Raw genomic sequence first — 54,457 nt, forward strand, 5'->3', positions numbered from 1 at the left:
GGGTGCGCGGGGTTCTCGCGGCTGTCGATTCGCGCGGCGCGAAGCTCTCCGAACCCGGCGATTCGGGCCTGAATCCCCCGCCAGTGGTGTTCGCTTCCGGCGGGAACGACGATTCGCTTCGGCGACTTCCAGTCGGGGTGGTCGCCGGCGAGAACGGCGTTGTTGACGTTCGCGGCGAGGTCGTCGTGGTCGACGAGGACGCCAACGCGAGCGCCCGGCGGCGCGCGATGGGCGAGCACGTCCAGTCCGAGATGCAGTGCGCGATACTCCGAGACGTTGTTGTCCGGCGGGACGTCAGGGAGTGCGATACGGGCGACTCGCTCGCCGTCGCGGGTCTCTATCACTGCACCGAGTCCACCCCCGTTCGGGCGGTACGACCCGTCCGTCGCGACGTAGAAGTGCCGTTGGTGCGTGCGCGGCGGGTGTGCGATGTGAGGCGTCGGCGACTCGTCGAACAAGTCCCGAAGTGTGGGACGGCCGGTCACGGCCATACGAACGTTTCGGAGATGGGACGTAATAAACGTACCCCGTATTCGGGGGGCGGGTCGGGAACCTGCGCCCGGGCCGTAGCGAAACGTTCACGCCCCCACCGGGCGCACCATCGCTGTGACACGGTACCGAAACGTCGGTCTGTTCGTCGTCCTCGCCGCCGTCTGGGGGTCCGCGTTTATGGCCATCAAAGCCGGGCTGGAGTTCTTCCCGCCGGTGCTGTTCGCGGCGCTCCGGTACGACGTGGCGGGGGTCGTAATGCTCGCCTACGCGCTGTACGCCACCGACTCGCCGCTCCCGCGCGGCAGGGCCGAGTGGACCGAAGTCGCCATCGGCGCGGTGTTCCTCATCGCCGCGTACCACGCGCTTCTGTTTATCGGTGAGACCGACCCCGCCGTGACGAGCGCCGCCGCGGCCGTCATCGTGAGCCTCAGCCCGGTGCTCACCACCGGATTCGCGCGACTCCTGCTCCCGAGCGAGCGACTGACCGCGCTCGGCGTGGTCGGTCTCCTCCTCGGCCTCGTCGGCGTCGCGGTCCTCTCGGAGCTCGACCCGGGCAACCTCCTCGCCGGCGGCACGGTCGCGAAACTCCTCATCTTCGGTGCGGCCGCCGCGTTCGCCCTCGGCTCCGTCCTGACCCGTCGGGTCGACTCCGAGATGCCCATCGAGACGATGGAGGCGTGGTCGATGCTCCTCGGCGCGGGGCTGATGCACGTCGCGTCCGTCGGGCTCGGCGAGCGCGTCGGCTCGGTCGTTCTCAACGCCCAGTCCGTCGCCGCGCTCGCGTATCTCTCACTCGCGGCGAGCGCACTCGGCTTCCTCATCTACTTCGACCTGCTCGCGCGGGTCGGTCCCATCGAAATCAACCTCGTCTCGTACGTCGCACCCGTCTTCGCGGCGCTCGCCGGCTGGGCGTTCCTGAGCGAGGTCCCCACCTCGTCCACGGTCGGCGGGTTCGCGCTCATCTTCCTCGGGTTCGTCCTCCTGAAGCGCGGGGCGATTCGGCGCGAACTCCGCTATCGGTTCGGCGACGGAACCGGCGCGACCGACTGACGCACGCGGCCATACGCGGCTACGCGTCTGTCGTGTCCGCCGCGTCCGTCGCGTCCGCCCGCTCGACCGACTCCACTTCTCCGACCATCGTCCAGCCGTCCTCGCCGGGGCGCTGTCGACCGACGACGACGGCGTCGTTGTTCTCCGTCGTCGCGAACCGATAGACCGCGTCGTCGCCGTTGAGTCGGCCTTCGGCCTGAAAATCGGTCTGGAAGAACTCCGCGCTGTCCAGCGTGAACGTGCCGTCTATCTCCTCGCCGACGGCGAGGCGCATGGCGTTCGGGTGGATGTTGTACATGCGCTTTGCGACGCGATTGAGGTCGGGCATACCCCGACAGTTGCGCTCGCGGGCTAAATCCCTGCGGGAGCGGCGCCGACCGAATCACTCGCCAGACCGCAGACGACGTGTCGAGTTACCGACTGTATCGAGCGCCACGTTCGCATCGGAGAAAACCCGCGGAAATTCAGGGTTCGACGACCGTTCAAGAACGCGTGACTATCCCGTGAATAAAAGAGTTAGATGCGATTATGAAGTATTATACGGGCTCTCGTCTAGCGATAAAACTTCACATTTACCTGATAGTCGCAGGTAAACGAGTATGAAACGAGTCGAATTCTCGCACCTAATTATGACCCCTCCGCTCCATGTCGTAGTCGTAGGTGCCCCCCAACCAATGTCGAACTCCCCATCTACGGTCCCCCGTGAACGCCTCTCCCAACTCCGCGAGCTCCTAACGGAAGAACAGTCGCTTCGCTTCGGCTTCGAACTCGTCGCCGCACCGCTTCGGTTCGTCGGCTTCTGGGCCGCAGTCGCCCTCCCGTTCCTGTATCTTCCCCTGCTGTTCGGCGGCCTCGAAGCGAGCGAGTTCACCGTCTTCGGCGCGCTTCTCGCGCTCAACGCGCTCGCGCTCGTAGTCGGCCACAACTACGCTCGGTCGTAGACGACGCGGTCGTGCAGTCGCGCGCCCACGGCTCACACCGGCGCGACCTGCGTTTTCCTCCACTCCCGCGCCCGACGTCCTCTCGTTCTCCCGTCTTTCTTCCCCCTCAACTTCCGGCGCGCCCCCATCGCGTCCACCGCGACTTTCGCCCGTCTCTCGGGACTCTGTGCGCCCGCTCGGCCACTGCCGCACGTTCCTCATTTTCGACCGTCGGGAATCGAGTCGCTTTAGCGCGGTCCGGCCTTCGGGGGCGATATGTCGCTCGCGATGGTTCCACTCGGACGGACGGGAACGACGGTCTCCGAACTCGCGTTCGGGACGTGGCGGTTCGGTCGACAGAACGACGACGGCGAGGTCGAGGTCGGCCGCGACCGCGCCCACGAACTGCTCGACGCGTACGCCGCCGCCGGCGGGAACTTCATCGACACCGCCGACATGTACGGCGACGGCGAGAGCGAGCGGTACATCGGCGAATGGATCGGAGAGCGCGACCGCGAGGAGTTCGTCGTCGCGTCGAAAATCTTCTGGCCCACGCGCGAGGACGCCAACGGCCGCGGGCTCAACCGGAAACACCTCCGCCGCCAGATGGACCGCATCCTCGACCGCCTCGGCACCGACTACGTCGACCTGCTGTACATCCATCGGTGGGACGACGAGACGCCGGTCGAGGAGTTCATGCGGACGCTCGACGGCTTCGTCCGCGACGGCAAGGTGAACTACCTCGGCACCTCGACGCTCGAACCCAACGCCTGGAAGGTCGTCAAGGCGAACGAACTCGCCGACAAGCGCGGTTACGAGCCGTTCAAAGTCGCCCAGCCGCGGTACAACGCCGTCAACCGCGAAATCGAGGGCAACTACCTCGACATGTGCGCCGACTACGACATCGGCGTCGTCCCGTGGTCGCCGCTTGCCGGCGGCTTTCTCACGGGCAAGTACGCCCGCGACGAGCGCCCGCCCGCGGACTCCCGCGCGGCGAACGACCAGCGGTTCGCCGACTCGTATCTCACGCCGTCGAACTTCGACGCGCTCGAACGGGTCGAGGAGGTCGCCGAGGCGGTCGGCGCGTCGCCCGCGCAGGTCAGCCTCGCGTGGCTCATGCATCACCCGCAGGTCACCGCGCCGATTGTCGGCGCGCGCACGGTCGACCAACTCGGCGAGAACGTCGCGGCCGCGGACATCGACCTCACGCCCGACCAGTTCGAACGAATCTCGGTCGCCAAGCGTCACGTGTCCGCGTAACGCGTTCGTCGCCGCGGCCCCGAACCGTCAGGTGTAGGTGTCGCCGGCGGGTATCGGCGCGTATGACCGACGACGCGTTCGACGCCGACGCCTACGTCTCCGAACTCCGGGCGAAACGCGAGGAGAAAGACGACTTCTTCGGGTCGCACCCGCAGTCGCCGATTCCGCCGGAGAAGCGGGACGACTTCGACGGCCTCGACTACTTCGACCCCGACCCCGACTACCGCGTGACCGCGTCGGTCGAGACGCACGCCGACCCCGAGCCGGTGACGATGGACACCTCGACGGACGGCGAGGTCCGGTATCTCCGCGTCGCCACGTTCCACTTCGAACTCCGCGACACCGACCTCTCCCTCGGCGCGTACCGCCAGGAACACGACGACTCGCCGACGCTTTTCGTCCCCTTCCGCGACAAGACGACGGGCCAGCAGACCTACAACGGCGGTCGGTACATGGAACTCACGCCCGACGCGCCCCTCGACGAGTTAGACGAGGTCGTCGTCGACTTCAACCTCGCGTACAACCCGTTTTGCGCGTTCACCGAGGCCTTCGAATGCCCGCTTCCGCCGGAGGAGAACTGGCTCGACGTGGTCGTCCCCGCCGGCGAACGGGACTACGAGTAACCCCGAGCAAAAGCGCAAGTTCCATATCGGACGCTTCCGGAGAGACCGACATGGGACTGCTCAGTTCGAAGAAAGCCGTCATCGGGATGGCGCTGATGATCGTCGGGACGCTCGCGATGCTGCCGGGAACGCTACCGAACTCCGCACAGGTGATGTCCTACGCGGTCGTTGTCGGTGCCGGTGCGCTCACCCTCGGAACGTGGCTGGTCGGCACGTCCGAGGACGGCCGCCCGGTCTGAGACCGGCGCATCCCCCGTTGTAACGGCGAAGAACCGTCTGTTCTCGGCGACGGCGTAGTTCGTCTGTCTGAGCGCGCGTCAGCGACGCGGCCGGACACGCTCCGCGGAAGCGAAGTACCCGCGGCTCGCGGAGTCGGTCGGTCAGAAGAAAACGATACCGCGAAGGCTGTGTTGTGTTTAGGCGTCGGGACCGGACCAGCTCTGGAGGGTGGCGGAGTTACTGCCACTCTCGGAGGTCCAGATGACTCGAACAGTCGCGGTCGAGAGGTCGTCGGTGGTCTGCTCGACGACCGTCACTTGGCTCCCGGCGGTGATATCCGTATCCGAGGATATCCATTCCCAAGTCGCGGTCGTGCCGCTCGACCCTGGGAGTTCCGTACCTGAGGTGTTGTCAAGTGCGACCGTAGACGTGATGTTGACCTGCCCGGCGTCGATGGAAGACCCGCTCTCGTGGGTGACCGTGAGGGCGGTGCCGTTGTAGTCGAACCCGAAGCTCGCCTGCGGGGCGGTGTCGCCGACCTGGTCACCGAGACCGAGGACGAACGTCCCGATAACGGCCGCGAGAATCACCGTGATGGCGACCATGAGGATGACGCCGATGACCGGCGATACCGCGTCGTCCTCGGCGAGGAGTTGTTTGAAATTCATCTATCCGTTGTAGGTCCACTGCTGGAGCGTGGAGGACGTGCTTCCGCTCTGCGAGTTCCAGACGACGCGAACCGTGTCGCCGTCAGCGAATCCGCCGGAGTTGTTTACAACGGCGGACCCACCTGCGGAGATCGGGTCGGAGCCACCGTAACTGGTCCAGTTATTACCGTCATTGGAGAAGTTGCCGGTTACAGTGACCTGGTTCGCGGCAATCTGCTCGCCGCTCTCGTGGGTGATAGTCAGGTTGTCGGTGCCGTCGTAATCGAAGCTAAAGCTCGCCTGCGGGGCGGTCTCGCTGACTTGGTCGCCGAGTCCGAGGACGAACGTCCCGATGACGGCCGCGAGGATGACTGTGATCGCCACCATCAGGATAACCCCGATGACGGGACTGACTGCACGGTCTTCCGTGAAGAGATGTTTGAGTTGCATGCGTTATGTCCGACACCCGGACGGTATCAGCTCGCCGAAGACACCGGTGGCGCGTCGCTGTCGCGCGACCAGCATCCCTGCCCGGCACCCGTCGCGGTGTGTCCACCCGACCGGTATCTCCGGGATAACTTAAATCTACGTGCCAGATTAATGTGTTATTTCACCCCGTGATTTAGGCATTAATATAGTGTTTATATTGTGTTTAAGTCCCTAACTACCCTCTGCGAGAGACGATTTTTGAAGAATATTTGATGTGTCTCGGCGCTCCTCCCGATTCCGACGGGCTCATGCGACGGTTTCGAACGTGTCGTGAGACGGATAGTACGGACTTCCGGAGAGGACAAAAGAACAGAGCGGAAGAGAGACGAGACCGCGACTGCGGGGAGTTACCGCCCCGCGTTCAGCACTCGGACCAGCCGCAGTTCTGACAGGTCTTACAGCCCTCGGAGTAGTAGAGGTCCATCTCGCCGCACTCGGGACACTCGGGACTCTCGCCCGCCGCGAGCAGGTCCGCGACGGCGTCGTTGTCGGAGCCGTCGTCGACGGCGACGCCGCCGTCGGTGTCGGCGTCCTCGGCCGCGGCGGCCTCGGCTTCGACCTCGGTCAGGTTCTGCTGTTGCGGGTAGCCCTTGTCGATGTCGCCGTCGAGGTACCGCCGCATGGCGGTCCCGATGGCGTCCGGGATGGAGTTGATCTGCTCGCCTTTGTCCCAGGCGACCTTCGGGCTCCGGATGCCCTTCAGTTCGTTCGCAATCTCCTCGGGGTCGACGCCCGAGCGGAGCGACGTCGAGACGGTCTTGGCGAGCGCCTCGGTGAAGGAGGCGGTGAAGCCGCCGGAGTTGCCGATGTTGGCGAACAGCTCGAACGGCTCGCCGTGTTCGTCCTCGTTGATGTTGACGTAGAGCTTCCCGTAGCCGGTGTCGATGCGCTGGGTGACGCCGTACAGCACGTCCGGGCGGGGGCGCTTTTTGCCCACGTCGCTCGGGGAGTCGGCGAAGGCGAGTTCGAGTTCGCTCCCGATGAGGTCCGAGACCTCCTCGGATTCGAGGAACGCCTCCACGTCGCCGAACACGTCGCGAATCTGCGAGACGATGGCCTCGGCGGCCTCTTCGTCGTCGGAGAACTCGGTGTTCTTCGCGCGCGTGGTGAGCACCTGCTTCGAGCGGGTGCCGTCGCGGTAGACGGTGACGCCCTTGCCGCCGTGGTCGTAGATGTAGCGGTAGACCTCGTCCATGTCCTCCTTCGAGGCGCTGTTCGGGAAGTTACAGGTCTTCGAGATGGCGGAGTCGACGCCACTCTGGAGAGCGCACTGGACGCCCGCGTGCTCGATGCCCGCGAGGTCGGAGGTCACGACGAACAGCTCGGAGATGGCGTCCGGAACCGTCGACAGCGAGGCGAGTCCGTCGAACTGGTTGCTCGCCATCTGCTCCTGTGCCTCCTCCTTCACGGCCTCGACGTCGATGTCGTTGGCCTCCAGCACGCGGAGGAAGTAGTCGTCGAACTCGACGAGCATCTCGTCGCCCTGCACGTCGTCGGAGACGTTCTTGTAGTAGGCGACGTTGTAGATGGGCTCACAGCCGCCGGTGGTGTTCGACACCATCGACGTGGTGCCCGTCGGGGCGATGGTCGTCGTGTTGTGGTTGCGGATGGGGTAGCCGTCTTCCCAGTCGTCGGCGTCCTCGCCGGTGTGGTGTTCGAACCACTCGCGGTACTCGGTCGGGTTCGCGTACTTCGAGTCTTCCCACGCCTCGAACGGGCCGCGCTCTGCGGCGAGTTCGTGGGAGGCCCGCTTGGACCCGTGGTTGATGTGGGTCATGAGCTGCTGGGCGATTTCGTTGCCCTCGTCGGAGCCGTAGCGGACGCCGAGCTGGATGTACAGCTGGGCGAGACCCATGATGCCGAGACCGATCTTGCGGAGTTCGCGGACCTTCTCCTCGATTTTCTCGACCGGGAAGTCCGACATCGTGACGACGTTTTCGAGGAAGCGCGTGCCGCTTTCGATGCGGTGGTCGAACTCCTCCCAGTCGACGGCGTCTTCGAGGAACGCCTCGGTCGCGGCCTCCAGCGAGTCGTACTCGTCGCCGTGGGCGTCGTACCAGACGCGCCAGTCGGGCGAATCCTCGGCGACGAGCGTCGAGAGGTTGATGTGGCCGAGGTTACACGCCTCGTACTCCTCCAGCGGCTGTTCGCCGCAGGGGTTGGTCGCGAGAATCTGGTGGTCGGGGTGCTTTTCGACGTCGAAGGAGTGCTGTTTGTTCGCGCGTTCGAGATAGACGACGCCGGGTTCGCCGTTCTCCCACGCGCCCTCGATAATCTGGTCCCAGAGTTCCTTCGCGGGGACCGAAAGCACCTCGCCGACCTCGACGTGCTCGCCGAGACCGAACATGTCGTAGATTTCCTTCGTCTGGGGCGTGGCGACGTGCGGTTCCTCGGTTCGGGGGTTCGTGAAGACGAACTCCTCGTCGTTGTACAGCGCCTCCATGAAGCCGTCGGTGATGCCGACGGAGATGTTGAAGTTCGAGAGGTGGCCCTCGACGGCGTTGCGGAGGTGTTTGGGGACGCGGCCGTCCTCGTCGATGAGTTCGCGCGCCTCGTCGAGCGCGTCGACGAACTTGGTGTGGGTGAAGTCGTCGGGGTCGTTCAGGCGGAGCGTGTGCGCGAGCGATACGTCCTTGTTCTTCGCGTGGAGGAACTGGATGACGTCGGGGTGGCTGACGCGCATGACGCCCATCTGCGCGCCGCGGCGCGCGCCGCCCTGCGCGATGGTCTCGCACATCTGGTCGAACGTCCGCATGAACGTGATGGGGCCGGAGGCGATGCCGCCGGTCGAGCCGACCGCGTCGCCGTAGGGGCGGAGCTTCCAGAAGGCGTAGCCCATGCCGCCGCCGGACTGGAACACCTCGGCGGCCTCCTTGGCCGTCTGATGGATGTCGGTGATGTCGTCGCCGGGGGAGTCGACGAAACAGGCCGAAAGCTGTTGGAGTTCGTCGCCGGCGTTCATGAGCGTCGGCGAGTTCGGCATGAAGGAGAGCTGTTCCATCAGCTCCTCGAACGTCTCGCGCTTCTCGACGACGACGTCGCGTACCTCCTCGGGGAGTTCGGGGACGAGGGTGTCGTAGGCGAACTTGTTGACGTTGTACACCGAAAGCGTCGCCTCGGCCTCGTCGTCGTCGGCCGTGACGCCCGTGCCGAAGACCTCCGCGGCGAGTTCGTCGCGGCGCGGGTGGTCCGGCTTGATGAGGTCGGGGGTGACCGTGAGTTCGATGTCGCGCTTTTCGGCCTCGAAGACGGCCTCGGCGAGCGCGATGTTCTTCGCAACGCGGGGGAACAGGTCCTCCTGCGTCTCGACGAGGTCGCCGTCGGCGTCCTTGCGGAGGTAGCGGGCGGGGAGAATGTTGTTGTAGGCGTTGCCCGTCATCCGCGCTTCGAGGGTCTCGCCTTCGGTCCGCTTGACCGGAAGCACGAGTTCGTCCGTCGAGAGGTTCGCGTCGCTCATCTTACTGTCCCTCCCGCCCGAGCCGCGTTCGGGCGAGGTCGCGTCGATAGTGTCCGGAAATTCCGCTCATTGGTGACGATATTGGTGTGTGTTGCGTGGTTGGTTAAGGGCTTCGAACTCGGAGGTCCGACCGCCGAACGTATCAGTTTTAGTGCAATTACGCCGACGGCCGGCGACCGGGTCCGAACTGCACGGATTCATAGGACGGGCGGAAACCACATAACCGTAGGTAGAGCGGAGCGGAAGTGAAATAGCGACGCGGGAAATCGCAAGACATAGCGCTGATATCCAGTAGAACGTGAGGGGGGAGACGGAACGTCTGAAACCGTCACATGGTGAACTGTCCCGCATCACCGGAGAGGATATAAAGGAACCCCGGACAGTCGACAGCCACATAACTATCAGAATTCGTATGTGCGGATTTCGCAGTCGATCAGGGGTGCCGAAATCGGTCGTTTCGGCGGGAGAACCGCGCCGGAACCGCGCGACGAGACCGCCCACAAGCTTATCCGCTCTACGGGTGTCATATCGGGGTATGGTACTGACTCCCCTCGCGCTCACCCCGTTACAGCTCGGCGGCCTGCTCTCCGGGCCGCTCGGTCAGATGCTCGTGGTGCTCGCGGCCGTCGCCGTCGTCATCCTCGTCGGCCGGCTGTTCCTCAAAGTCGCGTGGCGACTGGTCACCATCGCCGCCATCGTCGTGGGCGCGCTGTTGTTGCTCTCGTTTTTCGGCATCAACGTCCTGTAACCGCGGGAGAACAGGCTCCGGACCGCGACCACGCGAAGGCCGCGGAGAAGCCGCGGTCGCGGTCGAACCGACGTGCCGACGTACTGACGTGGCTGACGCGCCCTCGATTCAGGCCACGTCGAAGCCGGCGACCGACGCGAGGAAGTTTCTGACGACGCCGTGTCCGGACCCCGTGAGCACGCTCTCGGGGTGGAACTGGACGCATTCGATGGGGTACTCGCGGTGGCGGACGCCCATCACGAGCGCCTCGCCGTCGTGGTCGGTCGTCGCCGAGACGTCGAAGCAGTCGGGGACCTCCGTGGCGACGAGCGAGTGGTAGCGCCCGGCCGGGAAGCCGTCTTCGAGGCCGGCGAAGACGCCCTCACCGTCGTGGTCGACCGGGAACGCCTTGCCGTGAATCGGCTCCGGCGCGTGGCCGATGGTGCCGCCGTAGGCGTACACGGCGGCTTCGAGGCCGAGGCAGACGCCGAGAGTCGGAATCTCGGGCGACAGCTCCGTGAGCACGTCGTTGGTCACGCCCACGTCGCGGTCGTTCTTCGGGTGGCCCGGCCCCGGCGAGACGACGATTGCGTCGGGGTCGAGGTCGCGTATCTCGTCGAGCGAGGCGGTGTTCTTCCGCACTTCGATGTCGAGCGGTTCGCCCTCGACGGTCTGTTCTGAGAAGTACTCCACGAGGTTGTACGTGAACGAATCGAAGTTGTCGACGACGACGAGTCGAATCATTGCGACGCCTCCTCGGTCCCGTACTCGATGCGGCGGACGGCGTCGAGCACCCCGCCCATCTTCTGTTCTGTCTCCTCGTACTCCGCGGTCGGGTCGGAGTCGGCGACGATGCCGGCCCCCGCACGGACGGTGATGACGTCTTCCGAGCCGCCGGAGTCGACTGTCGCGGTCCGGATGACGATTGCCATGTCGGCGTCGCCGGTCCACGAGTAGTAGCCGACGCCGCCGCCGTAGACGCCGCGGGGCTCGTCTTCGAGGTCGTCGATAATCTCCATCGCGCGGACCTTCGGCGCGCCCGTGAGCGTCCCCGCGGGGAACGTCGCGCGGGTGGCGTCGAAGGCGTCCGAGTCGGGGTCGAGCGTCCCCGAGACGGTCGATTCGATGTGCTGGACGTGGCTGTATTTGATGATGCTCATGAAGTCCTCGACGCGGACGCTCCCGGGGGTCGAGACCCGGCGCACGTCGTTGCGGCCGAGGTCGACGAGCATCGTGTGCTCGGCGCGCTCTTTCGCGTCCGCGAGGAGTTCGCCGGCGAGGCGGCGGTCTTCGACCGGGCCGGAGCCGCGCTGGCACGTCCCCGCGATGGGGTTGACGACGACGCGGTCGCCCCGAACGGAGACGAGCGTCTCGGGGCTCGCGCCGACGACGCGCCGGTCGCCGTGCCGGAGTAAGTACATGTACGGCGAGGGGTTCACCTCGCGCAGGGAGGCGTACAGACCGACCGGGTCCACCTGTCCGCGGAGTTTTCGGGTGCGCGAGATGACGCCCTGATAGATGTCGCCGTCGCGGACGTGTTCTTTCGTCTTCCTGACCGCGGCCTCGTAGTCCTCGCGGGAGCCGGCGTCCTCGCCGGTCCGCTCGAAGCCGCCGGGCGAGGGGTCGGCCGCCGCCCGGAGCTTCTCGACGACGCGCTCGGCCTCGGCGACGACGCCGTCGTACACCTCGCCGGGGTCGTCGTCGGGCGAGACGACGGGGGTACAGACGAGGCGGACGGCGTCCTCGCGGTGGTCGAACGAGAGGGTGCGCGTCGTGAGGACGAACTCGGCGTCCGGGTCGTCGGTGTCGGGGCGGTCGCGGCCGACCTCGTCGAGCCAGAGGTCGTAGACGGCCTCGTAGGCGAGAAAGCCGACCAGCCCGCCGGTGAGCGTCTGGCGGTCGGTGTCGGGGAAGTTGACCCGCGGGAGGTCGGGGAGCGCGCCGCGCAGGGAGTCGAGCACATCGCCGTCGCCCGCGCCGACGAACGCCGCGGCGGGGCCGCCGAGGTCGGTCACGTCGACGCCGTCGGGGCCGACCGTCACGACCGCTTCCGGGTCGTAGCCGACGAACGAAAAGCGCGCGTGGGAGTCCGCGGCCGTCGCGGGCGCGGAGAACGCGCCCTGCGGGTTGCTGGAGGAGACCTTCTCGGCGCTCTCCAAGAGGAAGCCGTAGTCGCTCCGGTCGGCGAGCGTCGTGTACGCGGCCAGCGGGTCCACGGACACGTCGAGGTCGGAAACGAGGTGCGTCACGACCGGTTCGTCCGCGTCGCCGACGAGGTCGACGAACGCCTCGCGGTCGGTGTCGGGGGCCGTCACGCGACGACCTCCTCGTGGTCGCCGGACGCTCCGCGGGCCGCTTTCGCCGCGGCGACGAACGCGCGGACCGCGTCGTGGTCCTTGACGCCGCCGGACGACTCGACGCCGCTCGCGACGTCGACGCCGTAGGGTTCGACCGTGCGAACCGCCTCGGCGACGTTGTCGGGCGTCAGCCCTCCCGCGAGCACCACGGGGACATCGACCGCGTCGACGAGTTCGCGCGAGGCGTCCCAGTCGTGGGTCTCGCCGGTGCCGCCCGCGCCCGAGGCGGAGGGCGTGTCGACGAGGACGGCGTCGACGACGGGCGCGACAGCGCGTGCGCGGTCGAGGTCGGTCGCGTCGACGACGGGGACGACGCGGACGCCGGTCGCGCGGAGCGAGTCGAGGTCGTCGGCCGCGAAGTCGCCGTGGAGTTGGAGCACGTCGGGGCCGACTTCGCGCGCGAGGTCGCGGGCGTGGTCGATGGAGTCGGGCATGGTCACGAGGACGGTCGTGAGGAACGGCGGCGCGGCGGCGAACAGTTCGCGGGCGCGCTCGCGAGGAATCTCGCGGGGCGTGTCCACGGGCACGTCGCAGATGGCGCCGACCGCGTCGGTACCGGCCGCCTCGACGGCGGCGAGGTCGGCTTCGTCGGTGACGCCGCACACTTTGGCGCGGGTCATCTCACGCCTCCCGGAGCGCGTCGAGTTTGGCTTTCGCGGCGCCGGACTCGATGGCGTCGCGGGCGACTTCGACGCCCTCCTCCAGCGAGTCCGCGAGGTCGGCGACGTAGACGGCCGCGCCGGCGTTGGCGAGGATGAGGTCGCGCTTCGGCCCGGTCACGTCGCCGGTGAGGATGCCTTCGAGGTCGTCGGCGTTCTCCTGCGGCGTGCCGCCGGCGACCGCCTCGATAGGGGCCTGTTCGAGGCCGAGGTCGGCGGGCGTGAGGGTGTACTCGGTGATTTCGTCGCCGTCGATTTCGGCCACCGTCGTCGCGTCGTGGAGCGCGATTTCGTCCATGCCGGAGCCGTGGACGACGAGGGCGCGCTCGACGGGCATGTGCGACAGCGACTCGGCGATGAGCGGGACGAGGTCGGCGTCGTAGACGCCGAGAACCTGCGCGTCGGCCCCGGCGGGGTTCGTCAGCGGCCCGAGGACGTTGAAGATGGTCCGCATGCCGAGTTCCTTCCGCGGGCCGATGACGGCCTTCATCGCGGGGTGGAACACGGGCGCGAGCATGAAGCCGACGCCGTTGTCCTCGATACAGGATTCGACGGACTCGGGGTCGGCCTCGACGTTCACGCCGGCGACCTCCAGCACGTCGGCGCTCCCAGAAGACGAAGAGACGGAGTAGTTGCCGTGCTTGGCCACCGCCGCGCCCGCGCCGGCCGCGACGAGCGCGCTCGTGGTCGAGACGTTGATGGTGTTGTAGTCGTCGCCGCCGGTGCCGCAGGTGTCGACGAGCGGGCCGCGGTCGGGTTCGATGGTCAGGGCGGCGTCGCGCATCCCCTGCGCGAACCCCGCGATTTCGGCCTCGGTCTCGCCTTTCGACCGGAGCGCGGCGAGGAGCGCGCCGATTTGCGCCTCGGTCGCGTCCTCGAAGACCGCCCGCGCGGCGTCGCGCGCCTCCTCGATAGTCAGGTCCGCACCGCCGGTCACACGTTCGATATAATCCTGCATTGGTAATCACCGATGTACTTCTTCGGGTTATGATGTACAAATTCGTACATCGGCTTAAGCGTGTCGGGCTGGCGAAAATCGCCGCCATCGCCCGTCTCCGCCCGGGGCGAATCGCCCGCCTCGGACGGCGGGACCGCGCTGTGGCCCGAATCGCCGCACGTAGTCCGATTCGAAAGCTTAAATTGTAACCCCGGACAACGGAGAGATGCGTCCGAACGAGCGCGGGAAGCACCGTAACCGGGTTGGTGGTCTAGTCTGGTTATGACACCTCCTTGACATGGAGGAGGCCGGCAGTTCAAATCTGCCCCAACCCACTCCTCTTCCCGCGTTTCGGCGTTCGGCGATGTTCGCAACACCGGGTTGGTGGTCTAGTCTGGTTATGACACCTCCTTGACATGGAGGAGGCCGGCAGTTCAAATCTGCCCCAACCCACTTCTCTCCGACGCCACGACCGCGAGAGGCCTCTATGTCTCTCGCGTCGGCGTCGTGTACGTGGTTCCGGGCAGATTTGAACCGGCGAGCGAACGCTGTGAGCGAGTGAGGTTCACGCGAGCGGAGCGAGCGCGTCACCCGACACAACCCACCGCACCACTCACCGACCATACAGTCTCCCGCACCACCCAACCACTATGTTTTCCCCCCGCGAACTCCGCCCATGACCCTCCTGCAGATTCCCGGTGGTCCGGAACTCGTTATTCTGGCGCTGTTGCTCCTCATCCCGCTCGCGGTCGTCTATCTGGGCTACAAGCTCATCCAGTCGCTCCGGGCGTTCGAGGAGGGCAGAGAAGAGCAGTCACAGCGGTAGTCACGACGGCACGTCGGGTCGGGCGTCGTCGCTTCGACTCTCGGCGGCCCCCGCCGGCGACGCCGACCGCTGTCGCCGGTGGTGCAGACGCGCCAGTTGGAGCGTCACCGCGTAGCCGACGACGGCGAGGGCGACGGCGAGAATCGTGTTGCCGACGAGCTGTCGAAACAGGATATCGAGGCCGGCGCTGAGCGACACGTCTGCGACCGAGGCCCCCGGAACCGGGCCGAACAGGTGCGAGCCGAGCCAGAAGCTCGCGCCGTAGACCGCCCACTTGACGGGCGGGTTGAACACGACGAGCGTGGCGACGAGCGCGAGTCGGCTCGCCCGCTCGACGAAGTAGCCGATGAGGGCGAACAGCGCGAGGGCGGTCCCCGCGGTCGGCATGGCCACGAAGAAGACGCCGAACGCGAAGCTGGCGGCCACCTCGTGAGGTGTGTGGTCCGCCGCGAACGCTCGTTCGAGGCCGGACCTGACGCGGGGACGAATCGACGCGAGACGGTCGTACACTCGTCGCGACTAGAAGCGAGACGTCGTTATCAACGCTTCGCCGATTTGGTTCGTGATAGCAATCGGCGTGGAACGCCCGGCGACCGGCGGGCGGCGGTCAGCGGAACCGGCGGTCCGACTCCCATTTGTCCTTGAGTTCTATCATCTGGCCGACGCCCCGGGCCACGTCCGAGAGATGGAAGGCGATGTCCGTGGCGGTCACGATGCCGACCATCTCCGAGCCGTCGACGACGACGAGCTTTTTCACCCCTTGGTCGCGCATCTTCTCGGCGGCCACGCGCGTCGTGGAGTCCGGTCGGACCCACTTGATGGGACTCGACATGACCGCGCGGGTCGGGACCGCGGACAGCGGCTTCCCGCTCGCCACGCCGGCGCGGAGCGCGTCCGACTCGGTGACGATGCCCGCGGGGCCGCCGTCGGCCATCACGACGACGCTCCCCGCGCCCCCGCGGAGCATGGTTCGCGCGCAGTCGGCGACGCTCGACCCCAGTTCGACGGTCGCAACCTCCTCGGTCATGATGTCGTCGACGCGCATCTCAGTCGTCCGCGGGCGAGGGCTCTCGCTCGGGGCGCGACTCGGATGCGGCGCGGGTCCGGTCCGGGTCGGTTCCTGTCGTCGCATCCTCGCCGAGCACGTCGTCGACGGTCGCGGCCACGTCGCCGTCGTCGACCTCGAACGCGTCGAGGAGGTCGTCGAGGTGGCTCACGTGCGACGAGAGCTCGCGCACGTCACCGTTGACGTCCACGAGCGCGGCGCTCTGTTCTTCGGCGGTCGCGGAGACGTTCTCGGCCTCGGCGGCGGTCTCCTCGGAGATACCCGCGATTTCGTCGGTCATCGAGAGCACCTCTTGGGAGGAGTCGGCCTGACTGCCCGTGGCGTCCGAAATCTCGTGGACGCTCGCGGTCGTCTCCTCGACGCGCTCGACGATGCCGTCGAAGGAGGAAAGCGCCTCGTCGACCGAGGTGGCGCTCTCTTCGACCTGCGCCTGCATGCGCTCGATGCGGGAGACGACGGCGTCGCGCTGGCTCTCGATTTCGGCGACGAGCGACTCGATGTCGCCCGCCGAGGACTTCGTCTCCTGTGCGAGCTGTTTGACCTCGTTGGAGACGACGGCGAACCCCTCGCCGGCCTCGCCCGCGCGGGCGGCTTCGATGTTCGCGTTGAGCGCGAGGATATCGGTCTGTTCGGCGATGTCGGTGATGACCTCGACGATTTCCTCGATTTGGGCGAGGCGGTCGTCGAGTTCGCGGACCTCCCCCACGGTCGCCTCCGTCTCGGCGCGCACGGCGTCGATGTCGTCGAGGGCGTCGGTGGCGGCGGTCTGGCCGTCCAGCGAGCGCGCCTCTGCCTCCTCGGTGAGCCGGACGAGTTCGTCGGCCGACGAGGCGATCTGCTGGATGGACGCCGAGAGGTCGTTAATCTCGTCGGCGGCGGCGACGAGGCTGTCGGTCTGCTCGCTCGCGCCCTCGGAAATCTGCTGGACCGACGCCGACACCTCCTCGCTCGCGGCGGACACGTCGTCGGCGCGGTCGGCCACGCGGTCGGCGAGCGTCGCCACGTCCTCGCCGAAGGTCTTGACCGTGCCGACGGTCTGTTCGATGTCGTCCATCATCTCGTTGTACGCGGCGGCGACGGTCGCCATGTCGCGGCTCTCGGAGTCGGTCGGGAGGCGCACGCGGAGGTCGCCGTCGGCCGCGCGGGTCATCGCCTCGCTGTAGGTCCGGGCGTCGGTCCGCTGGTCGCGGAGGTCGTCCCGGAGGTTGCCGATACCGCGGACGACCTGTCCGAACTCGTCTCTCCGGTCGGTTTCGAGGTCGACGTCGAGGTCGCCGTCGCGGAGCGCGGCGACGGTCGACGCGAGGTCGACGAGCGGGAGCGCGGTGTTGCCGCGGACGATGAGCGCGAAGGCGACGAAGCCGAGTACCGAGAGCGCAAGCAGTGTCGCAATCTCCAGACCGACGCTTCGGGAGAGCGCGAAGACGTGGCTCGCGGGGGCGTGCAGGAGGAGCACGCCGCCGGAGACGGGGACGTGCGCGACGACGTGCGGCGAGGAGACGAAGCCCTCGACCGGGGCGAGGCGGGCGACGCCCGTCTCGCCGGCGAAGGCGTCGTCGAGTTCGGTCGCCTCGGCCGCGGGGTAGGCGACGTTCGATTGGCCGCCGCCGCCGTCGTAGAGGACGTTCCCGTCGGTCGTCACGAGCTGGGTGAAGCCGCCGTCGATGCGGTTGCCGTCGAGCGCGGCCCCGAGCGAGGACGCCTCGGCGACGAGGACGATTGCGCGGGGTTCGATGGACGGAAGCGGCGCGACAAAGCCCATGTAGGCGACGCCGTCTTCGACGTAGACCGTGGTCCGCTCGACGCCGTCGTCCGAGAGGTCGGCGCTCGCGGGGAGCGGAAGCGACCCGCTTTCGAACAGCGTCGTCCCGACCGCGCCCTCCTCGGAGGAGCCGACGACGGTCGTCGTCTCGGTGTCGACGAAGTGGAGCGCCGCCACGTCCGCGGGCATGTCCGCTTTCGCGGCCGTCAGGGTCGCCGAAGAACGGCCGTCGAGCGTGCTCCCGGCGGCGGGGTCGTCCGCGACGATGGTGGCGAGGCGTTCGCGCTCGTCGAACCACGTGTCCACCTGCAGGGCCTCGCGTTCGGCCTCGGTGAGGAGGTCGGCGCGGGCGTTCTCGTCTATCGTGGATGCCGTCTGTTGATACTGGACGGCTCCGACGCCGGCGACGAGGACTGAGACGAGTAGCATCGCGGCGACGAGCCGCCGCATGTAGCTCTCCGTAATCGCATCAGGAAGCCGTGATTCGGCCTCCAAAACGAGATTCTCGGCCATTACCGTACCGACCCGAATGCGGTGCATAAATCCGTGCCTTCGAGTATCAAACGAGATAATACGTCGCCGCGGCGACGGCCGAACAGACACCGCCGGGCACGGAATACGCGCCGGGTGGGCCGGACCGGACCGGACCGGACCGGACCGGACCGACCCGAGCGTCAATCATACGTCTGTTGGAAGCTAGCGGTTCACATGGAAACCGAGTTCCGCCTGCTCGTGGCGGGCTTCTGCATCGTCGCGCCGTCGCTGTTGTTCGTCGGGTTCGTCAGACTGCTCGACGCCATGCGCGAGGACGACCTCGTCGAGCGCGTCCTCGACAGGGTCGACGAGAAAGACGGGCCGACCGGCACGGCGCTCGACCCGACGACGTTCCTGCGGTCCGCACGGGAGAAGTCGCGTCGGCGGACGGCGGTCTGCCGGGAGTGCGGCGCGCCGAACGCGACCGACGGCGGGCGCTGTGGGCTGTGCGGGGCGGCGTTGCGATAGGGCGCAAAAAAGAATCGAAGAAAACGGAAAGCCGCTTCGGGCGGGCTTAGAGGAAGTCTTCGATGTGGTCGGCGACCTCGTTGGGGGTGTCGCCGACGGGGACGCCCGCGTCGTTGAGGGCGGAAATCTTGGACTCCGCGGTGCCCGTGCCCGACCCGGAGACGATAGCGCCGGCGTGACCCATGCGCTTGCCCGGCGGTGCCGTGCGGCCGGCGATGAAGCCGGCGACGGGCGTGTCCATGTTCTCCGCGATGAACTTCGCGGCCTGCTCTTCGTCCTCGCCGCCGATTTCGCCGCACATGACGACCGCGTGCGTGTCGGGGTCGTTCTCGAACGCTTCGAGGGCGTCGACGAACGAGGTGCCGATGATGGGGTCGCCGCCGATGCCGATGGCGGTGGTCTGGCCGATTCCGCGCTCGGTCAGGTTCGAGACGACCTGGTAGGTGAGGGTGCCGGAGCGGGAGACGAGGCCGACGTTCCCCTCCTCGAAGATGTTGCCGGGGAGGATGCCGAGCTTGGACTCGCCGGGCGTGATGATGCCCGGGCAGTTGGGGCCGATGAGGCGCGTGTCGGTCTCCGACAGGCGCTTGTTCACCTTGGCCATGTCCTGCGTCGGGACGCCCTCGGTGATGGCGACGACGAGGTCGAGGTCCGTGTCGAGCGCCTCGAAGATGGCGTCACCGGCGAACGCCGGCGGGACGAACACGACCGAGGCGTTGGCGTCTTCCTCGTCGACCGCCTCTTCGACGGTGTCGTAGACGGGGATGCCGTCGACGTCCTGACCGCCCTTTCCGGGAGAGGTCCCGGCGACGACGTTCGTGCCGTATTCGACCATCTGGCGGGTGTGGAACTTGCCTTCGCCACCCGTGATACCCTGTACAACCACTCGCGTGTCGTCGTCGACGAAAATGCTCATTGGGACACCTCCTGTGCGTTCTTGACGGCACGCTGGACGGCGTCCTCCAGCGTCCCCTCGACCTGTACGAGGTCCGTGTTCAGAATCTCCATGCCCTCCTCGGCGTTCGTGCCCGCGAGGCGGACGACGACCGGCTTGGGAATCTCGTCGAAGCTCTCCAGCGCCTCGTTGATACCCTTGGCGACCTCGTCGCCGCGGGTGATGCCGCCGAAGATGTTGAACACGACGGAGTCGACGTTCTCGTCGGAGAACACCATGTCCAGCGCGTTCGCCACGCGCTCGGCCTTCGCGCCGCCGCCGATGTCGAGGAAGTTAGCGGGTTCGCCGCCGAAGTAGTCCACGAGGTCGAGCGTCGTCATGACGAGCCCGGCGCCGTTGCCGATGATGCCGACGTTACCCGACAGGCGGACGTAGTCGAAGCCGTACTCGCCGGCCTTGGCTTCGAGGTCGTTCTCGTAGGCGTCTTCTTCCATCGCCGCGAGGTCGTCGTGACGGAACAGGGCGTCGTCGTCGATGTTCATGACGGCGTCCGCGGCGACGATGTCGCGGTCGGACGTTATCATGACGGGGTTGATTTCGATGTCCGACGCGTCGTTCGACTCGTAGAGGTCGTACAGCGTCGTGAGGAACGAGGCGACGTCGAAGGCGACGTCGCGGGGGATACCCGCCTCGAAGACGACCTTCCGGGCCTGATAGGGGTGCAGGCCGAACGCGGGGTCGATGTGCTCGCGGGCGATTGCGTCCGGGTTCTCTTCTGCGACTTCCTCGATGTTGACGCCACCCTCCGTCGAGACCATCGCGACGGGCTTGCCCTCGCTTCGGTCCATCGTGACGCCGACGTACAGTTCGTTCTCGAAGTCGACGCCGGCCTCGACGAGCACTCGGTCGACCGTGTAGCCCTTGAGGTCCATCCCGAGGATGTCCTCTGCGGCCTGTCGAGCCTCGTCTTCGTTCGTGGCGATTTTGATGCCACCGGCCTTGCCACGCCCACCGACGTGTACCTGCGCCTTGATGGCGGCGGGGTATCCGATCTCCTCGACCGCCTCCATGACCTCCTCTACCGACGACGCGAGACGGGACTCTGGCACCGGAATCCCAGCCTCTGCGAAGATGTCCTTCGCCTGGTATTCGTGAAGCTTCATTACCATGCGTGGGAGGGGAAGGCACGCGCTTAAATCCCATTCATCTACGTTCAGGGCCGACGGTGTCAGATTCTCTTGATGAAAAATTCTCTTTTCAGATATGCTTTCTATGAGGTCTGTGTGGTGCGCCTACGGGCAGATGACTCCCGAAGCTCTGGATAGGAAAACACTTTTGCGTACATGCAATCTAAATCGCATACAGAGATGAACCCAGATACGCTGGATCTAATCAGCAAGAACATCGAGAAGAACCACGATAAGTACGTGGCGATGGGTTCTCCCGGCGAGGTCGCCGAGGACCGAGTCTAAGCTAAAATCCGTTTTCCCGGCCGTGATTGATTACGCTTCGTAACTGTTCGAGCGTCGGATTCATCGGCAGGCGGTTCTCGCAGTCCAAGAGGAAATTTCGGAAGTAGCGATGCCAGCTAACGTATAGTTCGTCTTTCAGCCACAGGGAATTATATTTCACATCTGAGTGGAGGCCGCGGATTATTTTTGAATGGAGTACGGCACGCTCGATGTGGTCGCCCGGCCACTCTTCGTCGGGGAACTCGACGTCGTTCTGCTTCAGTAAACCGTACAAGGAGGCCATGCCTGTTCGGTGGTTCGCATCCGGAAACGTGTGAATCCCAGCGAACGCACGCATCCAATGTGCGCACTGCTGTGAGAGTGATTCTGTCCGTGGGAACTCGCGGAGCAAGCGGTTTAGTTTCCAATCGGTAGCTCCGAGAATCTTTTGTTGGGTATATGTTGGCGACTCGTTGAGGATTCGATAGTCGTTCTCCGGATCTTCGAAGAATTGGAGGTTAATCTGCTTGATGTCTGTCGGGTCCAACTTAGAGAAGTCGGTGAGACGCCAGTCAGAGACACAGAGTTCCTCACCGATGACGAGATCCTCCCCAGAGAACCAGGGAGAGCAACCCTCCTCGGAGAAAATGGTCTCACCAGATGCGGTCGCTTCGAACGTATCTTCAGCGACTTCCACGACTGCCCCTACACGGGCGAGCAAGCGGCATTGAAGCCGAATTACGTTCTCTCGAAACCGGTCCTCCGCGAGGTCCTCGGGCGTGGAAACCCCACGCTCTACTAGCCGGTTCAAGAGTTGTTTCTCGGAGAGGTACATTGGACCGTCTCGTTTCTGCCACGGCGCGAGGTTTCGGTCCATGGTGTAGGGAAAATACGTAATAGGATAAGAACTCCTGTGTAACTATGCGCGCTGTCAGATTCCACGACCACGGCGGACGCGACGTGCTTCAGGTAGACGACATCGACACGCCCGAACCGGCGGCGGGCGAGGTCCTCGTCGAAGTCGCGGCCGCGGGCGTCAACCCGGTGGACACGTACTTCCGCGAGGGCTCGTACCAGCCGTTTGCGATGCCGATGATTCCCGGCGTCGACGTGGCCGGAACGGTCGCGGCGGTCGGGGCCGACGTGACGGGATTCGCGGAGGGCGACCACGTCGTCGGCACCGGCATCGGCAAGGACCACTACGGCGGCTACGCCGAGTTCGCGGCCGTCCCGACCGACCGGCTGGCCGTCCTCTCGGACGACGTGGACCTCGTCGCGGCCGGCGGCGCGGGCGTCGCCGGCGTCACCGCGTGGCGCGCCCTCGTCGACCACGGCCGGATGCAACTGGGCGACACGGTGCTGATTCACGGCGGCTCCGGCGGCGTCGGCCACGCCGCGGTCCAACTCGCCGCGGCGTCCGGGGCCCGCGTCATCGCCACCGCCGCGCCCGACTACCACGACCGGGTGGCCGAACTCGGCGCGGACGTGGTCCTCGACTACGACCGCGACGACCTCGCCGACGCCGTCTTGGAGGCCGCGACAGGCGACGGCGTGGACCTGACGCTCGACCACCGGCTGGACGACTACCTCCAGTTCGACGCCGATGTGGCCGCCCACGGCGGTTGCGTCGTCGGCATCGGCGAGAACGACCCCGAAGTCGGCTTCGACCTGTCGTCGTCGGCCCGGGGGAAGGACCTCTCGCTGACGATGATGAGCATGTTCAACACGCCCGACCTCTCCGCGCCCCTCCGCGAACTCGCCGGCCAGATGGGCGCGGGCGAGTTCGAAATCGACGTGGCGCGGACCTACGACCTCGACGAGGCCGCCGAGGCCCACCGCGCCGTCATGGAAGACAGCTTCCTCGGCAAGTTGGTCATCACGCCCTGACGGGCCGTCTCCCCGCACTACTGCGGTCGGTGGCGGCCGGTCGCCGGCGGGCGCACAGCCGCGACCGAATTATGTTCCGTGCGCACGTACCGCACGGACATGGACGTGGTATTCGACTTCGACGGAACCGTAGCTCTCGTGACCGGTGCGAGCGGCGCGCTCGGCGGCGCGGTCGCCCGCGCGTTCTACGAAGCGGGCGCGTCGGTCGCGGCCGCGGACGTGGTCGAACCCGACGACGAGGACGGCTTCTTCGAGTCCGAGGAGGTTCGGTTCTACGAGGGCGACTTCACCGACGAGGACGACGTGGCGCGTATCGTCGATGCGGTCGTCTCCGACTTCGGCCGCCTCGACCACCTCGCCAACATCGCCGGGACGTGGCGCGGCGGGACGCCCATCGACGAGACGGACGCGGACACCTTCGACTTCCTGTTCGACGTGAACCTCAAGACGATGTTCCTCGCGTCGAAACACGCGGTTCCGCATCTCCGCGAGACCGAGGGCTCCGTCGTGAGCGTCTCGGCCCGCTCGTCGCTGGAGGGCGGTGAGGGCGACGGCGTCTACCGGGCGTCGAAAGCCGGCGTGCGCCTGCTCACCGAAACCATCGCCGAGGAGAACCGCGGGGTCGTGCGCGCGAACGCGGTCATGCCGAGCGTCATCGACACGCCGATGAACCGCGAGATGATGGCCGACGCCGACTTCGACGCGTGGGTGAAACCCGAGGAAATCGCCCGAACCGTTCTCGCGCTCTGTTCGGACGCGACTCCCGTGACGAGCGGCGCGGCCGTCCCGGTGTACGGCGAGGCCTGAGCCGCCTGACTCGTGGCAACATTCGCCACGAGAGGGTATGACATTCGTTTCGGTGCGCACGAATTTTTACACGGTGCGCAAGGGATTCACGAACACGACACTCGTTAGAAAAATGAGGATACTTAGGGGCTAAATTCGGACGAACGCGACACAGACTACGGGTGGTTGGAGAATTATGTTGATTTTCGCTCCGATATGCGACGGCATACCGCGTCATTTATCAGGCCCACATCGGCAACAGGGTGATAGACATGACCGAACGTGAAACGTGGGCAACCAGGGCAGGGTTCATCCTCGCGGCCGTCGGCAGTGCGGTCGGCCTCGGGAACATCTGGCAGTTCCCGTTCAAGACCGCCGAGTTCGGCGGCGCCTCCTTCCTGATCGTCTACATCGTCGCGGCGCTCGGCATCGGCCTCCCGGCCATCCTCGCCGAGTTCGTCATCGGACGCAAAGCCAACCTGAACACCATCAGCGCCTTCGAGAAACTCGGCTACAAGGAGTGGCGCGTCGTCGGCGCTATCGGCCTGTTCACCGGCTTCTGGATTCTGTCGTACTACAGCGTCGTCGGCGGCTGGGTCCTCCGGTACATCGGCGGGAGCCTGACGGGCGCGTACTTCGCCGCCCCCGCGGAGTACTTCGGTCAGGTGTCCGCCGGGATGGACGCGCTCGCGCTCCACGCCGTCTTCATGGCGCTCGTCGTCGGCATCGTCGCCGCGGGCATCGAAGACGGCATCGAGAAGGCGACGAAGCTGATGGTGCCGAGCATCGTCGTCATCCTCGGCGCGCTCGCCGTCTTCGCCTTCACGCTCCCCGGCGCGTCGGCGGGCTACGCGTACTTCCTCTCGCCCGACTTCAACGCGTTGTCGGAGAACTTCGCCGAAATCGTCCCCTTCGCTGTCGGCCAGGCGTTCTTCTCGCTGTCGCTCGGCATGGGCGCGATGATTACCTACGCCTCCTACATCGACGGCGACCAGAGCCTGTTCGGCGACGGTATCACCATCGTCTTCCTGAACAGCTTCGTCGGCATCCTCGCCGGGCTCGTCGTCCTCCCGCTCCTGTTCGCGCAGGGCATCGACCCCAACACGAGCGGGGCGGGCGCGGTGTTCATCAGCGTCGCCGGCGCGTTCGGCGACATCCCCGGCGGCCAGATAGTCGGCCTCGTCTTCTTCGCGGTCGTGCTCATCGCGGCGCTCTCGTCGGCGATTAGCCTGCTCGAAGTCGTCGTCTCGTGGGCCATCGACAACTACGACGTGTCCCGCCCGCAGATGGCCGTCGGCCTCGGCGGCGTCATCTTCCTGCTCGGCGTCCCCTCGGCCATCGACACCGCGTGGCTCGGCTGGTTCGACACGCTCGCCTACCAACTTCTCCTCCCGCTTTCGGTCCTCGGCATCCTCGTCTTCGCGGCGTGGGTCTACGGCGCGCCCGCCATCGACGAACTGATGAAGGGGAGCGGACTCGGCGAGGGCGTCGGCCTGACGTGGCTCTGGCTCGCCCGCACGCTCGTTATCGTCGCCGTCGTGGCGACGCTCGCCCTCGGCCTCCAGACGCTGTTCCTCGGCGAGAGCCCGGCTATCATCCCGCCCCTCTGAGGCGGCTGACGGTCCCGCTTTTCGAGCGGTTAGGAATCATCGGTAGCGACGCGTATTCTCCGACTATTCAACGGCAATTTTCACGCGTAGACCACTCAAAACCGTTAAATTTCTCCGATGACGTATCGTCGGTCCGAAAGCCCTTTTACCGGTGGACTGGCAATGGGTGGCAATGACACGAGAAACATGGGCAACACGGCTCGGGTTCATCCTCGCGGCCGTCGGTAGCGCGGTCGGCCTCGGGAACATCTGGCGGTTCCCGTGGCAGACCGCAGAAAACGGCGGTAGCGCGTTCCTCGTCGTGTACCTCGGCATCGTCCTCCTCGTCGGCGTCCCCGGACTGCTCGGCGAGTTCGTCATCGGCCGCCGCGCGAAGAAGTCGCCGGTCGGCGCGCTTCGGGACCTCTCGGGGTCGAACAAGTGGGGTATCGTCGGCGCGTTCTCGGTCGTCACCGGCATCTCGTTGCTCTCGTTCTACAGCGTCGTCGGCGGGTGGATTCTCCGCTATCTCCTCGAAAGCGGGGCCGCGGTCGTCGGCGGGAGTCCCGCGTACTTCACGAATCCGGGCCAGTACTTCGGCGGCGTCTCCGCCGGCGTCGACGCGGCGCTCTACCATCTCCTGTTTCTCGGCCTGACCGCGCTCATCGTCTTCGCGGGCGTCCGCAAGGGCATCGAACTCGGCACGAAGGTCATGATGCCCGCCGTGCTCGTCCTCCTCGTCGGTCTCGCCGGCTGGGCCGCGACCCAGCCCAACGCGGCCGCGGGCTACGCCTTCTTCCTCCGGTTCGACCCCTCGGTCATCTCCGAGAACTTCTTCGCCATCCTCGGTCCCGCCGCCGGGCAGGCGCTTTTCACCCTCTCGCTCGGCGCGGGCACGATGATAACGTACTCCTCGTACCTCGGCGAGGACCGCTCGCTTCCCTTCGACGGGAGCGCCATCGCCATCCTCAACACGGCGGTCGGCGTCATCACCGGCCTCGTCGTCTTCCCGCTTCTGTTCTCGCAGGGCATCAACCCGACCGAGACCGGCACCGGGCCGGGCGCGCTGTTCGTCGGCCTCGCCGGAGCGTTCTCGCAACTCCCCGCGGGGACGCTCATCGCCACCGCGTTCTTCGCCGTCGTGACGCTCGCGGCGCTGTCGAGTTCCATCAGCATGCTCGAAATCCCCGTCGCGTTCCTCGTCGACGAGTACGGCGTCTCCCGCGGACGCGCCGTGTCCGGGATGACCGCGTTCGTCGCCGTCACCGGGACCGTCTGCGCGTTCAACCCGGCCGTCTTCGGCTTCGTCGCCGGGCCGCTCGTGAACGTCCTCCTGACCGCCGGCCTCGCCGCGTTCCTCCTGTTCGTCGGCTGGGTCATGGGCCGCGAGGCGCTCGAAGAGTTCGCCGCGGGCGCGGGCGACTTCGGGAAGTCCCTCGGCACGCCGTGGCTCTTCGCCGTCGGCGTCGTCCTCCCGCTGTTCCTCGTGTTCACGCTCCTCACGCACTTCGGCGTGGACACGACCATCGGCTTCTGGCCGACCGTCGCCGTCGCCGTCGTCGCGTCCGCCGCCGCCTTCTTCGGGCTTCGACAGCCCGACTCGGTCGTCTGAGCGGCGACCCCCCCGCGTTCGGGCGGTGACTCGACGCCGTTTCCGCTGTTTCCTCCGTTTTCGACTGACGCGACCGCGAGGAGTGACCCGCACCGCGGCGTAACTGTGATGATTGTTCCATCTATTATTCGACAACTGTCGAAGTAAGGGTTGCCGGATTGCGGAACTCCTTTGACCGAGGACTGCGGACCGATGTTTCAATGAGCGAAGGTGGTCTGGCATGACGATGGAAGACCGGATCGACGAACTCCGCGAGAAGCGCGAGGAAGCCCTGAAGGGCGGCGGCGAGGACCGAATCGCCTCCCAGCACGACAAGGGCAAGATGACCGCCCGCGAGCGCATCGACTACTTCCTCGACGACGGCACCTTCCGCGAGTTCGACCAGTTCCGGACCCACCGAAACCACAAGTTCGGCATGGAGGAGACGAAGCTCCCCGGCGACGGCGTCATCACCGGCTACGGCGAGGTCGACGGCCGAACCGTCTTCGTCTTCGCCCACGACTTCACCGTCTTCGGCGGCTCGCTCGGCGAGGTGTTCGCCGAGAAGGTCTGTAAGGTGATGGACAAGGCGATGGAGGTCGGCGCGCCCGTCGTCGGCCTCAACGACTCCGCGGGCGCGCGGATTCAGGAGGGCGTCCAGTCGCTCGGCGGCTTCGGCGAAATCTTCCGCCGCAACACCGAGGCGTCGGGCGTCATCCCGCAGATTTCGGCCATCATGGGCCCCTGCGCGGGCGGCGCGGTGTACTCCCCCGCGCTGACGGACTTCACCTTCATGGTCCGCGACACGAGCCACATGTTCATCACCGGCCCGGACGTCATCAAGACGGTCACCGGCGAGGAGGTCACCTTCGACGAACTCGGCGGCGCGACGACCCACACCTCGACAAGCGGGGTCGCCCACTTCGCCACCGACACCGAGGAACAGGCGCTCGACGACATCCGCCACCTGCTTTCGTACCTCCCGCAGAACAACGTCGAGGACCCACCGCGCGTCGAGCCGTGGGACGACCCCGAGCGCGTCGACGACGACCTCGCCGAGGTCGTGCCCGACCAGCCGCGCAAGCCCTACGACATCCACGACGTGCTCGACGGCGTCCTCGACGAGGGCTCCTTCTTCGGCGTCCAAGAGGACTTCGCGAAGAACATCGTCGTCGGCTTCGGTCGCCTCGACGGCCGCTCGGTCGGCATCGTCGCAAACCAGCCCCGCGTGAACGCCGGCACCCTCAACATCGAGGCCTCCGAGAAGGGCGCGCGCTTCATCCGCTTTTGCGACTCCTTCAACATCCCCATCCTCTCGTTCGTGGACGTGCCCGGCTTCCTGCCCGGCACCGACCAGGAACACAACGGCATCATCCGCCACGGCGCGAAGCTCCTCTATGCCTACTCCGAGGCGACGGTCCCCCTCATGACCGTCATCACGCGCAAGGCCTACGGCGGCGCGTACGACGTGATGGCCTCGAAACACCTCGGCGCGGACGTGAACTACGCGTGGCCGACCGCCGAAATCGCCGTGATGGGCCCGCAGGGCGCGGTCAACATCCTCTACCGCGACGAACTCGACGCCGCGGACGACCCCGACGCCCGCCGCGACGAACTCATCGAGGAGTACCGCGAGGAGTTCGCCAACCCCTACACCGCCGCGGACCGCGGCTTCATCGACGACGTCATCGAACCCGGCGAGACCCGCGAGCGGCTCATCTCGGACCTTCGGATGCTGAACTCCAAGCGCAAGTCCCAACCCGATAAGAAACACGGCAACATCCCGCTATGAGCGGCGAACTGCTGTCTGGGCTGTCGATTCCGGACGACGCCGACGCCGAGGAGGCCGCCGCCATCGCCGCCGCCGTCGGCGCGCACCTCCACGACCAGTCGGTCGCCGCGGCCGCCGCGGCCGCAGACGACGACGAGGAGACGTGGAACGAAAAGCGCTGGCGGTACGCCGGCCGCCTCGAATCGGTCACGGGCTGTGGCCGCCGCGTCCCCTCCGGCGCGCCGACCGACGCGTGGGCCGCCTCGGGCCGCGTCGACCGGTTCTAAATCGGGGGTCTGCGGTTTCACGACAGAACGATCACATTCTCGCCCGGCGTCAGTCGGTCCAATATGGTCCAATCCGCGCTCGTCTGGCTGTTTCTCAACGCCGTCCTCGCCGGGTTCGCCGCCGTCGCGGTCGCAGTACACTACGCCGACGAGCGCGAACCCGACTTCGTCTCCGCGGCGCTCGCCGCCGTCTTCGTCGGGATCTGCGTCGAACTCGGGATGGCAAACGGCTACATTCCCGATAGCGCGCTCTCGACTGCCGTCGTCGGGGTCTGCATCGTCGTCGCCCTCGTCTCGCTCGCGCTCGGTGTGAAACGGGACCAGACGGCGTTTCAGGCGTTTCGCGGGGGCGCTCGGTCTCGGTAGTTGGCAGTCAGTAGCCGGCAGTCGGTGGCCCGTCGTTTACCCCGCGACTCCCGGGTCGTCGACGACGACGCCATCCACGCCGTACTCCCGGAGTCGCCGCGCGACTTCGCGGTCGGGGACCGTCCACGCGTTGACCTCGAAGCCGCGGTCGTGCGCCTCCTCGACCCGCGCCGACGAGAGCAGGTCGTAGTGCGGGTGGACGGCCGCGCAGTCGAGGTCGGCGGCGACCGCCAGCGACTCCGCCCAGTCGGCCGCGAAGAGGAACGCGACCGGGAGCGCGCTCGCCTCGCGCACCTCGCGGAGCGCCTCGGCGTCGAACGACGAGACGAGTATCTCGTTTCCCGCGTCGGCGACGACGGCCGCGAGGTCGGCGGCGAGGCCGCTTTCTTTCAGTTCGACGTTGACCGCGACGCGGTCCGGGAGGACGTCGAACACCGCGGCGAGCGTCGGAACCGACTCCTCGGAGTCGCCGACCGTGAGTGCCTGCAACTCCGCGAGACTCGTGTCGGCGACGCGGCCGGGCGCGCCGGTCAGGCGGTCAAGCGTCTCGTCGTGGAAGACGACGAGTTCGCCGGAACCACAGCGCCGAACGTCGAGTTCGACCCAGTCGAGTCGTTTCGCGGCCGCCTCGAAGGCGGCGAGCGTGTTCTCGGGGGCGAGGGCGGGACAGCCGCGGTGACCGATGACGCGCATGCTGGTGCATCGCGGGAGGGCGGCCTAAACGCTTCCTCCGGACCGGTCGAAAGCCCTCGGGAGGGGTTCGTTCGGGTATAGTGTACTGGGAACCGACGCGTGCGGGCCCACGCGCCCGCGGCTCCCGGACGCGAGCGGACCGGCGCGGCCGCTCCGCGCGGGCTGGAGAAGATGTGTTCGCAGAGAGAATCGACTGACTCGAACTTACGCGCCCTGGCCGCCCTTCTTGCGCGTGATGTAGCCGGCGATGCGGTTGCGGACGCCCTTCGACTCGACCGTGGTCAGTTCCTCGACGCTGTCCTTGTTCGTCTCGAAGTCCGTGTTGAACGCCTGCGGGTATCGCTCCAGCAGGATGTTACCAAGCTGCTTGACGTACTTGGGCTTGATTGCCATGTCGGAAGATTCCCCGGACGAACACTAAAACGATTCGTTCCGTCTCGCGGCCGCCCGCTCGCGCCAGCCCGTCAACTCGTCGATTCGTTCGAACGCCTCGCGCTCTCTGTTCCCGCCGCATTTCTCGACCGTCTCGGCGAAGTAGTCGAGTCGGTCCAGCAGGTCGTCGGTGTCGAACGCCGGCACGTCGAGGCGCGAGGCCGCCACCGTCGCGTCGACGACCGCGCCGAAGCCGCGGTTGATGGTGAACGGTCGGCGTTGCTCGACCGCGGCATCGACGGGCCGGAGTTCCCATTCCTCCCACTCGGTCCCGCCGTCCTCGCCGGAATCGACCGCGGTTGCCTCGACTTCGGCCCACGCGTCGGCCGAGTCGAGGACCGGCGACTCCCGCTCGTAGATGGTCATCGCGGCCTCGACGAACGCCCGCGGGTCGGAGACGAACTGGACGACACCGCCGCCCTGTCGATGGAAGTTCCGACGGGTCCGGGTGTTGCCCCACGTCGTCGCGGTCGCCGGCGGTGGCGACCCGGAAGACACGCCGGCGGGAGCGTCGCCGGCCTCCGGCGCGTGGACGCCGAGCGCCGCGAAGTTCCATCGGTCGTTCGGCCCGAGCGTGGCGACGACCGTCTCGGTGACGCCGCGGAGTTCGACGGGCCAGTCAACCGCGCTGTCGGGGCCGGGTTCGCGCTCGTCGCTCACAGCGGCACCCCCCGCTCCAGCGCGACGAACGTCGCCGCGCAGGCGATGTCGGCGGTCGTCCCGGGGTTGATGCCCTCGGCGACGAACGCCTCGGCCAGTTCCTCGGCCTCGTCGGGGTCCGAGATGTCGGCCGCGCGGGCCATCACGTCGCGGGCGACGGCCTCGCCGTGATTCGTCGCCACGAGCGTGTCCGGTTCCTCCGCGAGCAGGTCGAGAAACGCGCGAGCGACGCGGTCGGTGACGGGGCCGTCGTCGGCGAGGATGGCCTCGGCCGCGCGGAAGGTCCGGGCGAAGCCGCCGGTCCACTCGCGGGCGTTGGCGTCGCGGTCGGCGCTCAGGTCCATCACGTCGGAGAGCGTGACTCCGCGCTCTCGGAGCGCCTCGGCGGCGTCGCCGCCGCGCCGAACGTCGAGGTCCGGGGCGTCCTCGGGAACCTCGCCGACGGCCACGTCGACGTGTTCGAACGCGCGGTAGAACCCGACCGCGTCGGCGACGGTGGTCGATTCGGCCACGTCGGTCGCGCCCGCGGGAGTGAGGTCGCGGTCGTCGTCCGCGGCGGCCCGGACGAGCGGCACGAGAAGCAGGAGACAGCCGAACTGGGTGTTGCCGCCGCCCTGTCGGCTCATCCCGGCGACCGCCGCCTCGAACGCCTCGCCGACCGACGCGCCCGATTCGGCCAGTTCGAGACCGGCCGCGGAGCCGACCGCGCCCGTGAGGAAGTGTTCGAAGTGCAGGTCAGAGAGGTCGCGCCGGCGGTCGACGTTGCCCGGCTTGGGCGTGCCCGCGACTTCGAGCAGGAGCGCGAGTTCGGCGTGGCGCGCGGGGCCGAACCCGCGGTCCGAGACGGGCGCGACCATCAGGCCGACACCCCGCCGTCGTCGCCCGACTCGGCGGCGTTCCCGCGTTCGGCGAACCAGTCGTCCACGGCGGTTCGGACCCGGCGGAGGACCGTCTGATTGTCGCTCGGCCGCCCGACGCTCACCGCGTCGGCCCCGCAGTCGAGGTACTCGGTCGCCGTCTCGCGGTCGCGGACGCCGTTGTTGGCGACGAGAAAGAGGTCGGGCGCGGCGGCGGCCACGTCGGCAATCACGGCTTCGGAGTCCATCGCGTCGACGTGGAGCCAGTCGGCCCCCGAGTCGGCGAGCGTGACCGCGAGGCTCGGGAGGTCGACGCCGTCGATTTCGGCGCGGACTTTCGCGCCGACCGGCGCGTCCGACTCGGCGGCCGCGGCGACGTACGCGGCCAGTCGGTCGGAATCGCGCAGGAGCGTCTCGCCACAGCCGACGGCGCAGAGTTCGTCCTGTCGGCAGTGGGCGTTTATCTCCACGCCAGCGCCGCGGTCGGCGCAGACGGCGGCGACCTCTCGAATCGGGTCGGCCGAGGTCGCTCTGACGTTGACGGCGACGAAGCGGTCTTCGCCGTCGAACCCGGCGAGGGAATCGAGTTGGTCGGACACGAAGGCGACCGGGTCGTCGGCGAGGAACTCCGAGCGCCCGCGGGCGACGAGGTCGCGGGCCGCCGCCTGCGAGGGCTCGTCGAGGGCGACGCCGCCGAGGAACGCCGCGCCGACGTGGGGGGCCGCGCCCTCGGCCCACGCGGCGTCGGACTCGCCGCTGAGGCTCGAAACGGCGACTCGCGGGGCGAACATCACGACACCTCGCTGAGCGCCTCGGAAACGGCGCGGGCGACGCGCTCGGCGTCGTCGGGACCGTCGATTCGGGTGTCGGTCCGAACGACCGGGCGGTCGAGGTCGGTGCCGTCGTCCGCGTCGAGGACGAACGCGTCGGCGAAGGGGTAGGCCTCGGCGACGCCCGCGGTCGAGGGGTCGTAGCCGACGCCTTCCATGAGGTCGGCGGCGGGGCCGGAGAACACGGTGTCCTCCACGAACGGCGAGACGGCGACGACCGGCGTGTCGGCGAGGGCGTCCGCGAAGCCGTCGATGGCGAGCATCGGCCCGATGCTCGTGACGGGGTTCGAGGGGCCGACGACGACAGGTTCTGCGAGGGCGTCGGCGACTTCGTCGGTGACTGCGGCGTCGTCGGCCCCGCGGAACTCCACGTCGCGGACGGCGGGGTCGGCGCGGCGGTGGACCCAGTACTCCTGAAAGTGCATCGTCCCTTCGTCGGTGTGAATCAGCGTCGCCACGGGGTCGTCGCTCATCGGGAGGAGCGACACGTCGAGGTCGAAGGCGTCGGCGAGCGTCCGTGTGACCTCGGTGAGCGAGTTCCCCTCGTCGAGAAGCGAGGTGCGGGTGATGTGGACCGCGCGGTCGCGGTCGCCGATTTCCATGAACTCCGCGACGCCGGAGAAGCGCCGCCAGCGGGCGATGTCGCGGCCGACGGTCTGGGCCGACTCGGGGAGGTAGCGCGGCCCGGGTTCGAGCCCGGCCGCGTCGGCGAGGCGGTGGAGTTCGTCGTCGGTCGCGGTGGTGTCGTCGGCGATTCCCCACCAGCGGTCGGTGTCGAGGACGCCGCCGCCGGCGAAGAGGACGGTGTCCACGTCGGGACAGACGAGGTGGCCGCCGAGTTCCACGTCGTCGCCGGTGTTGGCGACGACGGTCGTCTCGGCGGGGTCGAACACCCCGGCGGCCCCGTCGAGGAGTTTGGGGGTGCCCGTACCCCCGGCGAGGAAGGTAACCATGGTGCGCCGTAGGGCGAGTGTCCGTTTGAAAGTTCCTTCACCGGAGACGCCGGCCGGTCGTCGGTGGATGTCGATAAGTCGTGGAGCCCCACGACGCCCTCGTCAGGGCCCGCCGCGATAGGCTACCGACACGTCGAACTCCGACGGCATCACCTGTCCGGCGACCGCCTTCCTGACGAAGTAGCCCGAGAAGCCGGTCGTCACGGCCGCACCGAGGCCGGACATGACGAACATCGCGCGCGCGGCGGTCACGCCGGTCAGGGCGCTCATCGCGGCCCAGTACCCCGCGAAGACCACGGAGAGACACGCGAAGCCGACGAGGGCGTAGCCGATGGCGTTTCCGAGTGCCGAGCGGAGGCTCATGTCGGCGTCTCGTTGCTCCCGAGTGAAACGGTTTGTGGGCGGCCGAACAGGAGTCACCCCGCCTATCGCGCCCCTGCGACGGCGCGAATGCTCGGCTATTTGACTCCTCTCGTGTTACACCCGCCATGACCGCCGTCAAGGACAGCGTCCACGACTACATCTCCCTCGACCCCGTGGCCGCCGAACTGGTCGACACGCCCGCGTTCCAGCGGCTTCGACACATCAAACAGCTCTCGACGGTCCGGCTCGTCTACCCCTCCGCGAGCCACACGCGGTTCGAACACAGCCTCGGCGTCTACCACCTCGCCTCCCGAGCCCTCTCGCATCTCGGCGTCGACGGCGACCGCGCCGCCCACGTCCGCGCCGCCGCGCTCCTCCACGACGTCGGCCACGGCCCCTACGGCCACCAGACCGAGGACCTCATCCGCCGGCGCACCGGCCGCGACCACGACGAGATTCACCACCTGCTCGACGGGACCGCGGTCGGCGCGGTCCTGACCGACCACGGTCTCGACCCGGACCGCGTCGCCGACATGGTCGACGGCGCGGGCGGCCTCGGGCAGTTGGTCTCGGGCGAGTTGGACGTTGACCGGATGGATTACCTCGTCCGCGACGCCCACCACACCGGCGTCCCCTACGGAACCATCGACCACGGCCGCCTCGTCCGCGAACTCCGGTACCGAGACGGCGAACTCGTGTTGGCCGAGGGGAACGTCCAGACCGCCGAATCACTGCTTCTCGCCCGGGCGCTGATGAACGCGACCGTCTACCGCCACCACGTCTCCCGCATCGCGGGCGCGATGCTCGAACGCGCCTCCGAGCGCCTCGTCGACGGCGGCGTGCCAATCGAGGAGTTCGTCCGCATGGCCGACCACGACCTGCTCGTCGCGCTCGGCGAGCGCGTGCCCGACCTCGGCCGCCGAATCGAGCGCCGCGACCTCTACAAGCGCGCCGTCTGGGCCCCCATCGACGCCGTGCCGACCGACGTGGTCGAACTCGACTACGAGGCGACGCGGACGGCCGAGCGGGAGGTCGCCGACGCCGCCGACGTGTCGCCCGAATCGGTCATCGTGGACGCGCCGTCGCGGCCGCGAATCAAGGAGTCCCGGTCGCGCGTCGTCGTCAACGGCGTCGTCCGACGGCTCGAAGACGCCTCCGAACTCGTGGGCGCGCTCCGGTCGACTGAGCGGACGCAGTGGCGACTCGGCGTCTACGCGCCCGAGGCGGTCCGCGACGAGGTGGCCGCGGCCGCCGTGGACGTGCTCGGGCTCCCGGTTCGCGTGACGACCCCCGTCTGAAGCGCGCGGAGAGTCGGCGAGACACGGCCGTCCGACCCTTTTTCACCGATGGCGGCCGACTCACCCACCATGACGACCATCAAGGACAGCGTCCACGACCACATCGAGGTCGAGGGCGCGGCCGAAGCCCTCCTCGATACGCCGGAGATGCAGCGCCTCCGGCACATCAAGCAGTTGGGAACCGTCCAGCTGGTCTACCCCTCGGCGAACCACACGCGGTTCGAGCACAGCCTCGGCGTCTACCACCTCGCCTCTCGCGCCCTCTCGCATCTCGGCATCGAGGGCGACGCCGCCGCCCACGTCGAGGCCGCGGCGCTCCTCCACGACGTGGGCCACGGCCCTTACAGCCACAACATCGAGGACGTGACCCACCGCCACACCGGCAAGTACCACGACGACGTGGAGGAACTCGTCGCTCGCGGGACCGTCGGCGAGACGCTAGAAGCCGAGGGCTTGGACCCCGAGCGCGTGGCCGCCTTGGTCGAGGGCGACGGCGAGTTCGGCCAACTCGTCTCCGGTGAGTTGGACGTGGACCGGATGGATTACCTCGTGCGCGACGCCCACCACACCGGCGTCCCCTACGGCACCATCGACCACGAGCGCCTGATTCGGGAACTGACGTTCGTCGACGGCGAGTTGGTCCTCGCGGAGGGGAACGTCCAGACCGCCGAATCGCTCCTTCTCGCCCGCGCGCTCATGAACCCGACCGTCTACCAGCACCACGTCGCGCGCATCTCGAAGGCGATGCTCCGGCGCGCGTCGGAGCGACTGCTCGACGAACCCGACATCGACGCCGAGGAGCTCCGCCGGATGGACGACCCCGACCTGCTCGTCGCGCTCCGCCTCACCGACTCGACGAGGGGGTTCGCCGAGCGACTGGCCACCCGCGACCTCTACAAGCGCGCGGTCTGGGCGGAGTTGCCGAACGTCCCCGACTCGATTATCGACGCCGAACACGACGCGCTCGCGGCGTTCGAGCGGGACATCGCCGACGCCGCCGACGTGTCGCCCGAGTCCGTCATCCTCGACGTGCCCTCGCGCCCGTCGATGACCGAGTCGTCGTCGCGGGTGATGGTCAACGGCGAGATGCGGCAGTTAGAGCGGGAGTCGCCGCTCGTGCAGGCGCTCCGGACCGCACAGGAACAGCAGTGGCGACTCGGGGTCTACGCCCCGCGCGAGGAGACAGAGCGGGTCGGCCGCGCGGCCGCCGACGTGCTCGGCCTCGACGTGGACGGCGCGCTCGTCGCCGAGGTCAGAAGCGGTCTCAACGCGACGCTCGACGAGTTCGAGTAGCCGCCGTCCCGAGACGGGAGGTTCAAGCACCGCCGAGACGCAGTCGAGAGCGATGCAACTCGAGGGTACGATACTCCGCGGCCGCGACTTCGACCCGGTCGAGGGGCGGGTCGTCGTCGAAGAGGGCACGATAACCGCAATCGAGGAGACAGCGACCGATTCGACGGATATCATCCTGCCTGCGTTCGTCAACGCCCACACCCACCTCGGCGACTCCATCGCCAAGGAGGCCGGCGAGGGGCTGTCGCTCGACGACCTCGTCGCGCCGCCGGACGGGCTGAAACACCGACTGCTCCGCGCGGCCAGCACCGAGGAGAAAGCCGCCGCGATGCACCGGTCGCTCCGGATGATGGAGGCCGGCGGGACGGCGGCGTGTCTGGAGTTCCGCGAGGGAGGCGTCGAGGGCGTCGACGTCATCCGGCGGGCGCTCGACGGCCGCGACATCGAGGCGGTCGTCTTCGGCCGCGAGACGGCGGACGCGATGGAAATCGCCGACGGCTTCGGCGCGTCGGGCGCGCGGGACGGCGAGTTCGGCGCGCTCCGAAACGCGACGGCGGCCGCCGGAAAGCTGTTCGGCATCCACGCGGGCGAGCGCGACGCCCACGACATCAACGCCGCGTTGGACCTCGAACCGGACTTCCTCGTCCACATGGTCCACCCCGAGGCGCTCCACCTCGAACGCGTCGAGGACAGCGAGATACCCGTCGTCATCTGCCCGCGGTCGAACCTCGTCACCGACGCGGGCGTCGCGCCGATTCGCGAACTGGTCGACCGCACCACCGTCGCGCTCGGCACGGACAACGTGATGCTCAACAGCCCCTCGATGTTCCGCGAGATGGAGTTCACCTCCAAGCTGGCGGACGTGTCGGCCGCCGAAGTCCTCCGCATGGCGACCGTCAACGGGGCCGAAATCGCCGGGCTGAACTACGGCCTCGTCGAGGAGGGCCGCGACGCCAAGCTTCTGGTCCTCGACGGCGACACGGACAACCTCGCGGGCGTCGAGGACGTGGTCCGCGCCGTCGTCCGCCGGGCCGGACAGGCGGACGTGAAAGACGTGTACCTCTGAGTTCGGACGACCCCCCGCTTCCGGAATCTGCACCCGACGGGCCGCAGAGCGCGTACGGGGCAGACCTATTCTCGCAGTACTCCTCCCGTAGCAAAGGGTTATTACCGACCCCGAGAATATGTTATCAAGTGTCATGGTGTTGTACGACCGAATCATCGTTCCCATCGACGGCTCCGCCGGCTCCGAGCGCGTCGCGGTCCACGCGGCGGCGTTAGCGGCCGTCCACGATGCGGAACTCCACGGGGTGTACGTGGTGAACGCGGGGAGCTTCGCGGGGCTCCCGATGGAATCGTCGTGGGAGGGGCTCGACGACATGTTGCGCGCCGACGCCGAGTCGGCGCTCGACCAAGTCGAGCGCGCGGCCGACTCGCAGGGCGTCCCCGCCGAGACGCACGTCCTCGAAGGGACCCCGAGCCGCGAAATCGTCGAGTTCGCCGAGCGCGGCGAGTGCGACCTCATCGTGATGGGGACCCACGGCCGCGGCGGCATCGACCGGCTCCTCCTCGGGTCGGTCGCAGAAAAGGTCGTCCGCGCGTCGAAAGTCCCCGTCCTGACCGTCCGCATCGAGGGCGGCGGCGACGACGCCGACGAGCACGCCGTCGAGGTGCCGGGCGAGGCCGCGCCGGAGTCGCCCGCGGATTCTCCCGCGGAGGCTGACGCCGCCGCCGACTCGACGGCGACCGCCGACGGCGGAGAGTAGCGGAACGGCGAACGGCAGAAACAGCGGTGCGCGGGTTCGGTCGCGGATTTAGCGCCCGCCGTCGGCCGGGCGCAGGTGCTCGCAGTCGCCGGCGTGGACTCGTTTTTCTCCCTCGTCGGTCCGGACGACGAGCGTGCCGGGGTGTTCGATATCGACTGCCTCGCCCTCGATGACGCCGCTCGCGGTGTGGACGCGGACCCGCCTTCCGAGCGTGTCCGCCCGCTCGCGCCACGCCGGGAGGACCGCGTCGAGGTCGCCGCGCAGTTCGTCGAAGCGTTCGAGCACCCGCTGGACGAACACGCGGCGTTCGACGGGGCCCGCTTCCGCGGCGACGCTCGTCGCGCCCTCGGGGAGGTCCGCGGGGTCGAGGTTGACGTTGACACCGGGACCGATGACGAGCCACGAGACGCGGTCGGCCTCGCCTTCCATCTCGGTGAGGACGCCGCAGAGCTTTCGGTAGCCGCGGTCGGCGGGCGTGTCGGGGTCGTTCGAACGGTCACCGGCGTGAGCCGGTGAACCTCCGCTCGCTTCGCTCGCGGAAATACCGTCTGCGTTCGCAGACGAACTGCCACTCGCTTCGCTCGTGGCAACTCCGTCGGACGCTTTCGCGCCCGACGGGTTATCGTTCGCTTCGCTCACGATAACGTCGTTCGGCCATTTGATGCTCGCGTCCACCCCGGCCTCGCGCGCCGCGTCGCAGACGGCGACGGCCATCGCCAGCGTGTACAGCGGGGCGTACGCCGGCGGTTCGTCCGGGCGGACGAGCAGGCTCAGCCAGACGCCGCCGTCCGGCGCGGACCACTCCCGACGTTTCCGGCCCCGGCTGGCGGTCTGCTCGCGGGCGACGACGACCACGTCGCTCGCGCCCTCGGCGGCGAGTTCGCGGGCGCGGTCGTTCGAGGAGTCGAGCGTCTCGTGGAACTCCACGTCGTAGTCGGCGTCGAGGCCGTACTCGATTGCCGGGCCGCCGTACTCCGGCACGTCGGTGACGACGTAGCCGTCGTCGGAGCTCTCGACGCCGAACCCCTCGTCGCGGAGCGATTCGACGTGTTTCCAGACGGCGGCGCGGGAGACGCCCAGTCGGTCGGCGAGCTCGGGCCCGGAGACGGGACCCGCGGCGAGTGCGTCGAGGAGGGCGCGTCGCGTGTCGCTCATGGAGGTCGGTACCGGCGCACGGGAAAAGAGGTTCGCGGTTCGAGCGTCGGGTCCGAGGCCTCGGGCCTATTCGAGGACGAGCAACACGTCGCCCATGTCGACGCTGTCGCCCTCGGCGACGAGGACCTGCGAGACGGTGCCGCCGCGCTCGGCGACCACGTCGTTTTCCATCTTCATGGCTTCGAGGATGCAGACGGTGTCGCCGGGTTCGACCTCGTCGCCCTCCTCGACTTCGACCGAGAGGATGGTCCCCTGCATCTCGGCGGTGATGGACTCGCCGTCGCCCTCGATAATCTGCTGGGAGTCGTCGTCGCCGTCGTCCCGGCGCTTGCGTGGGCCGGACGAGTTGGAACCGCCCGCCGAGGCGTTGCCGACCGGGATGGCGGGCGCGCCGCGCTCTTCGAGGCTGACCTCGAAGCGCTTGCCGTTGACCTCGACGGTGAAGGTGCGTTCCGTGACCTCGTCGTCGTCGTCATCGTCGGCGACGGCCTCGGGCGACCAGCGCTCGACGGCGGCCTGGATGCGGTCGGGGTCGAGCACCTCGTCGAGGTACTTCGTCGTGTGGCTCCCCTCGCGGAACGCCTCGTCGGTGAGCATGAGGCGATGGAACGGGATGACCGTGCGAAGCCCCTCGATGTCGAACTCGGCGAGCGCGCGCTCGGCGCGGGCGAGGACCTCCTCGCGGTTCGAGGCGGTGACGATGAGCTTGGCAATCATCGAGTCGTAGTCGCCGCCGATCTCGTCGCCCTGACGCACGGCGTCGTCCATGCGGACGCCGATGCCGCCCGGCGGGTCGTACGTCGCGAGCGTGCCCGTCGCGGGCGCGAACTCCTTTTCGGGGGCTTCGGCGTTGATGCGGAACTCCATCGAGTGGCCCTCGATGTCCACGTCCTCTTGCGAGAAGTCGAGTTCCTCGCCGGCGGCGACGCGCAGTTGCCACTTCACCACGTCGAGGCCCGTCACTTCCTCGGTGACGGTGTGTTCGACCTGAATGCGCGTGTTGACCTCCATGAAGTAGAACTCGCCGTCCTCGACGAGGAACTCCACGGTGCCGGCGTTGGTGTAGTCGGCGGCCCGGACGCCGCGACGGGCGGCCTCGCCGATGCGCTCGCGGAGGTCGTCGGACAGCGCCGGCGACGGGGCCTCCTCGATGACCTTCTGGTGGCGGCGCTGGAGCGAGCAGTCGCGCTCGCCGAGGTGGCGGACGTTACCGTGCTCGTCGGCGAGAATCTGCACCTCGATGTGGCGCGGCGCTTCGAGGTACTTCTCGACGTAGACGGAGGCGTTGTCGAAGTACGCCTCGCCCTCGCGCTTGGCCGTCTCGAACTGCTCGTCGACCTCGTCCTCGGAGTGGACGACCTTCAGGCCGCGGCCGCCGCCGCCACCTTCGGCCTTGATGGCGACCGGGTAGCCGAACTCGTCGGCGACGGCCTTCACGTCGTCGGCGGAGTCGGCGGGCTCGGTCGTGCCGGGGACGACCGGCACGTCGGCGTCCTGCATGAGCGCGCGGGCCTTCGTCTTCTCCCCGAGGCGCTCCATGGCGTCGGCCGACGGGCCGACCCATTTGAACTCGGACGCCTCGACCTTCCGGGCGAACGCGGCGTTCTCAGCGAGGAAGCCGTAGCCGGGGTGGATGGCGTCGGCGTCGGCCTTCCGCGCGGCCTCGATGACCGACTCGTGGTCGAGGTAGGAATCGGCCGCGCGGGCGGGACCGATGTTGTACGCCTCGTCGGCGTACCGCACGTGCCCGCCGTGTTTGTCCGCCTCGCTGTAGACGGCGACGGTCCGGACTCCTAACTCCTCGCAGGCGCGCATGACGCGCACCGCGATCTCGCCTCGGTTGGCGACGAGAACCTTGCTGAACATTTGCGGTAGTCTTTCAGGGAACCGCACGTTATTCTATCGGTTTTACCAACGCACGTCGGTGACCGCTTCGACAGACGACGATTTGTGTGTTCGACCGTGAAGGAACGGCCGAGATTACACTTCTCTGGCACTATACGCCGCGAATACTGGTTCAAATCCAAACGGCCTTATGCGTGTGCCACACTACGACACGGGTAATGGCAGTACGAGTCGGCATCCTCGGTGCAACCGGCGCAGTCGGACAGCGATTCATCCAACTCCTCGACGACCACCCGACGTTCGAACTCGCGGCGCTGACCGCGAGCGAGTCGAGCGCGGGCAAGCGATACGACGAGGCCGCGAAGTGGCGCGTCAACACGCCCATCCCGGACGACGTGGCCGCGATGGAAGTCGGCAGCACCGACCCCGCGGACGTGCCCGACGACATCGACCTCCTGTTTTCGTCGCTCCCGTCGTCGGTCGCCGCCGAGGTCGAACCCGAGTTCCTCGAGGCGGGCTACGTCGTCTCGTCGAACTCCTCGAACGACCGCATGGCCTCCGACGTGCCGCTCACGATTCCGGAGATCAATCCGGAGCACCTCGACCTCATCGAGGTCCAGCGCGACCAGCGCGGCTGGGACGGCGCGCTCGTGAAGAACCCGAACTGCTCGACCATCACGATGGTCCCGACGCTCGCCGCGCTCGACCAGTTCGGCCTCGAACGCGTCGACGTCACGACCCTCCAAGCCGTCTCCGGCGCGGGCTACGACGGCGTCACCTCGATGAAGATTATCGACAACGCCATCCCGCACATCGGCGGCGAAGACGAGAAGATGGAGACGGAGTCCCGCAAGCTTCTGGGCTCGTTCGACGGTGCGGAGGTCGCACTCCACGGAGCGGAGGTCAACGCCTCGTGTAACCGCATCCCGACGCTCGACGGCCACCTCGAAAGCGTCTTCGCCGACCTCGCCGACGACGCCTCCCCCGAGGACGTCGCCGCCGCGATGCGCGAGTACCCCGGCGTCGACCTCCCGAGCGCGCCCGAACAGCTCATCCACGTCTTCGAGGACGAGTTCCGCCCACAGCCCCGTCTCGACCGCGACCGCGGCGACGGGATGCAGATTTCGGCCGGCGGCATCCAGTCGACCGACCACGGCGTGAAGTACAACTGCCTCGCGCACAACACGATTCGCGGCGCGGCCGGCGCCTCCGTCCTCAACGGCGAACTGCTCGCCCAAGAGGGCTGGATTTAGGCTCACCTCCCGCCGACCTCGCGGTCTCCTCTCGCTTCACTCGAATCAGACAGCGTTTTCACGCGACGCCGACAGAGCGTGTCGCATGTCTCGGCGCGGCCTCGAAACGGGGCTCTCCGCCGGCCTGCTCGTCGCCGCGCTCGGCGGTATCGCGTGGGCCACCGGCGAGCCGTTCGTCTTTCCGAGCCTCGGCCCCACGGCGTTCGTACTGGCGTTTCGGCGGCGCGGCGCGCGCGCCCGTTCGACTCGCATCGTCGGCGGCCACGCCGTCGGTGCCGTCGTCGGCTTCGCGGCCTACGCGCTCGTCGCCCCCGGCCTGACGCTCGGTTCGTCGCTTCCGGCCGCGTCGCCGGACACGCTCCGACTCGTCACGAGCGGGGCGGTTTCGGTCGCCGCGACGAGCTGGGCCATGGTCGAACTCGACGCGGTCCACCCGCCGGCGTGCGCGACGACGCTCATCGTCTCGCTCGGCCTGCTCTCGACGCCGCTGTCGGTCGCGACTATCGTGGCGAGCGTGGTCGTGCTCGTGGGCGTCCACCGGGCGGCGGACGCGATGCTCGCCGAGATGTACGGAGACTCCGCCGACGCGGGCGCAGGGAGCTAAACGTCGGCCTTCGGAGCCGTTACTCGGACCAGTAGACGCGGGAGAATGGGTGGTGTGGAGGGCGGCTGATTCCGTTTGCCACCCCGATGTGCCTCTGACAGCAGCAAATACTAACTCGTCGCCGAGTCACTTACGTATTCTGTGAATCACGTTCGCATCGGGCGCGCTAGCTCTTCTCTCGCGTATACGTGACCGTTTCCGTCTCCGGCGATGGTCTCCTCCGACTGAGATTCCGCGACAAGAGACTCCTCCGACGACAGGTATATGTGGCACGGTCTCAATTGACACGCTGTATCGCTATGAAGCCGTGCCACAGTTGTCAGGCGGTTATCGACGAGTACATCCTGGACAAAAAGCTCGAAGTGCTGCGCGACCTCACGGTTGACGACTTCAACCTGTGTGCGGACTGCACCACAGTCGTCGCCGATGCGTGCGTGGAATGCGGCGGTGGCGTCTATGTCCCGCGGGGCGAAACGACGGTCCCCGACTACTGTCCGGCGTGCCGCGCGGACCTCATCCGGCGGACGGGCACCGACCCCGGCTGGACCTGCGATGCCGTCTCGACCTGAATAGCGGTTTTCGGCCGGTTTTTGCAGTTGTTGCTGGGTGTAGCAGGAGGTCACATAGTGTCAAGCTCGGAGTCACCACGAGATTTTTGTCCGTCGCCGTTTGGTTACTGCACCGCGAGGCGAGCGAAGCGAGCCCTCACGGGACATTTTTGGTCCAGATTTTTGCGAGGAGACTGTCGCTCGGAGAGCGACAGTCGACGAAGTAAAAAGGTGGAGTGGGACCGCTGAGAGTCGAACTCAGGTCCTACCGACCCCATCGGCAGAGGATACCACTACCCCACGGTCCCGGGGTGCATTCAAAGCGATGCGTGTCTCGCGGTTAAGCCCTTCGTTTCGTCGCGGCGACGCGAGAGTCTGTCGTGGCACGGAATCGCATCGTCGTCCCGCGGTTCGAACGCTCTCGACCCCTCGGCGTTGCGCCGCGAATACGCTTTTGTCGCCTCGAAAGTAATGACAATCCATGTTCACGTTCCTCCAGAGCCTCCCGCTCGGACTGCTCCCGTTCGTCGCGATGCTCCTCGTTCTCCTCGCGCTGGGCGTCGCGGCCGTCCGGTGGTGGTCGATTCGCCGCGGGAGCGAGTCCGAACCGGCCGCGGACCACCCCGAGGAGTCGCACGGCTACCCGTTGGCGTCGTGGCGCTACGTCTACGACCTCGACAAGTCGGACGCGAAGCGAGAGGTCGCCTCGGTCAACGAGCAGGCGGAGACGCTCGCGGACGCGGAGCAAAAGCGCCGGAGAAAGTAGCGTCGCGCTTCAGACCAACACGGCTTCCAGCGAGACGACCGTCCCCGAGTCGGCGTCGGCGTCGCCGACGAGTTCGCCCAGACAGACCGCGGAGCCGTCGTCGGTGAAGCAGGCGACGAGGTCGCCGCGAGCGGCGTCGGCGTCGACGTCGAAGACGCCGGGGGCGTAGACGGGCGCGCCGTTGGCGACTTCGCGGGCGGCGCTGTTGGCAATCGTGACCGACGGGAGGTGCGACAGGGCCCGTTCGGCGGGCGAGACCACGTCGCGGAGCCACGACTCGTCGCCCTCAGCGGCGAACGCGAGGGCGTCTTTGAGGTCGTGGAGCGTCACGAGGTCGGCGTCGTCGAAGGGGTCGGTCGCGGTCCGGCGGAGGTGGCCCATGTGGCCGCCGGTCCCGAGTGCGAGGCCGAGGTCGTGACACAGCTTTCGGACGTACGTGCCCGATTCACAGCGGATGCGCAGGAGCGCCTGTCTGTCTTTCACTTCGAGGAGGTCGAGGTCGTAGATTTCGCGGACGCGGAGCCGGCGCGAGACGGCGGATTTCCGCGGGGGCTTCTGGTAGAGCTTCGATTCGAACTCGGCGACGGTCGAGTCGATGTCGGCGGGGGCGGGCCCGTGGAGTTCGAGCACGGAGACGTACTCCTTGGAGCCTTCGAGGAACACCTGCGCCATGCGGGTCGCGTCGCCGAGGAGGGTCGGCAGACAGCCGGTCACCTTCGGGTCGAGCGTTCCCGAGTGGGCGGCGCGGTCGACGTCGGCCATGTCGCGGACCCAGCCGGTGACCTGGTGGGCCGACGGCCCCGGCGGCTTGTCGAGGTTGACGACGCCGAACGAGAGCAGGTCGTCGACGCTCCGGTGTTCGGGCGGGTCTCGGAGCATGGTCAGAAGTCGTAGCGGACGCCTTCGACCGGGTATTTGCCCTCGTCGGCCTCGGGGTCGTAGGAGTCGACCGCGGCGATGCAGACGGCCGTCACCTCGTCGGGGCCCCAGCGGGCGGTGTTGAGCGCGATATCGTAGATAGAGAGGTCCGTGATGTCGATGTCGTAGTACGCGTCGTACCGCTTGGCCTCGCTCGCCTCGCGGGTCGTGGTCTCCTCGCGGGCGATGTCGGGCGCTTTGTCCTCGCGGTCGGCGATGCGCTCGGCGCGGACGTCCACCGGGGCGTCGAGCCAGAAGCGGAGGTCGGCGGCGTCGCCCGCGAGCCAGCCGGCGAGTCGGGATTCGAGGAGCACGTCGTCGCGGTCGAGCGCGATATCGCGGAGGCGGCGGTCGAGGTCGCGGTCGATCTGGTCGTCTTCCTCGGCGAGCTTGTTGAACTCGACGGCGGTCATGTCGCGCTCGGCGGCGAGCTCGCGGAAGATGTCCCCGCCGCTTATGTGTTCGAGGTCGAACGCCTCGGCGAGGGCGGCGGCGGTCGTACTCTTTCCGCTGCCCGGTGGTCCGGAGACGGTCAGTAACATATCCATGCTGTGGGCGGTCGGCTAAAAGGTGTTATCGTTGCCGACGGCCCCTGCGGAGGCTTCGCACGGGGTAGGGCGGACAGCTCGCGGCGGCGCAACGAGGTGGCGTCCCGCGGCTGGCGCGCGGCTGGCGAGTGTCGGAAACGGAGAGAGAAACCGGGTTGTTTCGAGTCGCCCGAACCGGCTTACGACGCCGACGGCGACATGTCGATGTTGAGCGACTTGCGGATGATCTGGGTGAAGCCCATCGAGCAGAGGAAGTACCAGACAATCCACGCCTGCATGGGGCCGAGAACGCCCTGCGTCCACTCGGCGGTGCCGACGAGCGGGAGCACGATGTTCCCGGTGATGATGTGCGGCTGGGCGTTCCCACCGACGCCGATGGCCCAGTACATCCAGAGGAACACCGGGATGGTGAGGAACATAATCCAGACCATCGGGCGGAACTGCTCTTTGAACATGCCCATCTGGTCGCCCATCGCCTCCATCTGCTCTTCTTGAATCTTTTCGAGCTCCGCGTCGTCGCCGCGCTCCTTGGCGTCCTTCTGCCGCTGTTGGATGTCCTTCATCCGCTCTTGATACATGCCCATCTTCTCCATGTCCATGAGGTTCGCCTGCAGGAGCGTGGAGTAGAGGCCGGTCGCGAGCGCGAGGACCATCACGACGGCGTAGAACGGGAGCATCTCGGCGAGCGGGCCGAGCGCCACGTCCATCACGCCGCCGATGAGGTTGCGGACCTCGGAGACGGAGTAGCCGAGGAACAGGCCGACCGTGACGACGGCCGCGCCCTTGTCGTACTTCGACCACGAGGAGTCGCCGGTGTCGATGTCGGTCGACGAGGACGACGACCCGCCGGAGCCGGACGTGTCGTCTTCGAGGCCGGCGCGGGTCTCACCCACGTCGGCGAGCCGGAACCCTTCGTCGCCGTCGACGAGGATACCCTTCTCGATGAGGCGACCCCACTGGCCGCTCGTGAGCTCGTCGCGAACGTCGGCCCACTCGACTTCTCCGTCGTCCGCCCGGTCGAGGACGGTCTCGACGGCGGCGCGCATGTCGGCGTCGGAGCCGACGAGGTCGCGCACCCGAGATTCGATTCGTGCCATTACCGGCTCATTAGCAACCGGCTGTTATCAAGGTTTTACTCTGCGGACGACAGCGAGCGCGCCGGCGGCGACGCTGGCGCTCCCGTTCCGTCGGTGAAAAACGTCGCGTCGAACTGCGTCGATGAGGCGGTTCGCGCGTCGAACCCCCGCTTACGCGTCGTCGACGACGGACCGGATGTCCTCGAAGACCTCGTCGGGGGTCTGTTCGCCGTCGACTTCGACGAGGACGCCCTCGTCGCGGTAGTGCTCGATGACCGGTTCGGTGTTCTCCTCGAACACCGACAGGCGCTCGCGGACGGTCTCTTCGGTGTCGTCGTCGCGCTGGACGAGTTCGCCGCCGCAGTCGTCGCAGACGCCCTCCTCTTCTGGCTGGTTGAACTTCACGTGGAAGTTCGTGCCGCAGTCGTCGCAGACGCGGCGGCCGGTGAGGCGCTCGACGAGTTCTGACTCGGCGACTTTCAGGTAGATGACCGCGTCGAGGTCGGTGATTTCGGTGAGGTACTCCGCCTGCGAGAGGTTCCGCGGGTAGCCGTCGAGGACGTAGCCGTCGGCGTCCGCCAGCGCGGCCTCGACGATTTCGTTGACGACCGCGTCGGGGACGAGTTCGCCCTTCTCCATGAACGAACGGGGCGTCCCGTACTCGGTCTCCATGTCCTTGTTCGCGCGCAGTGCGTCGCCGGTGGTGACGTGTTCGACGCCGTAGGTCTCGGCGAGTCGCTTCGACTGTGTGCCCTTACCTGCGCCCGGCGCTCCGAGCAGGAGGATGCGCTTTCCCATATCTGATCCCATCCAGCGAGAGCATATAGTGTTGAAGATACGTACTGAGTTCTGCGACGGCGACGGTCAGAGGAACAAGAAAATGTTGCTCCTTGTTTGTCGGCCTACAGCTCGTTCGGCCGTCCCACCGCGGTATTCGAGGGTTTTGTTGCCGGTTTCACAGACGGAAGCGACACGTTCAACGGGGCGGCCCGCGTGGCACTGACAGATGCGCGATTCGTCCCTCATGCGCGACGCGCTCGGCGCGACCGCCGTCGAGCGCGCGTACGGATTGTGGTGTACGCTCGAACGCGGCTGGCGCGCGACCGCCCTCGGACTCGTCGTCGTGACCGTCCTCGCGGCGCTCGGGCCGTGAGCGCCGGGGCAGACACGGACGCCACGGACGCCACGGACGCCGGCGTCGGTCGACTCGCGCGACTCGCCCCCGGCGTCGGCCTCCTCGTCGCTCTCGCGGCGGCGGCCACCCTCGTCGCCGGGGTCGTCCCCGGCGTCAACGCACTCCTGCTCGGCGTCTTCTTCGGGGCCGCCGTCGCCAACACGGTCGGCGTCCCCGACTGGGCGCGCCCCGGCGTCGACACGCAGAAACTCCTCCTCGAAACGGGTATCGTCCTGCTCGGCGCTCGCATCGCCGTCGACGAACTCGTCGCCTCCGGCCCCGTGCTCGTCGCGCTCGTCGTCGTCACCGTCGCCGCGGGCGTCCTCCTCGTCGAGGCCGTCGCCGGGCGCGTGTTCGGCCTCGCCGACAAGACCGGGTCGCTCCTCGCGGCGGGCGCGAGCGTCTGCGGCGTCTCCGCGACCACCGCCATCGCCGGCACCATCGACGCCGACGGCGAGTCGCTCGCCCACGTCGTCGCCGCGGTCCTCCTGTTCGACGCGCTCACGCTCGCGGTGTTCCCCATCGCCGGCGACCTGCTCCCGCTGTCCGGCCGCCAGTTCGGCATCTGGGCCGGTCTGAGCATGTTCAGCACCGGCCCCGTCACCGCGGCCGGCTTCGCCCACTCCGACGTGGCGGGTCGCTGGGCGACCGTCACCAAACTCGCGCGCAACTCCATGCTCGGCTTCGTCGCCGTCGCCTACGCGGTCCGCTACGCCGGTCGGGCCGAGGAGGCCGCGACCGGCCTGCGCGCCGTCTTCGACGGCGTCCCGCGGTTCCTCGTCGGCTTCGTCGCCGTCGCCGCCGTCGCCAACCTCGGCCTGCTCTCGGACGCGACGCTCGCGACCGTCGGCACCACCAGCGACGCCCTGTTCGCGCTCGCGTTCGTCGGCCTCGGCCTCGACGTCCGACTCGACGCGATGCGGCGGACGGGGACGGCCCCGCTCGCCGTCCTCGGCGTGCAACTGCTGACCGTCAGCGCGCTCGCGCTCGCCGCGGTCCTCGTGCTGTTCTGACGTGCGGGCGCGCTCCGGCGGTCGTCCAGCGGCCGCCCCCCGCCGCATCGACGCGGGTCGCTTTTGTACCGCGCGGCTGTATCCGTCCACATGACTCGATTCGAGGCCGACACCCCCCGCGAGCGCCGGAAGCTCTTCGCCGACGCCGTGTCGGCGCACCGCGACCGCGGCAGTGCCTTTCTCACCATCGAGGCCGAGCGCCTCGACGACATCGACGGCGAGGGCCCCGGCCCGTGGATTCAGTTCGCCGACCAGACGTTCAACATGGACGTGACCGAAGGGGAACTCGACCGCCTCAAGACGCTCCTCTCGGAGTTCCCCGAGTTCCGCATCGACCAGTTGGAGAGCCCCGAGGAGGCCGAGGGGACGAACGTCCGCATCACCGCCCGTTCGGACGCCAACCGTCTCGCCGGCTTCGCGGACCGCGTGTTTCAGGCGGTCTACGGCCGCGACGACGCGTACCGGGCGTGGGTCACCGCCGTCTGAGGGCTCCGTCCGGCCGGGACCGAATCGCTCGACACTGTCCCCCGGTTTGCGAACTTCTAAACCGGTTGGCGCACAATCCCGGCACATGAATTCCCGACGGTCACGTTGTGAATCGGGCATCGGTGCCCCGGCACAATCCCGTTCCGCCGGGTGGAATCGCCCCTCTCACTCCACTCTCGCGGGTTCGAGAGATGACTGAACACGTCGAGCCGCTGTTCTCGCGTCCTCTCCTCCCGCTCGCGAACGCGGACGACGCCGAACTCACCTGCGCCGCCGCGTTCCCGCGCATCGCCGCGGCCGGCGGTCGGGCTTCCGTCGTTCACGTCATCGAGAAGGCGGGCGGTGCCCCGGACAAAGCGGGCGTCGAACAGCGCGAGGAGGTCGCGGACGAACTGTTCGACGTCGCCCGCCGCGCCGCGGACGACGCCGGCATCGACCTCCACACCGACCTCCGGTTTGCGACCGATGTCGGCGACGCCATCCTCGACGCCGCCGAAGACGCCGACGCGACGGCAATCGTCTTCACCCCGCGCGGCGGTCGCTCGTGGTGGGACCTGTTTTCGGGCGCGGTCCGCGACCAACTGGTCCGGCACAGCGACCGGCCCGTGGTCGTTTTGCCGGCCGGAGCGGACGACGACGGCGATGCCGGGGGTGAAACATGACCTACGAGGAACTCGCCAAGGACCTCGGCCCGCTCGCGGCGTTGACAATCGGTATCGGGACAATGATCGGCGCGGGAATCTTCGTGCTCCCCGGCGCCGCGGTCCAGGAGGCCGGGCCGCTCTCGGCCGCCGCGTTCGTCCTCGGCGGCGTTATCGCGCTCTTGACCGCCGCATCAGCCAGCGAACTGGGCACCGCGATGCCGAAGTCCGGCGGCGCGTACTACTACATCAACCACGCGCTCGGGCCGCTGTTCGGGAGCGTCGCCGGGTGGGGCAACTGGATGGGGCTCGCGTTCGCCTCCGCGTTCTACATGACCGGCTTCGGTCAGTACGTGGTGACGTTCCTCCCCGTCCCGAGCCTCGTCCTCGGCGGTGTCACGGTTTCCGCCGTGAAGCTCGTCGCCCTCGCGGGCGGCCTCCTCTTCGTATTTGTCAACTACGTCGGCGCGAAGGAGACGGGGAAGCTACAGAACGCCATCGTGCTCATTCTGCTGGCCATTCTCGCCGTGTTCACGGTCTTCGGACTCCTGAACGCGGACCTCGCCAAACTCCGCCCGTTCGTCCCGCCGGACAAGGGCATGTCGCCGCTCCTGCCCGTGACCGGCCTCATCTTCGTCTCGTACCTCGGGTTCGTGCAGATAACCTCCGTCGCCGAGGAGATTAAGAACCCCGGCAAGAACCTCCCGCGGGCCGTCCTCGGCAGTGTCGTCATCGTGACGCTGGTGTACGCGCTCGTTCTCCTGACCGTGCTGGCCGCGGTGGACAACAGCCTCGTCGCCGGCAACGAGACCGCCGTCGTCGACGTCGCCCGGCTCCTCATCGGGCCGGTCGGCGCGGGCGCGATGCTGTTCGGCGGGCTCCTCGCGACGGCCTCGTCCGCGAACGCCTCGATTCTCGCCTCCTCGCGCATCAACTTCGCCATGGGGCGCGACCGAATCGTCTCCGAGGAGCTCAACGAGATTCACCCGCGGTTCGGCACGCCGTACCGCTCTATCGCCATCACCGGCGGGTTCATCCTCCTGTTTATCCTGCTGGCCGACGTCAGCACCCTCGCGAACGCCGGAAGCGTCCTCCACCTCATCATCTACGGACTGCTCAACGTCTCGCTCGTCGTGATGCGCGTGTCCGACCCCGAGGACTACCAGCCGGACTTCCGAGTCCCGCTGTACCCCATCACTCCCGTCCTCGGGGCGATTACGTTGTTCGCGCTCATCGCCTTCTTCGCCGACAGCATCGTCCTCCTCGCGGTCGGCTTCGTCGCGTTCGCCATGCTGTGGTACGCGGCCTACGCCCGCACGAAGGCGACCAAGCAGGGCATCCTCGGGAAGTACCTGCTCCAGCAGTCGGAGCAACTGCCCGACGCCGCGGTCTCGGCCGCCACGTCGGTCCAACCCGACGGCGGCTACCGCGTCATGGTCCCGCTTGCGAACCCCGAAAGCGAGCGCGACCTCGTGTCGCTGGCCGGGTCGGTCGCCAAGGCCAACGACGGGACGCTCGTCGGCGTCCACATCGTGAAGGTGCCGGACCAGACCGCCCTCGAATCGGCCCGCGAGGAGTACGACTTCGACGAGGCCGACCGCCTGCTCGAACAGGCCCGCGCCGACGCCGACGAACTCGACGTGGACATCGAGACCCACACCGTCCTCTCCCACCGGTCGTTCGAGGAGGTGTTCGACGCGGCGGAGACCTACAACGCCGACCTCGTCGTCATGGGCTGGGGCCCCGACAGCCACGGGTCGCCCGGCCGCGCCGAGAGCGCGTTCGAGGAGATAACCCACGCGCTCCCCTACGACGTGTTGGTGCTGAAGGACCGCGGCTTCGACCCCTCGCACGTGCTCGTCCCGACCGCCGGCGGCCCGGACTCCGACCTCTCGGCGTCCATCGCCTCGGTCCTCCGGGAGTTCTGCGACGCCGAGGTCGAACTCCTCCACGTCGCCGACGACGCGGCCGAAGGAGAGCGCTTCCTCCGGGAGTGGGCCGACGAGCGCGGCCTCGGGGACGCCACGCTCACCGTCGAGACCGGCGACGTCGAGACGGCCATCGCATCGAGTCCCACGCGACCGACGCGTCGCTCCTCGTCGTCGGTGCGACGGAGCGCGGCCTGCTCTCGCGGCTCGTAAGCGGCACCGTCGTCATGGACGTCGTCGACGACGTGGAGTGTTCGGTGCTCATGGCCGAACAGAGCCGCACGCGGAGCATCAGAAAGCGCCTGTTCGGGTAGCCCGCTCCGCGCCGAGTCGCCTCGCTCCGCACCGCCGCTCATCGCCCCGCTCTACCGCCCCGCAGGACCGACTCGTTTCTCGCAGACGACGGCCGCGCGTCGCCGCGGCACATTTGTCCCTCGCCGCCGTAGCGAGGGGTATGGCGAAGCAATCGGGGCTGTCGCGCGACGACGTGGAGCTGTCCGTCGAGGCGACGAGCCGTCGCATCGAGGTGGGCGAGGTCACGCTCCACGCGGTCGAAGCCGGGCCGGAAGACGGCGAACTCGTCGTCCTCCTCCACGGATTCCCGGAGTGTTGGTACGCGTGGGCGGACTACCTCCGTCCGCTTTCCGAGGCGGGCTATCGGGTCGTCGCGCTCGACCAGCGCGGCTACAACCTGAGCGACCGCCCCGCGGGCGTCGAGTGGTACAGCATCGACGAACTCGCCGGCGACGTGGTCGGCGTCGCGGACGCGCTCGGCCGCGAGAAGGCCCACGTCGTCGGCCACGACTGGGGCGGCGCGGTGGCGTGGTGGACCGCGCTCCACCACCCGGACCGGGTGCGCTCTGTCACCGCGATGAACCTCCCGCATCCCGCGGTGTTCGCCCGCCACCTCCGCCGCGACCCGGCCCAACAGCTCCGGAGCTGGTACGTCCTGTTCTTCCAGCTTCCGAAGCTCCCCGAACTCGTCGCCCCCGTCCGCGACTGGGCCGTCCTAGAGCGGGCGCTGACCGGCTCCGCGCTCCCCGGCACGTTCTCGGCGACCGATCTCGACTGCTACCGCGCCGCGTGGTCGGTGCCCGGGGCCTACGGCTCGATGGTGGACTGGTACCGCGCGGTCGTCCGCGAGCGACCGCGTCCCCGCGCCGAGACGGTCGAACCGCCGACGCTCGTCGTCTGGGGGAGCAAAGACAGGTTCCTCCGGCCGAAGATGGCGCGCGAGAGTCTCGCGTTCTGCGAGGACGGCCACCTCAGGACGTTCGACGAGGCGACCCACTGGGTCCACCACGAGGAGCCGGTCGCCGTCGCCCGCGCGGTCGTCGAACACCTCGACGACGCGTGGCGGACGCCGAACAACACCCCCGACGAGGCGGGCCACCGACCGGTCTGACTGTCGGCGGCCGGTTTCCCCGAAGCGGCAGTATTCTCCGCCGCCTTCGTGGAGCTATATAGGTCCATCGAGGGAACTTAGCGAGGTTCTTGTACGTCCGGCGTTCAGGTTGAAGCGACGCGGGCAGTCCGGTGGTGGGACTTTCCATGCCCCTTCGAACCGTCTCCGCGTCTCTTCATGAGCAGGGACGGGGGACCGTCCCGCCTTTCGACCGGCGAGCGACCGCGACGACGAACGGGCCTCAAACGCGACCGAGTCGGCCCCGCCGGCGGCGGATGAGTACGTTCTTACTCGCGGCCCCCGCAGGTCGCGTATGACCGACCTCGGAAAGGTCGACCGCGAGTTCTTCGACGAGTACATCTACCCGCGGTTGGGCGCGGCCCGCGACGACGTGGCGCTCGGCCCGACCCACGGCGTCGACTTCGGCCTCCTCGACATCGGCGGCACCGCCGTCGCCATCGCGACTGACCCCGTCTCCGTGCTCCCCGCGCTCGGCTTCGAGCGCGCCGGCCGGTTCGCCATCGACATCGTCCTCTCGGACATCGCCGTCTCGGGGCTGGACCCCTCGCATCTCGCCGTCTCCTTTACGCTCCCGCCCGAGATGACCGACGACCAGTTCGCCGAACTCTGGGAAGCGATGCACGACGAGGCCGACGACCTCGGCGTGAGCATCGTCACCGGACACACCGCCCGTTACGCCGGCTGTTCGTACCCGTGGGTCGGCGGCGCGACCGCGCTCGCCGTCGGCGACCACGACGACGTGGTCCGCCCGGACGGCGCGCGACCCGGCGACGACGTGCTCGTGACGAAGGGACCGGGCGTCGAGGCGACCGGCC

The 54,457-nt window shown here is 67.8% G+C and carries 57 protein-coding genes, 3 tRNA genes and 1 pseudogene (2 of these 61 only partly in view); 32 read left to right on the plus strand and 29 right to left on the minus strand.

From position 1 onward, the window contains the following. On the minus strand, positions 1–491 hold the 5' portion of the coding sequence (locus tag C441_RS07580; RefSeq protein ID WP_004969798.1) for a hypothetical protein. It extends 148 nt beyond the left edge of the window; the window shows 491 of its 639 coding nt (coding positions 1–491); its start codon is at positions 489–491; its stop codon lies off the left edge, out of view. A 115-nt stretch (positions 492–606) separates the two neighbouring features. Between C441_RS07580 and C441_RS07585 the strand changes: the two genes are divergently transcribed. Then, on the plus strand, positions 607–1,542 hold the full coding sequence (locus tag C441_RS07585; protein WP_007274586.1) for a DMT family transporter: 936 nt from the start codon (positions 607–609) through the stop codon (positions 1,540–1,542). Between the two features lie 19 nt (positions 1,543–1,561). Here the strand turns inward: C441_RS07585 and C441_RS07590 are convergent, their stop codons facing one another. Beyond that, on the minus strand, positions 1,562–1,870 hold the full coding sequence (locus C441_RS07590; protein ID WP_007274587.1) for a hypothetical protein: 309 nt from the start codon (positions 1,868–1,870) through the stop codon (positions 1,562–1,564). 346 nt (positions 1,871–2,216) lie between these two features. Between C441_RS07590 and C441_RS07595 the strand changes: the two genes are divergently transcribed. The 4 genes from C441_RS07595 (at position 2,217) to C441_RS07610 (ending at position 4,584) form a co-directional block, all read left to right on the plus strand. Further along, a complete protein-coding gene (locus C441_RS07595; protein ID WP_004969806.1) occupies positions 2,217–2,483 on the plus strand; it encodes a hypothetical protein in 267 nt (88 codons plus the stop codon). Positions 2,484–2,738: 255 nt separating this feature from the next. Beyond that, entirely contained in the window at positions 2,739–3,722 is a 984-nt protein-coding gene (locus C441_RS07600; protein WP_007274588.1) for an aldo/keto reductase, read from the plus strand. A 62-nt stretch (positions 3,723–3,784) separates the two neighbouring features. Next, positions 3,785–4,345 carry a DUF1684 domain-containing protein gene (locus C441_RS07605; protein WP_007274589.1) on the plus strand — a complete coding sequence of 187 codons (561 nt, stop codon included), beginning with the start codon at positions 3,785–3,787 and terminating at the stop codon, positions 4,343–4,345. Positions 4,346–4,395: 50 nt separating this feature from the next. After that, positions 4,396–4,584, plus strand: a complete 189-nt coding sequence (locus C441_RS07610) for a hypothetical protein (RefSeq protein ID WP_007274590.1) — start codon at positions 4,396–4,398, stop codon at positions 4,582–4,584. 177 nt (positions 4,585–4,761) lie between these two features. Here the strand turns inward: C441_RS07610 and C441_RS07615 are convergent, their stop codons facing one another. From C441_RS07615 to C441_RS07625, 3 genes are all read right to left on the minus strand, one after another. Then, positions 4,762–5,232, minus strand: a complete 471-nt coding sequence (locus C441_RS07615; protein WP_007274591.1) for a type IV pilin — start codon at positions 5,230–5,232, stop codon at positions 4,762–4,764. Then, positions 5,233–5,661: a type IV pilin gene (locus C441_RS07620; RefSeq protein WP_007274592.1), complete on the minus strand. Its 429-nt coding sequence runs from the start codon at positions 5,659–5,661 to the stop codon at positions 5,233–5,235. Between the two features lie 400 nt (positions 5,662–6,061). Further along, positions 6,062–9,157: an adenosylcobalamin-dependent ribonucleoside-diphosphate reductase gene (locus C441_RS07625; RefSeq protein ID WP_007274593.1), complete on the minus strand. Its 3,096-nt coding sequence runs from the start codon at positions 9,155–9,157 to the stop codon at positions 6,062–6,064. Positions 9,158–9,692: 535 nt separating this feature from the next. Between C441_RS07625 and C441_RS07630 the strand changes: the two genes are divergently transcribed. Beyond that, entirely contained in the window at positions 9,693–9,905 is a 213-nt protein-coding gene (locus C441_RS07630; RefSeq protein WP_004969819.1) for a hypothetical protein, read from the plus strand. A 108-nt stretch (positions 9,906–10,013) separates the two neighbouring features. Here C441_RS07630 and trpG read toward each other — a convergent pair whose 3' ends face one another. From trpG to trpD, 4 genes are read right to left on the minus strand one after another with little or no spacing between them, the layout of a single operon-like run. Then, positions 10,014–10,628: an anthranilate synthase component II gene (trpG, locus tag C441_RS07635; protein WP_007274594.1), complete on the minus strand. Its 615-nt coding sequence runs from the start codon at positions 10,626–10,628 to the stop codon at positions 10,014–10,016. After that, a complete protein-coding gene (gene trpE / locus C441_RS07640) occupies positions 10,625–12,199 on the minus strand; it encodes an anthranilate synthase component I (RefSeq protein ID WP_007274595.1) in 1,575 nt (524 codons plus the stop codon). Before trpE ends, trpG begins: the two co-directional genes overlap by 4 nt. Continuing rightward, on the minus strand, positions 12,196–12,861 hold the full coding sequence (gene trpF / locus C441_RS07645; protein WP_007274596.1) for a phosphoribosylanthranilate isomerase: 666 nt from the start codon (positions 12,859–12,861) through the stop codon (positions 12,196–12,198). Before trpF ends, trpE begins: the two co-directional genes overlap by 4 nt. Position 12,862: 1 nt before the next feature. Then, a complete protein-coding gene (gene trpD, locus C441_RS07650) occupies positions 12,863–13,858 on the minus strand; it encodes an anthranilate phosphoribosyltransferase (protein WP_007274597.1) in 996 nt (331 codons plus the stop codon). 239 nt (positions 13,859–14,097) lie between these two features. On the opposite strand from trpD, the gene C441_RS07655 reads away from it, so the two are divergent. The 3 genes from C441_RS07655 to C441_RS19880 all read left to right on the plus strand — a co-directional run bounded on the left by C441_RS07655 (position 14,098) and on the right by C441_RS19880 (position 14,663). Then, positions 14,098–14,172: transfer RNA gene (locus C441_RS07655), tRNA-Val, on the plus strand. A gap of 43 nt (positions 14,173–14,215) precedes the next feature. Next, positions 14,216–14,290, plus strand: a tRNA-Val gene (locus C441_RS07660). Between the two features lie 223 nt (positions 14,291–14,513). Next, entirely contained in the window at positions 14,514–14,663 is a 150-nt protein-coding gene (locus tag C441_RS19880; protein WP_007274598.1) for a hypothetical protein, read from the plus strand. Here the strand turns inward: C441_RS19880 and C441_RS07665 are convergent, their stop codons facing one another. From C441_RS07665 to C441_RS07675, 3 genes are all read right to left on the minus strand, one after another. Further along, entirely contained in the window at positions 14,664–15,173 is a 510-nt protein-coding gene (locus C441_RS07665; protein WP_007274599.1) for a DUF2062 domain-containing protein, read from the minus strand. A 97-nt stretch (positions 15,174–15,270) separates the two neighbouring features. Beyond that, complete coding sequence (locus tag C441_RS07670) at positions 15,271–15,708, minus strand: CBS domain-containing protein (protein WP_007274600.1); 438 nt, start codon at positions 15,706–15,708, stop codon at positions 15,271–15,273. Position 15,709: 1 nt separating this feature from the next. Next, positions 15,710–18,004: a methyl-accepting chemotaxis protein gene (locus C441_RS07675; protein WP_049920501.1), complete on the minus strand. Its 2,295-nt coding sequence runs from the start codon at positions 18,002–18,004 to the stop codon at positions 15,710–15,712. Between the two features lie 195 nt (positions 18,005–18,199). Between C441_RS07675 and C441_RS07680 the strand changes: the two genes are divergently transcribed. After that, positions 18,200–18,493 carry a hypothetical protein gene (locus C441_RS07680; RefSeq protein ID WP_007274602.1) on the plus strand — a complete coding sequence of 98 codons (294 nt, stop codon included), beginning with the start codon at positions 18,200–18,202 and terminating at the stop codon, positions 18,491–18,493. 46 nt (positions 18,494–18,539) lie between these two features. On the opposite strand, the gene sucD is transcribed toward C441_RS07680, so the two are convergent. From sucD to C441_RS07695, 3 genes are all read right to left on the minus strand, one after another. Beyond that, a complete protein-coding gene (sucD, locus tag C441_RS07685; protein ID WP_007274603.1) occupies positions 18,540–19,409 on the minus strand; it encodes a succinate--CoA ligase subunit alpha in 870 nt (289 codons plus the stop codon). Next, the gene (gene sucC, locus C441_RS07690) at positions 19,406–20,551 is read right to left on the minus strand and encodes an ADP-forming succinate--CoA ligase subunit beta (RefSeq protein WP_004969832.1); all 1,146 of its coding nucleotides are present in this window, start codon (positions 20,549–20,551) and stop codon (positions 19,406–19,408) included. The genes sucD and sucC overlap by 4 nt, the downstream gene beginning before the upstream one ends. Before the next feature lie 310 nt (positions 20,552–20,861). Then, positions 20,862–21,716: a hypothetical protein gene (locus C441_RS07695; RefSeq protein ID WP_239640820.1), complete on the minus strand. Its 855-nt coding sequence runs from the start codon at positions 21,714–21,716 to the stop codon at positions 20,862–20,864. A gap of 44 nt (positions 21,717–21,760) precedes the next feature. Between C441_RS07695 and C441_RS07700 the strand changes: the two genes are divergently transcribed. The 7 genes from C441_RS07700 to C441_RS07730 all read left to right on the plus strand — a co-directional run bounded on the left by C441_RS07700 (position 21,761) and on the right by C441_RS07730 (position 29,116). Further along, the gene (locus tag C441_RS07700) at positions 21,761–22,726 is read left to right on the plus strand and encodes an NADPH:quinone reductase (RefSeq protein ID WP_007274605.1); all 966 of its coding nucleotides are present in this window, start codon (positions 21,761–21,763) and stop codon (positions 22,724–22,726) included. A gap of 99 nt (positions 22,727–22,825) precedes the next feature. Next, positions 22,826–23,533, plus strand: a complete 708-nt coding sequence (locus C441_RS07705; RefSeq protein ID WP_007274606.1) for an SDR family oxidoreductase — start codon at positions 22,826–22,828, stop codon at positions 23,531–23,533. A 251-nt stretch (positions 23,534–23,784) separates the two neighbouring features. Continuing rightward, a complete protein-coding gene (locus C441_RS07710) occupies positions 23,785–25,122 on the plus strand; it encodes a sodium-dependent transporter (protein WP_007274607.1) in 1,338 nt (445 codons plus the stop codon). Between the two features lie 172 nt (positions 25,123–25,294). Next, positions 25,295–26,713: a sodium-dependent transporter gene (locus C441_RS07715; RefSeq protein ID WP_007274608.1), complete on the plus strand. Its 1,419-nt coding sequence runs from the start codon at positions 25,295–25,297 to the stop codon at positions 26,711–26,713. Between the two features lie 226 nt (positions 26,714–26,939). Next, positions 26,940–28,484, plus strand: a complete 1,545-nt coding sequence (locus C441_RS07720) for an acyl-CoA carboxylase subunit beta (RefSeq protein WP_007274609.1) — start codon at positions 26,940–26,942, stop codon at positions 28,482–28,484. Next, positions 28,481–28,750 (plus strand): hypothetical protein, encoded by a 270-nt coding sequence (locus C441_RS07725; RefSeq protein ID WP_007274610.1) that lies wholly within the window; start codon positions 28,481–28,483, stop codon positions 28,748–28,750. Before C441_RS07720 ends, C441_RS07725 begins: the two co-directional genes overlap by 4 nt. A 63-nt stretch (positions 28,751–28,813) precedes the next feature. After that, entirely contained in the window at positions 28,814–29,116 is a 303-nt protein-coding gene (locus tag C441_RS07730; RefSeq protein WP_007274611.1) for a hypothetical protein, read from the plus strand. Positions 29,117–29,152: 36 nt separating this feature from the next. On the opposite strand, the gene C441_RS07735 is transcribed toward C441_RS07730, so the two are convergent. The 7 genes from C441_RS07735 to C441_RS07765 all read right to left on the minus strand — a co-directional run bounded on the left by C441_RS07735 (position 29,153) and on the right by C441_RS07765 (position 33,904). Then, positions 29,153–29,809 (minus strand): glycerophosphodiester phosphodiesterase, encoded by a 657-nt coding sequence (locus tag C441_RS07735; RefSeq protein WP_007274612.1) that lies wholly within the window; start codon positions 29,807–29,809, stop codon positions 29,153–29,155. Positions 29,810–30,013: 204 nt separating this feature from the next. Continuing rightward, the gene (locus C441_RS07740; protein WP_004042417.1) at positions 30,014–30,202 is read right to left on the minus strand and encodes a 30S ribosomal protein S17e; all 189 of its coding nucleotides are present in this window, start codon (positions 30,200–30,202) and stop codon (positions 30,014–30,016) included. Positions 30,203–30,226: 24 nt separating this feature from the next. Then, entirely contained in the window at positions 30,227–30,901 is a 675-nt protein-coding gene (locus C441_RS07745) for a DUF447 domain-containing protein (protein ID WP_007274613.1), read from the minus strand. After that, entirely contained in the window at positions 30,898–31,758 is an 861-nt protein-coding gene (locus C441_RS07750) for a triphosphoribosyl-dephospho-CoA synthase (RefSeq protein WP_007274614.1), read from the minus strand. The genes C441_RS07745 and C441_RS07750 overlap by 4 nt, the downstream gene beginning before the upstream one ends. Further along, complete coding sequence (locus C441_RS07755) at positions 31,758–32,549, minus strand: tRNA-dihydrouridine synthase (protein WP_007274615.1); 792 nt, start codon at positions 32,547–32,549, stop codon at positions 31,758–31,760. Before C441_RS07755 ends, C441_RS07750 begins: the two co-directional genes overlap by 1 nt. Next, positions 32,549–33,541, minus strand: coding sequence for a 2-phospho-L-lactate transferase (gene cofD / locus C441_RS07760; RefSeq protein WP_007274616.1), 993 nt, complete (start codon positions 33,539–33,541; stop codon positions 32,549–32,551). The genes C441_RS07755 and cofD overlap by 1 nt, the downstream gene beginning before the upstream one ends. A 102-nt stretch (positions 33,542–33,643) precedes the next feature. Further along, positions 33,644–33,904 carry a hypothetical protein gene (locus C441_RS07765; RefSeq protein ID WP_007274617.1) on the minus strand — a complete coding sequence of 87 codons (261 nt, stop codon included), beginning with the start codon at positions 33,902–33,904 and terminating at the stop codon, positions 33,644–33,646. A 125-nt stretch (positions 33,905–34,029) separates the two neighbouring features. On the opposite strand from C441_RS07765, the gene C441_RS07770 reads away from it, so the two are divergent. The 4 genes from C441_RS07770 to C441_RS07785 all read left to right on the plus strand — a co-directional run bounded on the left by C441_RS07770 (position 34,030) and on the right by C441_RS07785 (position 38,261). Further along, a complete protein-coding gene (locus C441_RS07770; protein ID WP_007274618.1) occupies positions 34,030–35,202 on the plus strand; it encodes an HD domain-containing protein in 1,173 nt (390 codons plus the stop codon). Between the two features lie 69 nt (positions 35,203–35,271). Continuing rightward, positions 35,272–36,495, plus strand: coding sequence for an HD domain-containing protein (locus tag C441_RS07775; RefSeq protein WP_007274619.1), 1,224 nt, complete (start codon positions 35,272–35,274; stop codon positions 36,493–36,495). 52 nt (positions 36,496–36,547) lie between these two features. Beyond that, positions 36,548–37,561: an amidohydrolase family protein gene (locus C441_RS07780; RefSeq protein WP_007274620.1), complete on the plus strand. Its 1,014-nt coding sequence runs from the start codon at positions 36,548–36,550 to the stop codon at positions 37,559–37,561. A 133-nt stretch (positions 37,562–37,694) separates the two neighbouring features. Continuing rightward, a complete protein-coding gene (locus C441_RS07785; RefSeq protein WP_007274621.1) occupies positions 37,695–38,261 on the plus strand; it encodes a universal stress protein in 567 nt (188 codons plus the stop codon). A gap of 48 nt (positions 38,262–38,309) precedes the next feature. Here the strand turns inward: C441_RS07785 and C441_RS07790 are convergent, their stop codons facing one another. Next, the gene (locus C441_RS07790; protein WP_007274622.1) at positions 38,310–39,416 is read right to left on the minus strand and encodes a bifunctional biotin--[acetyl-CoA-carboxylase] synthetase/biotin operon repressor; all 1,107 of its coding nucleotides are present in this window, start codon (positions 39,414–39,416) and stop codon (positions 38,310–38,312) included. Positions 39,417–39,482: 66 nt separating this feature from the next. Then, positions 39,483–41,282, minus strand: a complete 1,800-nt coding sequence (pccA, locus tag C441_RS07795) for a propionyl-CoA carboxylase biotin carboxylase/biotin-carboxyl carrier subunit (protein ID WP_007274623.1) — start codon at positions 41,280–41,282, stop codon at positions 39,483–39,485. A 197-nt stretch (positions 41,283–41,479) separates the two neighbouring features. Here pccA and asd point away from each other — a divergent pair, with 197 nt between their 5' ends. The 3 genes from asd to C441_RS07810 all read left to right on the plus strand — a co-directional run bounded on the left by asd (position 41,480) and on the right by C441_RS07810 (position 43,687). Then, positions 41,480–42,514, plus strand: coding sequence for an aspartate-semialdehyde dehydrogenase (asd, locus tag C441_RS07800; RefSeq protein WP_007274624.1), 1,035 nt, complete (start codon positions 41,480–41,482; stop codon positions 42,512–42,514). Between the two features lie 85 nt (positions 42,515–42,599). After that, positions 42,600–43,118, plus strand: coding sequence for an HPP family protein (locus tag C441_RS07805; RefSeq protein WP_007274625.1), 519 nt, complete (start codon positions 42,600–42,602; stop codon positions 43,116–43,118). A 299-nt stretch (positions 43,119–43,417) separates the two neighbouring features. After that, positions 43,418–43,687 carry a DUF7571 family protein gene (locus C441_RS07810; protein WP_007274626.1) on the plus strand — a complete coding sequence of 90 codons (270 nt, stop codon included), beginning with the start codon at positions 43,418–43,420 and terminating at the stop codon, positions 43,685–43,687. 216 nt (positions 43,688–43,903) lie between these two features. On the opposite strand, the gene C441_RS07815 is transcribed toward C441_RS07810, so the two are convergent. Then, positions 43,904–43,974: transfer RNA gene (locus C441_RS07815), tRNA-Pro, on the minus strand. A 173-nt stretch (positions 43,975–44,147) separates the two neighbouring features. Here C441_RS07815 and C441_RS07820 point away from each other — a divergent pair. Further along, positions 44,148–44,432, plus strand: coding sequence for a hypothetical protein (locus C441_RS07820; RefSeq protein WP_007274627.1), 285 nt, complete (start codon positions 44,148–44,150; stop codon positions 44,430–44,432). Between the two features lie 9 nt (positions 44,433–44,441). On the opposite strand, the gene C441_RS07825 is transcribed toward C441_RS07820, so the two are convergent. The 4 genes from C441_RS07825 to C441_RS07840 all read right to left on the minus strand — a co-directional run bounded on the left by C441_RS07825 (position 44,442) and on the right by C441_RS07840 (position 47,772). Beyond that, a complete protein-coding gene (locus C441_RS07825; RefSeq protein WP_007274628.1) occupies positions 44,442–45,311 on the minus strand; it encodes an RNA-guided pseudouridylation complex pseudouridine synthase subunit Cbf5 in 870 nt (289 codons plus the stop codon). Between the two features lie 2 nt (positions 45,312–45,313). Beyond that, on the minus strand, positions 45,314–45,892 hold the full coding sequence (gene cmk, locus C441_RS07830; protein ID WP_004969859.1) for a (d)CMP kinase: 579 nt from the start codon (positions 45,890–45,892) through the stop codon (positions 45,314–45,316). 185 nt (positions 45,893–46,077) lie between these two features. Continuing rightward, entirely contained in the window at positions 46,078–46,995 is a 918-nt protein-coding gene (locus C441_RS07835; protein WP_007274629.1) for a DUF106 domain-containing protein, read from the minus strand. A gap of 150 nt (positions 46,996–47,145) precedes the next feature. Further along, positions 47,146–47,772, minus strand: coding sequence for an adenylate kinase (locus tag C441_RS07840; protein ID WP_007274630.1), 627 nt, complete (start codon positions 47,770–47,772; stop codon positions 47,146–47,148). 208 nt (positions 47,773–47,980) lie between these two features. Here C441_RS07840 and C441_RS19885 point away from each other — a divergent pair, with 208 nt between their 5' ends. The 7 genes and pseudogenes from C441_RS19885 to C441_RS07870 form a co-directional block, all read left to right on the plus strand. Next, a complete protein-coding gene (locus C441_RS19885; RefSeq protein ID WP_160166870.1) occupies positions 47,981–48,127 on the plus strand; it encodes a hypothetical protein in 147 nt (48 codons plus the stop codon). Then, a complete protein-coding gene (locus C441_RS07845; RefSeq protein WP_007274631.1) occupies positions 48,124–49,161 on the plus strand; it encodes a YeiH family protein in 1,038 nt (345 codons plus the stop codon). Before C441_RS19885 ends, C441_RS07845 begins: the two co-directional genes overlap by 4 nt. Positions 49,162–49,251: 90 nt before the next feature. After that, positions 49,252–49,647, plus strand: coding sequence for a hypothetical protein (locus C441_RS07850; protein WP_007274632.1), 396 nt, complete (start codon positions 49,252–49,254; stop codon positions 49,645–49,647). Positions 49,648–49,838: 191 nt separating this feature from the next. After that, complete coding sequence (locus C441_RS07855; protein WP_007274633.1) at positions 49,839–50,309, plus strand: universal stress protein; 471 nt, start codon at positions 49,839–49,841, stop codon at positions 50,307–50,309. Further along, positions 50,306–52,530: pseudogene (locus C441_RS07860) on the plus strand (amino acid permease). Before C441_RS07855 ends, C441_RS07860 begins: the two are co-directional and overlap by 4 nt. 140 nt (positions 52,531–52,670) lie before the next feature. Next, positions 52,671–53,621 carry an alpha/beta fold hydrolase gene (locus tag C441_RS07865; RefSeq protein WP_007274635.1) on the plus strand — a complete coding sequence of 317 codons (951 nt, stop codon included), beginning with the start codon at positions 52,671–52,673 and terminating at the stop codon, positions 53,619–53,621. 313 nt (positions 53,622–53,934) lie between these two features. Beyond that, a protein-coding gene (locus C441_RS07870) for a HypE family hydrogenase expression/formation protein (protein ID WP_007274636.1) crosses the window boundary here: on the plus strand, positions 53,935–54,457 show its 5' portion. It continues 521 nt past the right edge of the window; the window shows 523 of its 1,044 coding nt (coding positions 1–523); the start codon lies at positions 53,935–53,937; its stop codon lies off the right edge, out of view.

Source organism: Haloferax sulfurifontis ATCC BAA-897 (assembly GCF_000337835.1).
Taxonomy (GTDB): Archaea; Halobacteriota; Halobacteria; order Halobacteriales; family Haloferacaceae; genus Haloferax; species Haloferax denitrificans.

What these genes read in the sequence shown, in the direction of transcription:
- C441_RS07590 (WP_007274587.1), bottom strand. Translation starts at nt 1,870, where the DNA reads ATGCCCGACCTCAATCGCGTCGCAAAGCGCATGTACAACATCCACCCG.
- C441_RS07595 (WP_004969806.1), top strand. Translation starts at nt 2,217, where the DNA reads ATGTCGAACTCCCCATCTACGGTCCCCCGTGAACGCCTCTCCCAACTC.
- C441_RS07600 (WP_007274588.1), top strand. Translation starts at nt 2,739, where the DNA reads ATGTCGCTCGCGATGGTTCCACTCGGACGGACGGGAACGACGGTCTCC.
- C441_RS07605 (WP_007274589.1), top strand. Translation starts at nt 3,785, where the DNA reads ATGACCGACGACGCGTTCGACGCCGACGCCTACGTCTCCGAACTCCGG.
- C441_RS07610 (WP_007274590.1), top strand. Translation starts at nt 4,396, where the DNA reads ATGGGACTGCTCAGTTCGAAGAAAGCCGTCATCGGGATGGCGCTGATG.
- C441_RS07615 (WP_007274591.1), bottom strand. Translation starts at nt 5,232, where the DNA reads ATGAATTTCAAACAACTCCTCGCCGAGGACGACGCGGTATCGCCGGTC.
- C441_RS07620 (WP_007274592.1), bottom strand. Translation starts at nt 5,661, where the DNA reads ATGCAACTCAAACATCTCTTCACGGAAGACCGTGCAGTCAGTCCCGTC.
- C441_RS07625 (WP_007274593.1), bottom strand. Translation starts at nt 9,157, where the DNA reads ATGAGCGACGCGAACCTCTCGACGGACGAACTCGTGCTTCCGGTCAAG.
- C441_RS07630 (WP_004969819.1), top strand. Translation starts at nt 9,693, where the DNA reads ATGGTACTGACTCCCCTCGCGCTCACCCCGTTACAGCTCGGCGGCCTG.
- trpG (WP_007274594.1), bottom strand. Translation starts at nt 10,628, where the DNA reads ATGATTCGACTCGTCGTCGTCGACAACTTCGATTCGTTCACGTACAAC.
- trpF (WP_007274596.1), bottom strand. Translation starts at nt 12,861, where the DNA reads ATGACCCGCGCCAAAGTGTGCGGCGTCACCGACGAAGCCGACCTCGCC.
- trpD (WP_007274597.1), bottom strand. Translation starts at nt 13,858, where the DNA reads ATGCAGGATTATATCGAACGTGTGACCGGCGGTGCGGACCTGACTATC.
- C441_RS19880 (WP_007274598.1), top strand. Translation starts at nt 14,514, where the DNA reads ATGACCCTCCTGCAGATTCCCGGTGGTCCGGAACTCGTTATTCTGGCG.
- C441_RS07670 (WP_007274600.1), bottom strand. Translation starts at nt 15,708, where the DNA reads ATGCGCGTCGACGACATCATGACCGAGGAGGTTGCGACCGTCGAACTG.
- C441_RS07675 (WP_049920501.1), bottom strand. Translation starts at nt 18,004, where the DNA reads ATGGCCGAGAATCTCGTTTTGGAGGCCGAATCACGGCTTCCTGATGCG.
- C441_RS07680 (WP_007274602.1), top strand. Translation starts at nt 18,200, where the DNA reads ATGGAAACCGAGTTCCGCCTGCTCGTGGCGGGCTTCTGCATCGTCGCG.
- sucD (WP_007274603.1), bottom strand. Translation starts at nt 19,409, where the DNA reads ATGAGCATTTTCGTCGACGACGACACGCGAGTGGTTGTACAGGGTATC.
- sucC (WP_004969832.1), bottom strand. Translation starts at nt 20,551, where the DNA reads ATGAAGCTTCACGAATACCAGGCGAAGGACATCTTCGCAGAGGCTGGG.
- C441_RS07695 (WP_239640820.1), bottom strand. Translation starts at nt 21,716, where the DNA reads ATGGACCGAAACCTCGCGCCGTGGCAGAAACGAGACGGTCCAATGTAC.
- C441_RS07700 (WP_007274605.1), top strand. Translation starts at nt 21,761, where the DNA reads ATGCGCGCTGTCAGATTCCACGACCACGGCGGACGCGACGTGCTTCAG.
- C441_RS07705 (WP_007274606.1), top strand. Translation starts at nt 22,826, where the DNA reads ATGGACGTGGTATTCGACTTCGACGGAACCGTAGCTCTCGTGACCGGT.
- C441_RS07710 (WP_007274607.1), top strand. Translation starts at nt 23,785, where the DNA reads ATGACCGAACGTGAAACGTGGGCAACCAGGGCAGGGTTCATCCTCGCG.
- C441_RS07715 (WP_007274608.1), top strand. Translation starts at nt 25,295, where the DNA reads ATGACACGAGAAACATGGGCAACACGGCTCGGGTTCATCCTCGCGGCC.
- C441_RS07720 (WP_007274609.1), top strand. Translation starts at nt 26,940, where the DNA reads ATGGAAGACCGGATCGACGAACTCCGCGAGAAGCGCGAGGAAGCCCTG.
- C441_RS07725 (WP_007274610.1), top strand. Translation starts at nt 28,481, where the DNA reads ATGAGCGGCGAACTGCTGTCTGGGCTGTCGATTCCGGACGACGCCGAC.
- C441_RS07730 (WP_007274611.1), top strand. Translation starts at nt 28,814, where the DNA reads ATGGTCCAATCCGCGCTCGTCTGGCTGTTTCTCAACGCCGTCCTCGCC.
- C441_RS07735 (WP_007274612.1), bottom strand. Translation starts at nt 29,809, where the DNA reads ATGCGCGTCATCGGTCACCGCGGCTGTCCCGCCCTCGCCCCCGAGAAC.
- C441_RS07740 (WP_004042417.1), bottom strand. Translation starts at nt 30,202, where the DNA reads ATGGCAATCAAGCCCAAGTACGTCAAGCAGCTTGGTAACATCCTGCTG.
- C441_RS07750 (WP_007274614.1), bottom strand. Translation starts at nt 31,758, where the DNA reads ATGGTCGCGCCCGTCTCGGACCGCGGGTTCGGCCCCGCGCGCCACGCC.
- C441_RS07755 (WP_007274615.1), bottom strand. Translation starts at nt 32,549, where the DNA reads ATGTTCGCCCCGCGAGTCGCCGTTTCGAGCCTCAGCGGCGAGTCCGAC.
- cofD (WP_007274616.1), bottom strand. Translation starts at nt 33,541, where the DNA reads ATGGTTACCTTCCTCGCCGGGGGTACGGGCACCCCCAAACTCCTCGAC.
- C441_RS07765 (WP_007274617.1), bottom strand. Translation starts at nt 33,904, where the DNA reads ATGAGCCTCCGCTCGGCACTCGGAAACGCCATCGGCTACGCCCTCGTC.
- C441_RS07770 (WP_007274618.1), top strand. Translation starts at nt 34,030, where the DNA reads ATGACCGCCGTCAAGGACAGCGTCCACGACTACATCTCCCTCGACCCC.
- C441_RS07775 (WP_007274619.1), top strand. Translation starts at nt 35,272, where the DNA reads ATGACGACCATCAAGGACAGCGTCCACGACCACATCGAGGTCGAGGGC.
- C441_RS07780 (WP_007274620.1), top strand. Translation starts at nt 36,548, where the DNA reads ATGCAACTCGAGGGTACGATACTCCGCGGCCGCGACTTCGACCCGGTC.
- C441_RS07785 (WP_007274621.1), top strand. Translation starts at nt 37,695, where the DNA reads ATGGTGTTGTACGACCGAATCATCGTTCCCATCGACGGCTCCGCCGGC.
- C441_RS07790 (WP_007274622.1), bottom strand. Translation starts at nt 39,416, where the DNA reads ATGAGCGACACGCGACGCGCCCTCCTCGACGCACTCGCCGCGGGTCCC.
- pccA (WP_007274623.1), bottom strand. Translation starts at nt 41,282, where the DNA reads ATGTTCAGCAAGGTTCTCGTCGCCAACCGAGGCGAGATCGCGGTGCGC.
- asd (WP_007274624.1), top strand. Translation starts at nt 41,480, where the DNA reads ATGGCAGTACGAGTCGGCATCCTCGGTGCAACCGGCGCAGTCGGACAG.
- C441_RS07805 (WP_007274625.1), top strand. Translation starts at nt 42,600, where the DNA reads ATGTCTCGGCGCGGCCTCGAAACGGGGCTCTCCGCCGGCCTGCTCGTC.
- C441_RS07810 (WP_007274626.1), top strand. Translation starts at nt 43,418, where the DNA reads ATGAAGCCGTGCCACAGTTGTCAGGCGGTTATCGACGAGTACATCCTG.
- C441_RS07820 (WP_007274627.1), top strand. Translation starts at nt 44,148, where the DNA reads ATGTTCACGTTCCTCCAGAGCCTCCCGCTCGGACTGCTCCCGTTCGTC.
- C441_RS07825 (WP_007274628.1), bottom strand. Translation starts at nt 45,311, where the DNA reads ATGCTCCGAGACCCGCCCGAACACCGGAGCGTCGACGACCTGCTCTCG.
- cmk (WP_004969859.1), bottom strand. Translation starts at nt 45,892, where the DNA reads ATGTTACTGACCGTCTCCGGACCACCGGGCAGCGGAAAGAGTACGACC.
- C441_RS07835 (WP_007274629.1), bottom strand. Translation starts at nt 46,995, where the DNA reads ATGGCACGAATCGAATCTCGGGTGCGCGACCTCGTCGGCTCCGACGCC.
- C441_RS07840 (WP_007274630.1), bottom strand. Translation starts at nt 47,772, where the DNA reads ATGGGAAAGCGCATCCTCCTGCTCGGAGCGCCGGGCGCAGGTAAGGGC.
- C441_RS19885 (WP_160166870.1), top strand. Translation starts at nt 47,981, where the DNA reads ATGCGCGATTCGTCCCTCATGCGCGACGCGCTCGGCGCGACCGCCGTC.
- C441_RS07850 (WP_007274632.1), top strand. Translation starts at nt 49,252, where the DNA reads ATGACTCGATTCGAGGCCGACACCCCCCGCGAGCGCCGGAAGCTCTTC.
- C441_RS07855 (WP_007274633.1), top strand. Translation starts at nt 49,839, where the DNA reads ATGACTGAACACGTCGAGCCGCTGTTCTCGCGTCCTCTCCTCCCGCTC.
- C441_RS07865 (WP_007274635.1), top strand. Translation starts at nt 52,671, where the DNA reads ATGGCGAAGCAATCGGGGCTGTCGCGCGACGACGTGGAGCTGTCCGTC.